At 39.9% G+C, this 57,671-nt stretch carries 52 protein-coding genes (2 of these 52 only partly in view); 26 read left to right on the top strand and 26 right to left on the bottom strand.

Going from position 1 to position 57,671, the window contains the following annotated elements; translation table 11 throughout:
- Positions 1 to 1,431 carry the 3' portion of an MASE1 domain-containing protein gene (locus ACN222_RS16390; protein ID WP_010997426.1) on the top strand. Its footprint begins 1,239 nt before the window's first position, so the window shows 1,431 of its 2,670 coding nt (coding positions 1,240-2,670); its start codon lies off the left edge, out of view; it ends in the stop codon at positions 1,429 to 1,431.
- 12 nt (positions 1,432 to 1,443) lie between these two features.
- Complete coding sequence (locus ACN222_RS16385; RefSeq protein ID WP_010997425.1) at positions 1,444 to 2,325, top strand: UTP--glucose-1-phosphate uridylyltransferase; 882 nt, start codon at positions 1,444 to 1,446, stop codon at positions 2,323 to 2,325.
- Positions 2,326 to 2,420: 95 nt separating this feature from the next.
- On the opposite strand, the gene ACN222_RS16380 is transcribed toward ACN222_RS16385, so the two are convergent.
- Positions 2,421 to 3,527 carry a S66 peptidase family protein gene (locus ACN222_RS16380; RefSeq protein ID WP_010997424.1) on the bottom strand — a complete coding sequence of 369 codons (1,107 nt, stop codon included), beginning with the start codon at positions 3,525 to 3,527 and terminating at the stop codon, positions 2,421 to 2,423.
- Positions 3,528 to 3,950: 423 nt separating this feature from the next.
- Here ACN222_RS16380 and recA point away from each other — a divergent pair, with 423 nt between their 5' ends.
- The 3 genes from recA to ACN222_RS16365 all read left to right on the top strand — a co-directional run bounded on the left by recA (position 3,951) and on the right by ACN222_RS16365 (position 7,729).
- The gene (gene recA, locus ACN222_RS16375) at positions 3,951 to 5,024 is read left to right on the top strand and encodes a recombinase RecA (protein ID WP_010997423.1); all 1,074 of its coding nucleotides are present in this window, start codon (positions 3,951 to 3,953) and stop codon (positions 5,022 to 5,024) included.
- Positions 5,025 to 5,369: 345 nt separating this feature from the next.
- Complete coding sequence (locus ACN222_RS16370; RefSeq protein WP_010997422.1) at positions 5,370 to 6,488, top strand: polysaccharide pyruvyl transferase family protein; 1,119 nt, start codon at positions 5,370 to 5,372, stop codon at positions 6,486 to 6,488.
- A gap of 239 nt (positions 6,489 to 6,727) precedes the next feature.
- The gene (locus tag ACN222_RS16365; protein WP_010997421.1) at positions 6,728 to 7,729 is read left to right on the top strand and encodes a hypothetical protein; all 1,002 of its coding nucleotides are present in this window, start codon (positions 6,728 to 6,730) and stop codon (positions 7,727 to 7,729) included.
- Between the two features lie 143 nt (positions 7,730 to 7,872).
- On the opposite strand, the gene ACN222_RS16360 is transcribed toward ACN222_RS16365, so the two are convergent.
- Together ACN222_RS16360 and ACN222_RS16355 are read right to left on the bottom strand one after the other, a co-directional pair.
- Positions 7,873 to 8,553 carry an FHA domain-containing protein gene (locus tag ACN222_RS16360; RefSeq protein WP_044523126.1) on the bottom strand — a complete coding sequence of 227 codons (681 nt, stop codon included), beginning with the start codon at positions 8,551 to 8,553 and terminating at the stop codon, positions 7,873 to 7,875.
- Between the two features lie 260 nt (positions 8,554 to 8,813).
- Complete coding sequence (locus tag ACN222_RS16355) at positions 8,814 to 10,388, bottom strand: serine/threonine-protein kinase (RefSeq protein ID WP_010997419.1); 1,575 nt, start codon at positions 10,386 to 10,388, stop codon at positions 8,814 to 8,816.
- 440 nt (positions 10,389 to 10,828) lie between these two features.
- Between ACN222_RS16355 and ACN222_RS16350 the strand changes: the two genes are divergently transcribed.
- Both ACN222_RS16350 and ACN222_RS16345 read left to right on the top strand, forming a co-directional pair.
- Complete coding sequence (locus tag ACN222_RS16350; RefSeq protein WP_231865470.1) at positions 10,829 to 11,302, top strand: hypothetical protein; 474 nt, start codon at positions 10,829 to 10,831, stop codon at positions 11,300 to 11,302.
- A gap of 117 nt (positions 11,303 to 11,419) precedes the next feature.
- Entirely contained in the window at positions 11,420 to 11,581 is a 162-nt protein-coding gene (locus ACN222_RS16345; RefSeq protein WP_084789106.1) for a metallothionein, read from the top strand.
- A gap of 55 nt (positions 11,582 to 11,636) precedes the next feature.
- Here ACN222_RS16345 and hemL read toward each other — a convergent pair whose 3' ends face one another.
- Positions 11,637 to 12,935 (bottom strand): glutamate-1-semialdehyde 2,1-aminomutase, encoded by a 1,299-nt coding sequence (gene hemL, locus ACN222_RS16340; RefSeq protein ID WP_010997416.1) that lies wholly within the window; start codon positions 12,933 to 12,935, stop codon positions 11,637 to 11,639.
- Positions 12,936 to 13,043: 108 nt separating this feature from the next.
- On the opposite strand from hemL, the gene ACN222_RS16335 reads away from it, so the two are divergent.
- From ACN222_RS16335 to ACN222_RS16325, 3 genes are all read left to right on the top strand, one after another.
- Positions 13,044 to 13,238, top strand: a complete 195-nt coding sequence (locus ACN222_RS16335; protein WP_010997415.1) for a ChaB family protein — start codon at positions 13,044 to 13,046, stop codon at positions 13,236 to 13,238.
- 87 nt (positions 13,239 to 13,325) lie between these two features.
- Entirely contained in the window at positions 13,326 to 13,976 is a 651-nt protein-coding gene (gene hisIE, locus ACN222_RS16330; protein WP_010997414.1) for a bifunctional phosphoribosyl-AMP cyclohydrolase/phosphoribosyl-ATP diphosphatase HisIE, read from the top strand.
- A 750-nt stretch (positions 13,977 to 14,726) separates the two neighbouring features.
- Positions 14,727 to 14,924, top strand: coding sequence for a DUF2811 domain-containing protein (locus tag ACN222_RS16325; RefSeq protein WP_010997412.1), 198 nt, complete (start codon positions 14,727 to 14,729; stop codon positions 14,922 to 14,924).
- 294 nt (positions 14,925 to 15,218) lie between these two features.
- Here the strand turns inward: ACN222_RS16325 and ACN222_RS16320 are convergent, their stop codons facing one another.
- Entirely contained in the window at positions 15,219 to 15,935 is a 717-nt protein-coding gene (locus ACN222_RS16320) for a response regulator transcription factor (RefSeq protein WP_010997411.1), read from the bottom strand.
- Between the two features lie 659 nt (positions 15,936 to 16,594).
- On the opposite strand from ACN222_RS16320, the gene ACN222_RS16315 reads away from it, so the two are divergent.
- Entirely contained in the window at positions 16,595 to 17,221 is a 627-nt protein-coding gene (locus ACN222_RS16315) for a CPP1-like family protein (RefSeq protein WP_010997410.1), read from the top strand.
- 78 nt (positions 17,222 to 17,299) lie between these two features.
- On the opposite strand, the gene ACN222_RS16310 is transcribed toward ACN222_RS16315, so the two are convergent.
- A complete protein-coding gene (locus tag ACN222_RS16310) occupies positions 17,300 to 17,995 on the bottom strand; it encodes an HAD family hydrolase (RefSeq protein WP_010997409.1) in 696 nt (231 codons plus the stop codon).
- Between the two features lie 201 nt (positions 17,996 to 18,196).
- Between ACN222_RS16310 and ACN222_RS16305 the strand changes: the two genes are divergently transcribed.
- The 5 genes from ACN222_RS16305 to ACN222_RS16285 all read left to right on the top strand — a co-directional run bounded on the left by ACN222_RS16305 (position 18,197) and on the right by ACN222_RS16285 (position 21,692).
- The gene (locus ACN222_RS16305) at positions 18,197 to 18,838 is read left to right on the top strand and encodes a hypothetical protein (protein WP_010997408.1); all 642 of its coding nucleotides are present in this window, start codon (positions 18,197 to 18,199) and stop codon (positions 18,836 to 18,838) included.
- A 10-nt stretch (positions 18,839 to 18,848) separates the two neighbouring features.
- Entirely contained in the window at positions 18,849 to 19,655 is an 807-nt protein-coding gene (locus ACN222_RS16300; protein WP_010997407.1) for a pentapeptide repeat-containing protein, read from the top strand.
- 441 nt (positions 19,656 to 20,096) lie between these two features.
- The gene (locus ACN222_RS16295; RefSeq protein ID WP_010997406.1) at positions 20,097 to 20,759 is read left to right on the top strand and encodes a cadmium resistance transporter; all 663 of its coding nucleotides are present in this window, start codon (positions 20,097 to 20,099) and stop codon (positions 20,757 to 20,759) included.
- Between the two features lie 205 nt (positions 20,760 to 20,964).
- The gene (locus ACN222_RS16290; protein WP_010997405.1) at positions 20,965 to 21,402 is read left to right on the top strand and encodes a DUF6918 family protein; all 438 of its coding nucleotides are present in this window, start codon (positions 20,965 to 20,967) and stop codon (positions 21,400 to 21,402) included.
- Positions 21,403 to 21,485: 83 nt separating this feature from the next.
- A complete protein-coding gene (locus ACN222_RS16285) occupies positions 21,486 to 21,692 on the top strand; it encodes an RNA-binding S4 domain-containing protein (RefSeq protein WP_044523122.1) in 207 nt (68 codons plus the stop codon).
- 19 nt (positions 21,693 to 21,711) lie between these two features.
- Here the strand turns inward: ACN222_RS16285 and ACN222_RS16280 are convergent, their stop codons facing one another.
- The 6 genes from ACN222_RS16280 to ACN222_RS16255 all read right to left on the bottom strand — a co-directional run bounded on the left by ACN222_RS16280 (position 21,712) and on the right by ACN222_RS16255 (position 26,479).
- Positions 21,712 to 22,695 carry an SDR family NAD(P)-dependent oxidoreductase gene (locus ACN222_RS16280; protein ID WP_044523121.1) on the bottom strand — a complete coding sequence of 328 codons (984 nt, stop codon included), beginning with the start codon at positions 22,693 to 22,695 and terminating at the stop codon, positions 21,712 to 21,714.
- 32 nt (positions 22,696 to 22,727) lie between these two features.
- The gene (locus ACN222_RS16275) at positions 22,728 to 23,543 is read right to left on the bottom strand and encodes a DUF1838 domain-containing protein (RefSeq protein WP_010997402.1); all 816 of its coding nucleotides are present in this window, start codon (positions 23,541 to 23,543) and stop codon (positions 22,728 to 22,730) included.
- A 21-nt stretch (positions 23,544 to 23,564) separates the two neighbouring features.
- Positions 23,565 to 23,774, bottom strand: a complete 210-nt coding sequence (locus ACN222_RS16270; RefSeq protein WP_010997401.1) for a hypothetical protein — start codon at positions 23,772 to 23,774, stop codon at positions 23,565 to 23,567.
- A 105-nt stretch (positions 23,775 to 23,879) separates the two neighbouring features.
- Positions 23,880 to 25,085, bottom strand: a complete 1,206-nt coding sequence (locus tag ACN222_RS16265; protein WP_096637165.1) for an AbrB family transcriptional regulator — start codon at positions 25,083 to 25,085, stop codon at positions 23,880 to 23,882.
- Between the two features lie 351 nt (positions 25,086 to 25,436).
- Positions 25,437 to 25,775, bottom strand: a complete 339-nt coding sequence (locus ACN222_RS16260; RefSeq protein ID WP_010997398.1) for a hypothetical protein — start codon at positions 25,773 to 25,775, stop codon at positions 25,437 to 25,439.
- Between the two features lie 245 nt (positions 25,776 to 26,020).
- Positions 26,021 to 26,479, bottom strand: coding sequence for a pyridoxamine 5'-phosphate oxidase family protein (locus tag ACN222_RS16255; RefSeq protein ID WP_010997397.1), 459 nt, complete (start codon positions 26,477 to 26,479; stop codon positions 26,021 to 26,023).
- A 661-nt stretch (positions 26,480 to 27,140) separates the two neighbouring features.
- Here ACN222_RS16255 and ACN222_RS16250 point away from each other — a divergent pair.
- Together ACN222_RS16250 and metK are read left to right on the top strand one after the other, a co-directional pair.
- Positions 27,141 to 30,128: a cation-translocating P-type ATPase gene (locus ACN222_RS16250; protein ID WP_010997396.1), complete on the top strand. Its 2,988-nt coding sequence runs from the start codon at positions 27,141 to 27,143 to the stop codon at positions 30,126 to 30,128.
- Positions 30,129 to 30,164: 36 nt separating this feature from the next.
- A complete protein-coding gene (metK, locus tag ACN222_RS16245; RefSeq protein ID WP_010997395.1) occupies positions 30,165 to 31,349 on the top strand; it encodes a methionine adenosyltransferase in 1,185 nt (394 codons plus the stop codon).
- Positions 31,350 to 31,547: 198 nt separating this feature from the next.
- Here metK and ACN222_RS16240 read toward each other — a convergent pair whose 3' ends face one another.
- From ACN222_RS16240 to ACN222_RS16225, 4 genes are all read right to left on the bottom strand, one after another.
- Complete coding sequence (locus ACN222_RS16240; RefSeq protein ID WP_010997394.1) at positions 31,548 to 32,435, bottom strand: ABC transporter substrate-binding protein; 888 nt, start codon at positions 32,433 to 32,435, stop codon at positions 31,548 to 31,550.
- A gap of 11 nt (positions 32,436 to 32,446) precedes the next feature.
- Positions 32,447 to 35,080, bottom strand: a complete 2,634-nt coding sequence (locus ACN222_RS16235; protein ID WP_010997393.1) for a TonB-dependent hemoglobin/transferrin/lactoferrin family receptor — start codon at positions 35,078 to 35,080, stop codon at positions 32,447 to 32,449.
- A 320-nt stretch (positions 35,081 to 35,400) separates the two neighbouring features.
- Positions 35,401 to 36,180 (bottom strand): ABC transporter ATP-binding protein, encoded by a 780-nt coding sequence (locus ACN222_RS16230; RefSeq protein WP_010997392.1) that lies wholly within the window; start codon positions 36,178 to 36,180, stop codon positions 35,401 to 35,403.
- 24 nt (positions 36,181 to 36,204) lie between these two features.
- Positions 36,205 to 37,242 (bottom strand): FecCD family ABC transporter permease, encoded by a 1,038-nt coding sequence (locus tag ACN222_RS16225; RefSeq protein ID WP_010997391.1) that lies wholly within the window; start codon positions 37,240 to 37,242, stop codon positions 36,205 to 36,207.
- Between the two features lie 590 nt (positions 37,243 to 37,832).
- Here ACN222_RS16225 and ACN222_RS16220 point away from each other — a divergent pair.
- Complete coding sequence (locus ACN222_RS16220; protein WP_126986987.1) at positions 37,833 to 38,234, top strand: response regulator; 402 nt, start codon at positions 37,833 to 37,835, stop codon at positions 38,232 to 38,234.
- Here the strand turns inward: ACN222_RS16220 and ACN222_RS16215 are convergent.
- Positions 38,197 to 38,601, bottom strand: a complete 405-nt coding sequence (locus tag ACN222_RS16215; protein WP_010997389.1) for a DUF2294 domain-containing protein — start codon at positions 38,599 to 38,601, stop codon at positions 38,197 to 38,199. The two genes, ACN222_RS16220 and ACN222_RS16215, sit on opposite strands and share 38 nt — an antisense overlap.
- A 1,308-nt stretch (positions 38,602 to 39,909) precedes the next feature.
- Here ACN222_RS16215 and ACN222_RS16210 point away from each other — a divergent pair.
- Positions 39,910 to 40,380, top strand: coding sequence for a tetratricopeptide repeat protein (locus ACN222_RS16210; RefSeq protein ID WP_010997388.1), 471 nt, complete (start codon positions 39,910 to 39,912; stop codon positions 40,378 to 40,380).
- A gap of 72 nt (positions 40,381 to 40,452) precedes the next feature.
- A complete protein-coding gene (locus ACN222_RS16205; RefSeq protein ID WP_010997387.1) occupies positions 40,453 to 40,677 on the top strand; it encodes a hypothetical protein in 225 nt (74 codons plus the stop codon).
- A gap of 197 nt (positions 40,678 to 40,874) precedes the next feature.
- Here ACN222_RS16205 and trpC read toward each other — a convergent pair whose 3' ends face one another.
- The 3 genes from trpC to ACN222_RS16190 form a co-directional block, all read right to left on the bottom strand.
- Positions 40,875 to 41,717, bottom strand: coding sequence for an indole-3-glycerol phosphate synthase TrpC (gene trpC / locus ACN222_RS16200; protein ID WP_044521702.1), 843 nt, complete (start codon positions 41,715 to 41,717; stop codon positions 40,875 to 40,877).
- A gap of 199 nt (positions 41,718 to 41,916) precedes the next feature.
- The gene (locus ACN222_RS16195; protein WP_044523119.1) at positions 41,917 to 42,162 is read right to left on the bottom strand and encodes a HetP family heterocyst commitment protein; all 246 of its coding nucleotides are present in this window, start codon (positions 42,160 to 42,162) and stop codon (positions 41,917 to 41,919) included.
- Between the two features lie 208 nt (positions 42,163 to 42,370).
- Positions 42,371 to 44,557 (bottom strand): anthranilate synthase, encoded by a 2,187-nt coding sequence (locus ACN222_RS16190; RefSeq protein ID WP_044521700.1) that lies wholly within the window; start codon positions 44,555 to 44,557, stop codon positions 42,371 to 42,373.
- A 1,817-nt stretch (positions 44,558 to 46,374) separates the two neighbouring features.
- On the opposite strand from ACN222_RS16190, the gene ACN222_RS16185 reads away from it, so the two are divergent.
- A complete protein-coding gene (locus tag ACN222_RS16185; protein WP_190449584.1) occupies positions 46,375 to 47,241 on the top strand; it encodes a DNA-binding response regulator in 867 nt (288 codons plus the stop codon).
- Positions 47,242 to 47,314: 73 nt separating this feature from the next.
- Here ACN222_RS16185 and ACN222_RS16180 read toward each other — a convergent pair whose 3' ends face one another.
- The 3 genes from ACN222_RS16180 to rsmA form a co-directional block, all read right to left on the bottom strand.
- Positions 47,315 to 47,632: a DUF3082 domain-containing protein gene (locus tag ACN222_RS16180; protein ID WP_010997382.1), complete on the bottom strand. Its 318-nt coding sequence runs from the start codon at positions 47,630 to 47,632 to the stop codon at positions 47,315 to 47,317.
- Positions 47,633 to 47,635: 3 nt separating this feature from the next.
- Positions 47,636 to 48,589, bottom strand: a complete 954-nt coding sequence (ispE, locus tag ACN222_RS16175) for a 4-(cytidine 5'-diphospho)-2-C-methyl-D-erythritol kinase (RefSeq protein WP_010997381.1) — start codon at positions 48,587 to 48,589, stop codon at positions 47,636 to 47,638.
- A 69-nt stretch (positions 48,590 to 48,658) separates the two neighbouring features.
- On the bottom strand, positions 48,659 to 49,474 hold the full coding sequence (gene rsmA, locus ACN222_RS16170; protein ID WP_010997380.1) for a 16S rRNA (adenine(1518)-N(6)/adenine(1519)-N(6))-dimethyltransferase RsmA: 816 nt from the start codon (positions 49,472 to 49,474) through the stop codon (positions 48,659 to 48,661).
- A gap of 274 nt (positions 49,475 to 49,748) precedes the next feature.
- On the opposite strand from rsmA, the gene ACN222_RS16165 reads away from it, so the two are divergent.
- A complete protein-coding gene (locus tag ACN222_RS16165; RefSeq protein ID WP_269083603.1) occupies positions 49,749 to 49,925 on the top strand; it encodes a type II toxin-antitoxin system RelE/ParE family toxin in 177 nt (58 codons plus the stop codon).
- Between the two features lie 117 nt (positions 49,926 to 50,042).
- Here ACN222_RS16165 and ACN222_RS16160 read toward each other — a convergent pair whose 3' ends face one another.
- Positions 50,043 to 50,783: a Uma2 family endonuclease gene (locus ACN222_RS16160; protein ID WP_010997379.1), complete on the bottom strand. Its 741-nt coding sequence runs from the start codon at positions 50,781 to 50,783 to the stop codon at positions 50,043 to 50,045.
- A 129-nt stretch (positions 50,784 to 50,912) separates the two neighbouring features.
- On the opposite strand from ACN222_RS16160, the gene ACN222_RS16155 reads away from it, so the two are divergent.
- From ACN222_RS16155 to ACN222_RS16145, 3 genes are all read left to right on the top strand, one after another.
- A complete protein-coding gene (locus tag ACN222_RS16155; protein ID WP_010997378.1) occupies positions 50,913 to 51,308 on the top strand; it encodes a hypothetical protein in 396 nt (131 codons plus the stop codon).
- 1 nt (position 51,309) lies between these two features.
- The gene (locus tag ACN222_RS16150; RefSeq protein WP_010997377.1) at positions 51,310 to 53,142 is read left to right on the top strand and encodes an SUMF1/EgtB/PvdO family nonheme iron enzyme; all 1,833 of its coding nucleotides are present in this window, start codon (positions 51,310 to 51,312) and stop codon (positions 53,140 to 53,142) included.
- Positions 53,143 to 53,333: 191 nt separating this feature from the next.
- Positions 53,334 to 53,459 (top strand): SUMF1/EgtB/PvdO family nonheme iron enzyme, encoded by a 126-nt coding sequence (locus tag ACN222_RS16145; RefSeq protein ID WP_126987005.1) that lies wholly within the window; start codon positions 53,334 to 53,336, stop codon positions 53,457 to 53,459.
- 456 nt (positions 53,460 to 53,915) lie between these two features.
- Here the strand turns inward: ACN222_RS16145 and ACN222_RS16140 are convergent, their stop codons facing one another.
- Both ACN222_RS16140 and ACN222_RS16135 read right to left on the bottom strand, forming a co-directional pair.
- Positions 53,916 to 56,831, bottom strand: a complete 2,916-nt coding sequence (locus ACN222_RS16140) for a PAS domain-containing protein (RefSeq protein ID WP_126986990.1) — start codon at positions 56,829 to 56,831, stop codon at positions 53,916 to 53,918.
- Positions 56,832 to 56,959: 128 nt separating this feature from the next.
- Positions 56,960 to 57,671 carry the end of an integrase gene (locus ACN222_RS16135; RefSeq protein ID WP_010997375.1) on the bottom strand. It continues 743 nt past the right edge of the window, so 712 of the gene's 1,455 nt are visible here — the last part of the coding sequence; its start codon lies beyond the right edge, outside the window; the stop codon is at positions 56,960 to 56,962.

Below are 57,671 nucleotides of genomic sequence, written 5' to 3'. Positions count from 1 at the left end.
GAACCAGAAGACTTGATTGGCAAGAACTACTGGGAACAGTGGACGAGAACCAAAGGTACAGACTTTGAGCGAGAATATAGGCGATCGCTAGCTGAAAATATTCCAGTCCATTTTGAGATATTGTACGAACTATGGGATATGTGGCTTGAAGTCCATGCCTATCCGTCCGAAGATGGCTTAGGGATATTTTTTCGGAATATTACTGAACGTAAACAAGCAGAACAAGAACGGGAATATCTGCTGATGCGTGAGCAAATCGCTAGAGGCGAAGCTGAAAGAGCTAATCGTTTAAAGGATGATTTTCTGGCAGTTCTTTCTCACGAATTGCGTACTCCGCTTAACCCGATTTTAGGTTGGGCAACTCTACTGAAAAAGCGGAATCTGGAAGAAGCTACGCGCCGACGGGGGATAGAAACAATTGAGCGGAATGCTAAATTACAAATTCAACTTATTGAAGATTTATTAGATGTCTCTCGCATTCAGCAAGGGAAATTAAGCTTAAATATTCAATCTGTAAATTTAGTTCATACGATTGAAGAGGCTTTAGAGACTGTACGTCTAGCAATAGAGGCGAAAAGTATTCATATTAAAACTGCACTAGGTGTAAATGTTGGCATGGTTGCAGGTGATGCGGCTCGTTTGCAACAAATTATCTGGAACTTGCTTGCTAATGCCATTAAATTCACTCCTCCCGCAGGACAAATACAGGTAGTCTTAGAAAGAGTTAATAATTCTGCCCAAATTCAAATTCAAGATAATGGTAAGGGAATAAGTTCAGAATTTCTACCTTATGTCTTTGAGTATTTTCGTCAAGCAGATGGCACAATAACTAGACAATTTGGCGGTTTAGGATTAGGGTTGGCTATTGTTAAGCATCTCACAGAACTGCATGGTGGCACAGTGAAAGCAGAAAGTGCAGGGGAAGGAATGGGTGCAATATTTACAGTCAATTTACCATTAATGCTTAACGCGCCGCAGAAAGTTCCACAAGTGGGACAGCCAGATAATACTTGGAGTTTAGGTGGACTGTATATTTTGGTAGTAGATGATGATGTTGATACAGGCGAATTCCTGACATTAATGTTAGAACAATCTGGAGCCGAAGTAACAGCAGTGACATCAGCAGGTGAAGCTTTAGAGGTAATAGCCAGAACTAAAGTCGATTTGCTCTTAAGTGATATCGGAATGCCAGGAATAGATGGTTATATGTTGATGCAGTTAATTCGAGCCATGCCTTCAGCAAAAGGTGGTAAAATTCCAGCGATCGCCCTAACTGCTTATGCTGGAGAAATCAACCAAAAACAGGCACTAGCTGCTGGCTTTCAACTGCACTTAGTTAAACCCGTAGAAGCAGAAAAATTACTTCAGGGTATATCAGAGGTTTTAGCTGCTTCACCCCCAGAGTTTAGTTATGTTTCCGTAGAAAATTAAAAATATTAATTTATGCAAATTAATAAAGTAAGAAAAGCCGTGATTCCGGCTGCTGGTTTTGGTACTAGATTATTTCCAGCTACTAAAGTTGTGAAAAAAGAACTATTCCCAATTATTGATCAAGATGGTAGAGCAAAGCCTGTAATTTTAGCTATTGTGGAAGAAGCTATTAGTGCAGGAATCACAGAAGTTGGTATTGTTGTACAGCCTGATGATATAGGAATTTTTGCTGATTTATTTAAAAATCCACCTGCACCAGAACTTTTACAAAAACTTTCGCCACAAAATCAAGAATATAGTCAATACTTGCAAGATTTGGGACAGAAAGTTGTTTTATTGACACAATCAGAACAAGAAGGATATGGCCATGCTGTTTTTTGTGCCAAAGATTGGGTAGGAAATGAACCGTTTTTATTAATGTTAGGTGATCATGTTTATAAATCCGACATAAAAAAATCTTGCGCTCAACAAGTTGTAGAGATTTATGCACAAGTTCATCAAAGTGTTGTTGGCTTAACTACAATGCCAGCAGCGATAATTAACAAAGCTGGATGTATTGCAGGAGTATGGCAAGAGTTTAATTCCATTTTGGAACTAACGCAACTTGCAGAAAAACCCAATCTTGATTATGCGCGTGAGCATTTGCGGGTAGAAGGTATGGCAGAAGATGAGTTTTTATGTGTTTTTGGCTTGTATGTCCTCACGCCAAAAATATTTGATTTCCTAGCAGATAGTATAAACCAAAATTTACGCGATCGCGGTGAATTTCAGTTAACAAATTGTTTAGATAAATTGTGTCAAGCAGAAGGGATGACAGGATATGTGGTGAAAGGTAAATGTTTTGATACGGGTCTACCAAATACTTATCGACAGTCATTAATTGATTTTATATAGCTTGCGTTTGAACACCTATATATTTGTGGAAATTGTAGAAAATACTGTTTAATTCGTACCATAAGTAGTACGAATTAATTACAAATTAGCATTTTTCAATTGACTGCCGCCTCTAATAATTTTATTGTTCCAGCATCAGCGTCGATTTCCACATTTGCGCCAATTGGTAAGATGAATTTATCTTGAATATGACCAATCATTGCACCATACCAAGCAGGTATTTTTAAAGGAGTAATGTGGTCTTGTAATACTTCTATTAATGTCTGAGATTTTTCATTAGTTTGATTACAGTCAGTACATTGCCCAAAGATAAAACCAGAAATTCGATATAATATCCCAGCATTTTTTAACTGTGTCAACATCCTATCTACGCGATAAACATCCTCGTTGATATCTTCCAAGAATAAAATTCTATTTTGCCAACTAGGTAGATAGGGAGAACCAACCATCGCCGATAAAACTGACAAATTACCTCCTACAAGTTGACCTTGAGTTTTTCCTGGTGTGATTGTTTGTACTTTTCCCTCAGGAGAATCAGTATTTTGTAATGTTACTGCTTCTGCATTAAACAAAATACGCTTCAGGTACTCCAGCATAAAGGGTGTCCAGGTGGATGTAGCCACAGGCCCGTGAAAAGTGAAAATACGACTACGGGCATTAATCGCTAATAATAAAGAAGTGATATCGCTATAACCCATGAGGATTTTGGCATGGGAACGAATTAAAGGGTAATTGAGCAGGGGTAAAATCCGATTGCAACCCCAACCTCCCCGCATAGCCAGAATTGCCTGAACCGAATCATCTGCAAACATATCATTTACATCTTGGGCGCGGTCAGCATCTTTGCCTGCTAAATAACCATAACGGTCTAAAATATGTCTTCCTACCTTAGCTTTTAATCCCAAATTAGTCAGATGTTGCTGGACTACTTCTATATATCGAGGTTCAAAAGTACCAGCCGGCGCAATTAACCCCACCGTATCGCCTACTTGTAAACGTGGTGGCTTGATAGTGCTACTTGGCGATAACTGAACGTCGCTCTTACTCCTCCGGAGAAGCGAGCTACGCGTAGCGTCTGTCTTCGATACGCTCCGCGAATGTAAAGAAGACCATTGCTCACCTTGAGCAGTCAGTATAGGAATCTGAGTAGCTACAGTAGCTAATCCGCAAGTTTTCAGAAATTGCCGACGCTTGATATTCATGAAGGGAGTTTAACTTACAAAGACAGTCAGAGCGCACAAGAAAAAAGTATTAATCACAACTTTAGTTGTGGGTCTACTACTTCTTTTAATATACAAGGGTGCCTCAGTATGAATAATTTATGAGTATAGCTAGGTTACATCGCACTGATGCACCCTACTAAACCATCAATTTCGGATAATTTATTTTTTGGTGTTTCCTAATCAGGATGGAGTAGCAGACTGTTCAGTAGCACCAGTAAAAATTTTGGCAAGTACATGAAGATATTTCTGATCGCACCTGGGGAATATTGAGTTACGATCTTGTCAAAGTTACTTTTTAATTTGAGAAGCCCTATACTAGAATTTTCCGGCTAAAATAGTATATCTGTTCTACTCAAACTCCAAACCCCAAACTACTTAAATCCATATATTTTAGAGGCAGGAATGGCTATCAATACCGATACTTCTGGCAAGCAAAAAGCGCTGACAATGGTACTCAACCAGATTGAGCGCAGCTTCGGTAAAGGAGCAATCATGCGCCTGGGCGATGCTACCCGGATGCGGGTAGAAACAATCTCTACTGGCGCGCTCACCTTGGATTTAGCATTGGGAGGCGGTTTACCCAAGGGGCGGGTGATTGAGATTTATGGCCCGGAAAGTTCCGGTAAAACAACAGTAGCACTCCACGCGATCGCAGAAGTGCAAAAAGAAGGTGGAATAGCTGCCTTCGTCGATGCTGAACACGCCCTTGACCCCACCTACGCCTCAGCTTTAGGTGTAGATATTCAAAACTTGCTGGTTTCCCAACCAGACACAGGTGAATCCGCATTGGAAATTGTTGATCAACTTGTACGCTCCGCCGCCGTTGATATTGTAGTTATTGACTCTGTAGCAGCTTTGGTTCCCCGTGCAGAAATCGAAGGCGATATGGGTGATGCCCACGTCGGTTTACAAGCGAGATTAATGAGCCAAGCTCTACGTAAAATTACTGGCAATATTGGTAAATCTGGTTGTACAGTAATTTTCATTAACCAGTTGCGGCAAAAAATTGGTGTTACCTACGGTAGCCCGGAAACGACAACTGGCGGTAACGCATTAAAGTTCTATGCTTCAGTACGCTTAGATATTCGTCGGATTCAAACCTTGAAAAAAGGTACTGATGAATTTGGTAACCGAGTTAAAGTCAAAGTTGCGAAAAATAAAGTTGCACCGCCTTTTAGAATCGCAGAGTTTGACATTATTTTTGGTAAAGGTGTTTCGACTCTAGGTTGTTTAGTAGATTTAGCGGAAGAAACTGGTATTCTCATCCGTAAAGGAGCTTGGTACAGTTACAACGGTGATAATATTTCTCAAGGTCGAGATAACGCTATCAAATACCTGGAAGAAAAACCAGAATTTAGTGAACAAATCAAACAACAGGTGCGTGAAAAATTAGATAAGGGAGCTGTTGTTTCTGCAAACTCGGTAGCTAAAAACAACGAAGACGATGAAGATGAAGATGTAGAAGAGGAAGAATAATAATATTGATGGTGTGACATGGCAAAATCCATCACACTAATGCAGTAAAAATATTATTACACTAAAAGATTACTCCGTCTGGAGTAATCTTTTAATTTATAAATTCTTATGAATTTCCTGAATGAGATAGAGTCATAACTAAATAAAGTATAAAGCTTAAGTTAATAGTAAAATTTTCTTGCTGCAATGCAAATTTAAATTTTTCATGATTACCGTATTATCACTTACAACTATAAACTTTAGATAAATAAATTAAGAAATTACTTTGTTTATAAATGAAATATGAGTATGATATCTAAGTAAGTACTGATAGTACTTTTACGAAGTTGTTTATACTGCGAACATATGACAATTTATACAAATCATCAACTGAAGGAATATTTGCACAAATCCTTAGGACAAATGGAGAGTTTTGAATCATGTGCATTCCTAGACTATCCAGCATATCCCAACATAGGAGATCACTTAATATGGCTTGGTGGTGTATTCTATCTAACTAAAGTTAAAGGTGTAAAAATAAAATATGCTTCTAGTGTGGGTGATTTTTCTCCTACCACTTTAAAAGAGAAAGCTAAGAACTCCCCTATAGTTCTTACGGGAGGCGGAAATTTAGGAGATTTATGGCCTGATTATCAGAATTTTCGGGAATACATTATTTCTACGTATCGCGATCGCCCAATTGTCATCTTACCCCAAAGTATATATTTCCGTGATTCTGCGAATTTAAAAAAAGCAGCAGATATATTTAATGGTCATCCCAATTTAACTTTATTTACTCGTGATGAACGTAGTTACAAGTTGGCAAGTGAAGCTTTTGATAAATGTCATATTTTTAAGGCCCCAGATATGGCTTTTCAAATGACTGATTTACCTAGTATTCATGATATTGTTACTCCCAAATCGTCGATTCTATATCTTTGTAGGCAAGATAAAGAACTAAATCAAGAATTTACAGAAAATATGTGGGAAATTCCCAATTTACAAATTGATGATTGGGCTTCATATCAATGGAAAGTAGGACATCCTAACAACCTACTTATGCGTTATGGATCTGCTTTATTTAGAGAAGGATGGCAAAAAGGCTTGGCAAATCCATCTGATTGGCTTTCTAGACAAAAATGGCAATACTTGCATCCATATACTAATATTTTCCAAGAATTATACAATCCAAAAATGCACCAGTATTCATGGAGTTTAATGCACAGTGGCATTTACCAACTCCAACAACATAAGCTAGTAATAACTAACCGATTACATGGACATATTCTCTCTACACTTTTAAAAATACCTCATATTTTCTTTCCAAACAGTTACTACAAAAATGAATCTTTTTACCAGGCTTGGACAAAGCAGATTCCATTTTGTAAATTTGTTAAAGATACTTCTCAGATAAAAAACTCCATTCAGCAAGTATTGGAATCAAGTGAACGAGGAGGAATCCAACAAGAAAAAGTGGAAATTTGATATTTATTCACAGTTAACTCTTTTATCAACATTTTTATAAGATCAGGGTGTGTTCTAATGAGTGAAATTCATGTATGGCAAGAGCCAATAGTTGAGAATGAAGGTACATTAACAATAAATGTTACCGTTGAAAACTCGAAAAAAAAAATGATACTCTTTGGTTTCAGATACCTGTAGAACATGAAAAAATAATTACTCAAAGTTGTGATCCCTTTGTTCTGGCAACCATACTAATCGCCATGAAACAGGATAAAAATTTAATCATTCATGGTGAAGTTTCTCCATCTCTTTTACAAAATTTGGCAGAATTTCAAGCTGCTTGGCATTCTTGGAGACCAAATGTTTACAAATTAGTTGATATTCATGCAGAAGTTGTAAAAGAACCAGATAAAAACACAGATTTAGACAAAATTGTTAGCACTTTTTCTGGAGGTTTAGATAGCTGCTTTACTGTATTTCAACATCGCACCCCTAATTTAGTTAAAATACAACGCAACTTACAAGCAGGGTTGATGATACACGGATTTGATATCCCTTTGGAAGAAAAAGAGGTTTTTAATAATGCAGTTTATAAATCAAAAAATATCCTATCTAGTGTGGGTGCAGAATTAATAACAATGACAACTAATTTACGTCTATTTACTAAATTAAATTGGGAAAATACTTATGTAACTGCACTTGCGTCTTGTCTTAGCTTGCTACAACGTGGATATACAGCAGGTTTAATTCCTAGTTCTTCTTCTTATAATGAGCCTTCCCGTCTTTATCCTTCTAATCCAGTCACAGATCATTTGCTATCAAGCAATAGTTTTCGGATTATTCATGATGGTGCAGCCTTTACCCGTTTAGAGAAGATCCGAGCCATTGCAAATAGCCAAGAAGTATTACAAAACTTGAGAGTTTGTTGGGAAGGAGATCAAAAAGATCGCAACTGTTGTCGTTGTGAAAAATGTATCCGGAATATTCTGCACTTTCGGATTTTAGGTATGGATTTACCTGCTTGTTTTGAGAAAGATGTTACAGAAGATCAGATTTTACGAATGAAGGTACAAGGCGCTCAGTTAGACGCTCTTAACGATACTCTTAAAGCTGCAAAATATGTCGGTATATCAGATAGTTGGGTTCCAGCATTAGAAAAATGTATCCGACACAATCAGTTAAGAATTTTCTTAAAAAAATATTTACCTAGTAATATACAAAAACGATTCAACGTCATCAAGAGGCAATTTATTAATAATTGAGAAATAGAAAATATGATTTGAACGATATAAATTTACTTATCTAAGATGTTAGCGATTGGCAACATCTCAGATAAATAAAAATTGCTTTTCTTTACTAGTCTTTAAACCAAGCTAAACTGTTCTAGCTTTATTTCAAGATTTAATTACGCTTGTCTCTGAAAAAATTGATCTAAAATATCGGATTTTTGCTCAGAGCTTAAATCATATTCTCCATATTTTAAATTTTCTATATATTTAGAATCTATAGGAATTTGTAAGGTATTATCTGAGTTTTCATGGGAATCATTCTGTTTTTGTAGCATTATTTGTTTTAGTAAATCTCCTGCTAATGCTGGTAGCATCCGGCAGTTATTATTTAAGAAAAAATCAAAAGTTAAGCTCCCTAAGCGAACGCGATCGCCATCTTTAAGGATAATCGGTTGATAAACCGGTTCCCCATTCACAAAAGAACCATTTGTACTTTGAAAATCTATTAATAAAAAACCTTGATTTTCTACATACTTAATTGCTGCATGGTGACGAGATAATAATTTATCATAAGTGCAAATGCCGTTGTGGCGATCGCGCCCTATTGTCCAAATATGTTGTGATTGTTGTAAAGTCTGCGTTTGATTCTCACATAGATTTGTGACGATACAGATGGTTGATTTATTGACTACTCCTTGTACATAATAAAACTTTGGACTAGCCAATGATGATTGAGCTATATTATCTAATTGTAAAATTTCATTTAGAAGATTGCTATGGCGTTCATATAAAGAAATAAATATTTGATATAAGCTCAAACGCCGTTCTATTTCTTTGTCTTGTAATTGAACTGTCATATCTATATCTGGAAATTTGAACATATATTTGCAGTGATTTATTTTTCTAATTATCAAACAAAACTCAGGGTGAAAATAAGCATATATAATCTTATATTTACTACAAAATATTGCAGGTAAATAGTAGATAATTAAGTTGGCTTAAAATACCTTTTTAGTTAAAAAATTAAGCAGCCTATAATTATTTACAGGACTAAATTGATATTAACTTCTTAATTATTGTCCAAAAGCTATATCTATCCTAGATTATAATTGTCTAGTTACAATAAACCTCTTTTGCCGTTAGGACGGATCGTCATCCAGTTAGTTTTTGCTAATGCTAATTGCTCATCAGTAATTTTTGCCCCTGTAAGATTAGCACCACACAAATTAGTTCCACGAAGATTAGCATTACTGAGATAAGCATGACTGAGGTCTGCACCACGTAGGTCTGCTCCTTCTAGATCGGCATGATTGAAATAAGCTTTATTTAAATTAGCGTCTTTAAGGTTGGCGCGTGTCAGGCTAGCTCTGCCAAAATCACTGTTATGGAGATTAGCTCCTTGGAGATTAGCGCTTTGAAGTTGAGCTGAGTGAAAATTTGTTTCTGATAAGTCAACTCCTTGGAGATTAAGGAAATTTAAATTATGAAGAGCAAAGTCGCGCCTCCCTTTAAGATAAGCTTTCATCAAAGTTTGGCTATCTAGTCTACGTCCAGCTTTGGATTGTTGAGTTGGCAATCCGTTACCATTACTGTTGCTATTAGGTAATATTGCTAGCTTTGCTGCTGCATCTTTAGCTCTTCTGGCTCTAATTGCGGCGGCTACCTGTGCTACACCACCTACACTAGTCGCGGCCACAGGAGAACTGCTAGATAAAACCGCAGAATTTTCTGGACGTTGGGATGTTTGCTCTTTCTCTGATTTCACTAGCAATCCCTGAGCCAAACTTTCTAAATATGGCTCGATTTCCAAGGCTTTAAGTACATCTGTGGCTGACTGGTAACGACTGCGTACTGATACTTCCAACATTTTCCGCAGCACACCGATCAGGTGGTCACTGGCTTGTACCAAATGTTCCCACATGACTTCACCTGTTGTGGGATTATAATCTAAATCTTTAGGTGTTTTACTTGTTAATAGATATACACAAGTTATCCCCAAGGCATAGATATCGCTGGCATAAACTGGACGCATTGCCATTTGCTCTGGAGGTGCAAAACCAGGAGTACCAATTGCATAGGCCGTTAGTGCTGTGTTTGCGGATTGGTTTGTAATTGCTTGGCTGACCTGGTTTTTGACCGCACCAAAGTCAATCAATACCATTCTGGCATCTTGAGAACGGCGAATTAAGTTGGCTGGTTTGATATCACGGTGAATTACTTTATGCTCATGGATGTATTGCAGTAGGGGCAGAATTTCACTTAAAAATTGCTTTACGCCTGGTTCGCTCAGAGTGCCATTAAGTTTGACTTCCTGTTGAAGAGTGGAACCACTGATATATTCCTGAACTAAGTAGAATTGTTCTTGCTCTTCAAAGTAGTCTAGCAATCGCGGTACTTGGGGATGATTGCCAATTGTGCCTAAGGTTTTGGCTTCTCGCTCAAATAGTTCTCGCGCCATCTGCAAAATGTGTGGTGCTGTTCCTGAAGGACGTAATTGTTTAATTACACAACTTGGTTCCCCTGGCAATATTTGATCATGGGCTAAAAAGGTTGCACCGAAGCCACCCTGACCCAATGGTTTCAGCACCCGATAGCGATCGCGCAACAGTAGCGGTGAGCCGCAAGCCTCACACTTTTGGCTAAATGCTACATTTTCTGGATTTGGACAGGTAGGATTAATGCAGTAGCTCATGCACTGTCAACTCGCTGCACGAATAAATAATAGAAAGCGTTATGCTCTGTTTCAATTATTGAGATATAACATCAACTCTTACTAGGTAATTTTTGCTGGAACTCCTTTAAAGAATTCCTAAAGTTGTACCTGGGTTACGTAAAGCGATTCTCATCATTGAATGATTTATTATACTTATACTAACAAATAGTGTCGAGTCTAAATATTTTCTTGTGGAACTTTTCACGAATGGAGATTGCTATTTTTTCTACATAACTGTAGTTTAAAACTTATTTTTTTCAGTTATTATACTCAAGATTATTTTCAATAATATGGATAGATCAGTAATACTAACTAGAGATATATCTTTGAGCCATTAGTGCCTTTGCTGCGGTGGAAATTGGTGTAGCAAGCTATACTAAAAATTCAAAAAATAGCCATAAACAAAGATGGAGGTTAGGGTGTTTGATTATCTTTTCTTGATAGCCTCTATTACACTGATGTCTTTGCCCACCACTGAATCACCCATCCAAACAACAATTATGGTACAAAATACCCAAAAACCTGCTCTCAGTTTGAACGTTAATCTTTTAGAAGTATATGAAACATTGATACCACCTCCTGGTGCCGTAAAAAATTACCCAGTTGGTCACGCTGTTGTCAGGTTGAGACTAGAGAATTTGACTCTCAATCATCTAAATATCAACGCGCAGAAAGTCGAACTTAAACAAGCAGATAATAATAAAGTTTTGATTTCTCAGGTAGTACAACCATTTAATTTGGCTGGATTACAAATTTTTGAACAAGGCTTTTATTTAACTAATGCTCAAGGCTTTAGTGGTGCAAAAAAAGTCAAAGCTGTATTCACCTATGAATTTAGTGGTAAGAGCTATAGTTTAGAGTCTCCCATAATGGAAGTTGTGCCGACTCTTTGAATTTCTGAGAGTAGCCAAACGTATTATATAACCTAATTGTTACATTTTATTAAGCAATACTTGAACATCTGTTCAGGTATTGTAGTGTAATCACAAGTGAAAACGGAGGAAATAATTATGACAACCGTAACTCAAATGAAATGTGCCTGTCCGAGTTGCTTGTGCATCATTTCCGTAGAAGATGCCATCAACAAAGAGGGTAAATACTATTGTTCTGAAGGCTGTGCCGAAGGTCACAAAACTATAAAAGGCTGTAACCATAATGGCTGTGGCTGTTAAAAAGTTCTGATTTTGGAGGGCTGAGTATAATAACTCAGCCCTCCGCACTTAGTATTTAGATACTAGATAGAACTTCGCGGGCGATCGCAATTGTCTGGTCAATATCTTCGTCAGTGTGAGCTAAAGAGGTAAAACCAGCCTCAAATTGGGAAGGTGCTAAGTAAACACCCCTCTCCAACATACCGCGATGGAAGCGTCCAAATTTAGCTGTGTCAGAATTTTTGGCATCTTCATAGTTATGCACAGGGCCAGAGGTGAAGAATAAGCCAAACATGGCGCTAATATGACCACCGCAAGCTGCATGACCTGTTTCCAGGGCAACTTGTAGTAACCCATCGGCTAACTTCTTAGTAATTCGCTCTAGATACTCATAAGCACCGGGCTTTTGTAATAACTCCAGAGTTTTAATTCCGGCTGTCATTGCTAAAGGATTACCAGAAAGCGTTCCTGCTTGATATACAGGCCCCGCAGGCGCAATCATGGACATAATATCCCGACGACCACCATAGGCTCCTACTGGCAAACCACCACCGATAACTTTGCCTAAAGTCGTCAAATCGGGTGTAACGCCAAACTTTTCTTGAGCGCCACCATAAGCAATACGGAAACCGGTCATCACTTCATCAAACACGAGTAAAGCTCCATGTTCGTGAGTTAGTTCCCGCAGTCCTTCCAAAAAGCCGGCATCAGGAGTAATAAACCCAGCATTCCCAACAACTGGTTCGAGAATGACACCAGCGATTTGATCGCGGTTTTCCTCAAATAAAGCCTTCACAGCTTCGAGGTCATTGTATGGGGCTGTGAGAGTGCTGCTGGTTGCAGATTTTGGCACACCTGGGGAATCGGGTAAACCTAGTGTGGCTACACCAGAGCCGGCTTTGACCAGGAACATATCGGCGTGTCCGTGGTAACAGCCTTCAAACTTGATGACTTTCTCCCGGTTAGTGAAAGCCCGCATAAGCCGTAATACAGCCATACAAGCTTCTGTCCCTGAGTTGACGAATCTTACCATTTCGATGCTGGGAACAGCAGCGATGACCATTTCCGCCAAAACATTTTCCAAGAATGAAGGCGCACCGAAACTAGTACCTTTTTCTAAAGCATCATGCAACGCCCCGATGACATCTGGATGAGCATGACCGCAAATAGCAGGCCCCCAAGTGCCTACATAGTCAATGTATTGGTTGCCATCTACATCCCAGATGTATGCACCCTTTACATGATCAAATACAATGGGTTGCCCCCCTACAGATTTAAAAGCGCGCACAGGGGAACTAACACCACCTGGCATCAGGTTTTGGGCGGCGGCGAAGATTTCTTGTGATTTTGTGGTTTTAATAGTGGTATTTACCAAGGGTCTCTCCTAACAATGGGCAACAAAAAAAGCTCTATCTCAGGATAGGGTTAAAAATCGCCTAGAACTTCTATCGTATAAAATAAGCAGAACCAAAAAAATAACAATATGTTATACAAGTCCAACGAAGACTTGCCTTTAGAAGTCCGCGCTCAACTATCGCAGTCTCATCAAGACCTTTATCGGGCAGCTTTTAACTCGGCAATCCATTGGTATGGGGAAGTTTCAAAAGCCCATCATGTTGCTTCAAGCGCTGTCAGGATGCAGTCGGCTATGGATAGGACTGTTGTTTTACAAGGATGAAAAATTTTACTCGAAAAAATCATGCCAGCTGCTCTATACAGAATGGTATCGTGAAACTATGAATCATTCTCATTAAATTTAGCTGGTATGTCCTTCATCGATTCACTCTCACCACAAAATGTTATCCCCGTCGAAGAAATCCGCTACGATGAACGGGGTTTAGTGCCAGCAATTGTGCAAGATTATTTGGATGGCACAGTCCTAATGATGGCGTGGATGAATCGGGAGTCTTTACAAAAGACTTTAGATACAGGGGAAACTTGGTTTTGGAGTCGTTCCCGACAGGAATTCTGGCATAAGGGCGGAACTTCTGGCCATACCCAAAAGGTACAAAGCATACGTTATGACTGTGACAGTGATGCACTGTTAGTAGGGGTGGAGCAGATTGGAGATATTGCTTGCCATACTGGCGAACGCAGTTGTTTTCATCAGGTGGAAGGGAAAATCGTGGCGCCACCAGGGGATACATTATCCCAGGTATTTCAGGTGATTTGCGATCGCCGGAATCACCCTACAGAAAGTTCCTATACCAGCAAGTTGTTTGCAGGTGGCGATAATAAGATTTTAAAGAAGATTGGTGAGGAATCGGCTGAAGTCGTCATGGCTTGTAAGGATGACGACCAAGAGGCGATCGCTGGTGAGGTGGCAGATTTGCTATACCACACTTTGGTGGCTTTGGCTCACCATCAAGTAGATATAAAGGCAGTTTATCGGAAGTTGCAAGAACGCAGGCGTTAGGGACTGGGGACTGGGGATTGGGAGATGAGGAAGAATGAAAATTAACTTTTCTACTCCCTATTCCCTCAAACATAATTGAGGTAGGGGGAGCAATCAAGGAACCAGCAAGTCCAGAAAAGGGATTTAATGGGGAAATGAATAGAAACGCCTGCTATGGCAAATATAGACCCATCTGGTTAACAAAAAGATGGGGGTGTAAGACATAGTAAAGCCTGAACCAACTTCTGAGGGACATCTGGCGATCGCTAAAACCCAAATCTGGGGATGTATCGAAGATAACTGGGACGGTGACGCGATTTTTATGGGATGAATTGTTATCAAAAGATTATGTTTTTGTAATTCTTATCATTCGGTGAAATTTTCCTCACTGATTCCACAGGATTTCCACAGGGATTTTCATAGTTTTCCACAGATGGTCTACGAGGAAATAGGCTGTTGCTGTCTTACTGGGGATTTTTAATTTACGTGTTTAATAATTGGTAAGGACTGAGTTTTCATTACGTAATGTAACAAAAATCGACTTTTGATCCTGATTGTTGCGTCCAGGTCTGTTTTTTATACAACCGTTTTTAACATTTCGCAGCATTGACAAACCCACCCCCTCATATCGCACAATGATTCGACCTGGGTTTGTAGTTTGTTCAACCGTTGACATTAAAACCAAAAATCGATGTCTGTCGGATGGTTATCTGCAACTAGCTAACTACAAGCAATCTATTCCCTTGACTGACCTCAAAGAAGGAAAATGTTATGAACTCGACAGTTAGTATTTTTACAGAAATCCCTGAAACTCTCCATGATTCTCTGAAAAATTACTTAGAAACACATCCTGATTGGGATCAAAATCGTGTCTTAACGGCAGCACTGTCATTGTTTTTACTACAAAACGGAGATAGCGATCGCCGTGCTGCTCGTGTTTACTTAGAAACTTTATTTCATCACTGCTAAGTAGAAATGTCTCGTACCGATTTGCCACAAACAGCTAATGTACCAGACATTCTCAAGTGCTGGTACGCACGGTACTATATCTTACTTAGTCCTATCATGGATACGCTATATCGTGTCCATGAGAATTTTTCTATTTAAATAAACTTCTGGTTATTGACATGAAAATATCGCTCATATACTGACTTCATTGCACGTCTTTGAGCGATTTGATTAATCTAGTTTTTAACTATAGGCAGAAATTATCTAGTCTAAGTGTAAAAATAATTATTTAAACCTAGACTATGAACCACACATTCAAGCATTGGTTTCTACTTGGGAGTGAGTGGGACATTCAAATTTATACCCTACCCCGCGCACAGTCTGAATCAATGCTGGTTGGCTAGCGTCCACTTCGATCTTTTTGCGAATTTGACCGATATGTACGTCTACAACTCGCTGGTCGCCTACATATTCGTAGTCCCAGACCTCTTGAATTAGTTCGGCGCGTCGCCACACTCGGCCAGGATGGCTGGCTAAGAAATGTAACAGATCAAATTCTAGAGCAGTTAAGGGTACAGCTTGGCTGTTAAGTGTCACCTCTCGCCGTACAGGGTCAATCATCAGTTTTTCAAATGTTAACCGTTTCTGTTCTGCGGTGGTGACAACGCGCTGTCTTCTTAAAATAGCTCCGACTCTGACTTCTAGTTCTCCTAGACCAAAGGGTTTGGTGAGGTAGTCATCAGCACCCTTAGCAAAGCCGCGAATCTTGTCAGCTTCGTCCGCACGGCTAGTGAGCATCAGAACAAAAACACCATTACGACTTTGCATCTCTTGGCAGAGGTTAAACCCAATGACATCTGGTAAGTTGATATCCAAAATTACCAAATCTGGGTTAAATTGCTCAAATAGAGATAAGGCTGTCTTACCATCTTCGGCAGCCTCCACCTGATAGTTTTGCTTTATCAAAAAGCGTTGGATTAAATTCCGAACCGCAGGGTCGTCATCAACTACAAGAATCTTGGCAGGAGCCATGACCATCACTTTGCACAAAAATTAATAAGATTAACAGCAGTATGGCGTAAAAACGCAGTTTCTACTTGGGAATATTTAAGAAACTACAAAACTCAGGATTGAATTTCCTGATGATCCACATAACAATGTAATCACATTGCAGTATAACGACATCAGGATGAGTCTAGTAGTAATCCCTGGATTTGTAGGGAATGACTTTTATTCTCAACTTTGATGTTGCGTCATCCTTGGGTTTTAGCCACAGCAGTGTGTTTTCAAGTTTAGTGGAAATTTAAAACTTTTCAATTTTAAATCTTTATCTGGATTGATACTACTACTGAATCTAGTGGCTCAATCATGAAAACGCCTTTAGGGAACTGTAAATTGCCAAATCTGAAAAATAAAAGGTATTTTTTTCATAAAAATAGCTCTTAGGTATCCCTAGCTCAAATTCTAGAGTAGAGCCAGAATCGATCAACGACATGAGGGGATACACGGAGTTATGGCAATATGTTAAAGTTACTATAGTTAAAATTTACGGGTTAATCTAACTAACCCGTGCTAATATCCTGGTAGGGCATAAAATACGGTCGATACTTTTGTTTTCGATCAAAATAAAACCTAAAATTGTTTCCTTCGATCAAAGACTGCCCCTGACTAAGGCTGAATTATAAACTCCCATGAGCGATCAAAGTCCCTACGAAAAACTTGGGGTATCAGAAGATGCTAGCTTTGATGAGATTCAGGACGCTCGCAATCGCCTATTTGAACAATATAGTGGCGATAGCAAGAGTGTAGAAATCATTGAGGCTGCCTACGATGCGATTTTAATGGATCGTTTGAGGATGCGCCAAGAAGGTAAAATCAAGGTTCCTGAACGTATCCGCTTTCCAGAGTTAAGAGTGCAATCGCCTCCTAAAGAAAACTTAACACCCCGCGAGCAGTCCCCTGTATGGCTGCAAAAAATATTAGATCAGCCTTCAGGGACAGATGTGCTTTTGCCAGGGGTTTGGTTTTTGGGTTTGAGTGCTATTAGTGTTTTTTATCCAGCAGCAGGCGATCAAGTTTTGCAGTTGGCGTTGGTAATTGGGGTAGGAACTAGTATTTTCTTTCTCAATCGTAAAGAAGGCCGATTTGGTAGAGCAGTTTTGTTCACTCTTGTAGGTCTGATTATAGGCTTAATTACTGGTGGACTGATTGCTGGTTTACTATTGCCGCAAATACCCGCTATCAGCTTCACTGCAAATCAGTTTTCAACGGTACTGACTTTTATATTATTGTGGTTGATTAGCAGTTTTCTACGCTAACTCGGTTCAGATTTGCAAGAAAAACAACCCAAATATTTCCAAATCTGACCCCTTCCTGGATAGGTAGGGGTTTTTAATTTAGATTTTCACAACCGAAGATTCTAAGATGATATCTACAGCAGCACTGAGATTCTGCACGATTAAATCAGGGTGATATTGTTGTAATCGAGTGCGATCGCGGATACCAGATTCTACAGCAATCACCTTAACACCATGTTTTTTCGCTGCTGTGATGTCGGCTTCTGTATCTCCCACCATCCAAGTATCAGCTGCTGGTGGTAATTCGGCTAAAGCTCTTTGCATTAACAAAGGTTTATCATCAATGTCGCGGGTTTTCACATATTCGTTACTGAGACAATAACAGCGATTTTCTGGGAAGAATTGACCTAAATCATATTTTTGGAAAGCATAGTCCAGTTCCCAAACTCGACGCATGGTCATCACAACTAAATCCACCCCAGATTGTTGCACCTTTAACAACACGTCTAAAGCGCCGGGGATAGGACTGTCATATTGAAAGTAAGGTTCTGTATGCACTGTTTGACGGCGCAATTGAGAAAATTCCTGTGCTTGTGCTTCATCTAAACCAGAAATTCGGGCAATTTCTTTTTCAGGAAGGTGCTGACGCTTCATCTGCCAAAATTCTGCTTTAGATAATTGCCGTACTGGCTGGCCTGGATGTTGAGTTTTCTCTAAACAGAATAGGTATACACGGTAGTACCTTTCGGAAACATCCATAATTGGGCCGTCGAAGTCAGTAATCAGTCTCAGCATCGCCGCAGCTAAATATTAATTAATATTAATATTATTGTAGCTTTTGTGATGAATTAATATCAAAATACCAAGTACTTAAAGTAATTAATGGGTGTAATTCCTGGGATGATGCTGAAAGGTAGTACTAGCCTTATGGTAGTTTTAAGTTACATTCATATATTGCGAAATATTACTTTAACCTCATGACTGGAGAGCATCACCTTGGGAATAGAACTACGCAGTTTCGTATTTCTCGACAGCCTGCAACCACAACACGCGGCCTATATAGGAACAGTAGCCCAAGGTTTCTTGCCATTACCAGGAGATACATCACTGTGGATTGAAATTTCTCCTGGTATCGAGATTAATAAAATTACCGACATAGCCCTCAAAGCTGCTTCTGTCCGCCCTGGAGTGCAAGTAGTTGAGAGATTGTACGGTCTATTAGAAATACATTCAGGCTCTCAAGGCGAAACGCGAGCTGCTGGTCAAGCGATTTTGGCGGCTCTAGGAGTCAAAAGAGAAGAGTGTATTAAACCGCGAATTGTTTCCAGCCAGATTATTAGGAATATAGACGCTTACCAAACCCAATTGATTAACCGGACGCGACGAGGACAGCTACTCCTAGCCGGGCAAACTCTATATGTATTAGAAGTTGAGCCTGCTGCTTATGCTGCTTTAGCAGCCAATGAAGCCGAGAAAGCAGCCTCAATTAACATCCTAGAAGTTCAAGCTGTCGGTAGCTTTGGCAGGTTGTATCTAGGTGGGCAAGAAAGGGATATTCTCGCTGGTGCGGCGGGAGCGAGAGCAGCCATAGAAAGCGTTGCTGGCCGGAGCAATTCCCATAGTGGTCGCCAGGAGTAAAGGAGAGACAATGGCAAATCTAGAGCATCTAGCTTTATTACGAGCAGGTGCAGTGAGATGGATTGAGTGGAGACAAAAAAATCCGCAAATTGAACCAGACCTCAGCACCTCAAACCTACAAGAAAATAACCTCAGAGGCGCAAATCTTGCAGGCGCTAACTTAAGCCGAGTAGACTTAAGTCGCGCTCTGCTTATACGTGCTAACCTCAGTGGTGCTGACCTCAGTAGCGCCAATCTCCACCACGCAAAACTCAGTGAAGCTAACTTGAGTGCCGCTAATTTTAGTGTGGCTAACTTGAGCCAATCCGTACTTACACACGCAGATTTGAGCCATGCTCATTTCATTGGTGCTGATTTTAGTGGAGCCAATCTCCGGGGTGCTATTGTGACGGAGGCTAACTTAATTGGTACCGATTTCAGTAGTGCTGATTTGAGAGATGCTGATTTGGCTGGAGCAAAACTCATCCGCTCTAACCTTTGTTTTGCGAATCTTATCGCTGCTAATTTCATTGCGGTTGATTTCAGCGAGGCAAATCTATATCAAGCCGAAGTGATGGGAGCTTACCTTTACAAAGCCAACTTCTACAAAGCTAATTTACATCAAGCACATCTAGGAGGTGCGTACCTATTTCGGGCAAATTTAACCGCAGCTGACTTGAGAGGCGCTGATTTAGCTTGGGCTAATCTCACCAGTGCTAATTTAGCAGGGGCTAATCTGAGCGGTGCTAATCTTAGGGGGGCTAATTTGAACGGTGCTAACCTCAATGGGGTCAATCTCCAAGAAACAATTATGCCTGACTCTTCAAGGCATGATTAGTTCACAACAACTAGTGCAGCAGGTTGTATACAATCGATGAGAAGCCTATAGAATAGGCTTTTTAGCTTTTGTAGCTTGCTTTCCTTCGCAAAGGGTAAGCTGAATCGCTGCATATTTTTCTTGGCAATCTAGCTAATTTTTCTCAACTTCAGGCTTGACTTAAAAAAATAAAAACCCCAAATTCCATGAGTACGAAAGACTCAATCTTTCTACCATAAAGAGTTAAAATATTAGCTATTGTTTTCTGATAAATTAATTTATATGCAACATCATACCCAATTGATAAAAGTGTAAAAAACGAGTAGATAATTACAAAAAAATACTAAGTTACTGTTGGCAAATAATGGCACTTGGTATGGTGATAATTAGAGTCATCAACCTCCCACATAACCTTCGGCGAAGTCATAGGCTACTGCCTTTTTTAATTTTTAATAATTTAGCATGAATCAGCTATTAACGGCTTTTACGGAAAGTCTGGTTGCCTTTGCAGCCACCAATATCGATGATATTATTATTTTACTGCTCCTGTTCTCACAGGTAGATGTGAATTTTCGGCGATCGCATATTTGGGTCGGTCATTTCCTTGGTTTTTTAATTATCATTTTAGCTAGTTTGCCAGGGTTCTTTGGGGGCTTATTTGTGCAGCGAGAATTCATAGGATTATTGGGAATTTTACCTATAATAATTGGCATTAAAAAATTAGTTAAAAAAGATCAGGAAAATACCCAAATTCAAGCAGTAACTACAGATTTAAAAGGGTCTTCACCTGCTAATCCTATATTAGCTTTTATATCTAGTATTTTGCATCCTCAAGTCTATAAAGTAGGAGCCGTAACTGTTGCTAATGGTGGTGACAATATTAGTATTTATATTCCTTTATTTGCCGGACAAAATCTGGTTACATTGGGAGTGATTATAGGGGTATTTTTTTTCATGGTTGGAATTTTGTGTGTTACTGCTGACCTTTTAAGTCGTCAAGCCCCTATCGCATATGTTTTGAGCCTTCATAGCAAAACTTTTATACCTTTTATACTGATCGCTTTGGGTTTATTTATTATGTATGAAAGAGGTACATTTAGTTTACTCATGAGTATAAAAATTTAAAATTTTGCTGAAAACGCTGATTTTTTGGTACTCAGTTATAGATTTTGAGCAGCCTTCCCTTGTAGGTAATTGGTTGAGGTTAAGTTCCGTCGAACTCAAGTTAAATGATCACCAATCTGATAGTATTTTCTGTAATTTCCTGCTCAGTAGGAAAAATAATTGAATTAACATCAAGTACCTTTGATACCGAACAAAGAGGAGTGAAATGGGACTTAGTGACGGACTCTTGAACCCAGAGAAAAAGGCTCTGGTTGTGGAGGATTGCTGCAATATGATAGAAGCACAACTCGCTTCCAAGTCAGGTATAAGTGGTATAACCTTGAAGACTGCTTTTGCCGCACTGAAGGGAATCAAGCCTGGATATATACCCCATGTAGTGGAGCAGCTCCTACCACAGTGTTTTGAGGCGCTTGATCCGATTTGGAGTGAGGGTGTCCAAAAGGGTGATGCTGTTGGGCATTTGGTGGAGAGTCGCTCTCGTACGGCTGATGCGCTACTTAGTATTACGGATGCCAGGGTCAAGGACTCGAAGCGGCAAATTGTGCGGGGAACCTACGAGAGATTTCGTGGTTCAGCCAAGCAACACGTAGAGGAAGCAGTGCCAGATTTTGCCAAACTAATTGAGAAATACACAAAGGCTTAAAAAGTTAGGTGTTGTATATTTATGGGATGGGTGTCCGCACCTGTCCTTGTTTTTTGGCTCAGTATAAATTAATTCTGATAAGCATGATTAAACTGGATCAGTTTTTGAAGTTAGTCGGTATAGCCCCGACTGGAGGGCAAGCCAAGCTGATGATTATGGATGGTGATGTCAAAGTTAATGGTGCAGTAGAAACTCGACGGGGACGAAAGTTAGTATCAAGCGATCGCGTGACGGTGGCGGGGCAAGTTTTTGAGGTTGGAGACGTAATATCAAGTTCGGCTAATGACTAAAGCTCAATAGTCAATAGATTTAAATCTTCGGTGATTTGAGGATACTTAGTAATAGTATTGACCAAGGTACTTTAATATCGGGTATAAGCCAGGAATGCTTTCTCAATGTGGGTAGTGCCAAGGGTATGAGAAAACGGAGAGAGCGCAGTGATACAGGTAAATTGCCTTCTTGATCCACAAGACTGTATTGTTTAGCTAGTTCCGCAACAACTTGGACGCGTCCTGTACGATTGATGACATTTGTCTCAGCAGCGAGTTTAGCTATGACTCTACCTGTGAGTAGGGGAGTTTCCCAATTGTAACGCTCGGCGATCGCCGAATTTTTGCCGTTATCTGTGTGATTGTCGCTCATTTCTGAGGCGAGGCGGGAGAAGAGTTCAGTGCCAACAATGCCTGGCCAGATGGAAAGGGAAGCTACATTATAGGGTTGTAATTCTACAGCCATATCAGCTGCTAGGCGATCGCATCCTGCCTTACCTGCGCCATAAGCTGCACCGAATAGATAAGCCATCCCACCCCAAGAGGAAATTGTACAAATCAATCCCTGCTGTCGTTTGGACATCATTTGGGCAGCATAAACACTGGCTATATAGTGGCTCCGCAATCCCACATTGTTACAAGCATCCCAAAGGCTAGGCTCATTCTCCCAAAAGGGTTTTCCCTGGGCATTGGTTAATGCTTGCACTCCGGCGTAAGCATTGTTAACTAATAAGTCAAGCTGTCCATTTTGTTCATTTTGGATACGTTCAAAGAGTAAACGCACCTGTTCATCGTTACTGTGGTCTACTTGTACAGGAATACATATACCACCAGCTTCTTCAACGGCTATTTTAGTCTCATTAAGACTGCCTGAGACATCGTTGCCAGAAGTTGAGTTATTATCCAGCCTACGTCCGGTAATGTAGACAATTGCGCCGGCTTCACCAAGTCCTATCGCAATTCCCTTACCAAGACCGCGTGTAGCGCCGGTAACTAACGCCACTTTCCCCTCTAGGAGTTTCATAATTGTTTGTTGACGGTTGACTGTTAACTGCCTCACACTTCTTCATCTGCGGGGAGGGGAAAGATTTCACCTGCTAGGTAAGCCTGAAAGTGCTTTTGGAAGTATAGCCAAGAGGTCATGTCTTCGCCGTCTAAAAATGCTTTCGGAGCTTGTTTATATAAAGGAACACGGGTATTAATTTCCTCTTGTAATATGTGGGGTAATTCTGTTAAACCGTTAACTTTACTGCCAAAAGCACTATAGATCAGATTACCTGGGCGATCGCCCATTTTCATCCAAGGCAACCATTGACCGATTCTATCCCAACTGAGTATGAGTTGAGAAACTGCTGGCAGTTCTGCGTTAAATAAATCTACCGTGGGGACTGTGAGTTTAAATAATTCGGCTGCTTGATAAGTTGGATAAGGGCTATATTCAGCAAATTGTGGTTCTTCGGCGAGGGGGTTGGGGTATGTAGGAAAGATATCAAATACAAAGGTTGTTGTTTCACCTTCAACTTGAGCCGGGAATTTACCTCGAAAGTGACCTTGTACGGGATTATTGGCGACATGGAGAACTGGTACTGTCTCCCCTGTCCAAGGATTTTCCCATTTACGTAAAATCTCGTCGTTTTCTGGGTTCAAGTAATAGGTGAGTTCCCTAGAAGTAAAATCCCAGCTACCCGCATCTGTAGGTAGACATCTACTAACGCTGACTCCCACCATTTTAAAGAGGAGTTTTCTTTTTTCTCCTGGAATCAAGGCATAAATTTTCCCTGTCCAGGTGAGGAATGTTGATTGATTAGGGTCGAGGGAAGAGCGAGTCTTCACCCAATGCTGGGCATCTAGTTCTTGGATTTGGGCAACCATTAACTTGTTTAACCACTAAATTTAATCGTCTAATAAACTCATCAATGCTTGAAATTCCAGGTCTGGCGGTTCCGATAATTGCGATCGCAATTCTAGCAACTGTGTCTCTAATGCTTGAGCTACATAGAGCATATTAGAGTCTTGGGCAATTTTCAGTTGATTTTCCTTAATTTTGATTTGTCGCAGCAGTTGATTTACAACGGAAGTTGCATCCCTATCATGAGAAATCATAACTTTGCGTCTACTTAAATTTGATTATCAAATTTTAAGTACATAGTATAGATGGTATTAGCCAAAGGAGGAAATAGTAATGAGTGCTGAATCCTCAGTAAACAATTATTTAATGTTGTATTTTGTAGCTTTAGCTTCCCGTAATCCATCAAAACGACGGAATAAAAATAGCCACAATGGTAAAGAACTGTTAATGGCAATCAGCCTGACTAAATGACCTGTTGTGACGACTTCCACATTATGATTTAAGGTTAAGGAAACTAGTATCATTTCTGCTGATCCGCCTGGCGCTGTGACTAACAAACAAGTCAACCAGTCCCATGAGGATAACTGCATAGCTAGAGTAGCAGCGATCGCTCCGGCAACCAAGGTCATGAATACAGACATCAAGGCGTAACCTACGGTTTTTTTGCCAAAATTAGGTTTTTCCCCCCAATATTCACCAATGGTGATTCCTAGCAACATTTGACCGATAATATTCACCAATAGTGGCGGATGGAAGTGAATATCACTGACAAAAGGTAAGTGATCTAGCAAAGAGTTGAATGTTGCACCCAGAACTAATGCACCAAAAAACTCTCCGGCCGGAATCTTGAATGTTATTGCTAGATAAACAATGATTCCTGTGAGTACCAGCACCACTGCCAATAATCCTAGTTGTGATGCGGCAAAATCGATTAACACGCCTTTAACTGGAAGTGTGGGTGAATTCAAGTAACCACCAACGGATGTTCTGGCAACGAAGGGAATGAGTAGGACTACGGAAGTAACGCGAATCGCTTGTACTAATGCTACTAGCGTGACATTACGATTATAATCGGCGGCGATCGATGACATTACGCCTACACCACCGGGAACTGTAGCCAACATGGCTGTTAATATGTTGGTTTTACTTAAGCGGGAGTAGATATAGCCAATGCCAATACCAGATAACAGCAAGAATAAGGTGAGAAAAATAAATATAGGAATTCCCGAAACAAGACTATCTAGATTAATATTGGCGTTTGATGCACCAACCGTCAGTCCCACTAGTCCCATTCCTACTTTTCTGGCGACGCGATTAGGCTGGGGAGAGTAGTTATAAAAAACTCGACATCCTTGCAAAACTACTGTCCCGGCGGCAATTCCCCCAAATATCCAAGCAATTCCGCCAAAATGCAACTTTGTTAATGCCCAACCCAGAGGTAATGCTAGCAGCATTTCTGTACTGAGGACGATAATTTGCTTGACAATTAACTGCAATTTGGCAATGAGAGGACTGGCGTTAGTGGCTTCCTTCTGGGTAGGACTAATACTTAAACTTTGATTCATTGACAGGGGTTTCTTAAATTATCTTAACAATGGTGCGACGACTGCGGAAATACTGACGTTTAGAGATAAACCTATGGCTGAGAATGGGCAAATGCTACAAAGCTAAGTATAAAATCTGTATTTCATAACACAATTAAAAAAGAAAATGCAGCATTAATTAATATTAGTTTATATATCCTTGGATAACATCATCTTGGCTATAAGCATCTGTTTTGATTCTTGTTGACGTAGCCTGGGCGCATAAAAAACTCCACTGACAAGGAAGGTATCAAACCAGATCCAAAACACAGGGACACAATATATTGTGTCCCTGTGTCTGTTGATATTACTGTCAAGAACTATAAAAGATGTTTAGTCTTCGTCTAAAGCTGGAAAGATTTCTTCAAACTTCCACAATTCATCTTTATTTTTGATAAACCATGTCCGAGTTTCTGGAGTTAGTTGACTCCAAACTATTTCACTGGAAATACCTGGTGAAGCGTAGCGATATTGCTCACCGAGCGATTTGAGATTCGCTGCTACGTTATCGCTCATGCCGAATTCTTGCCAGTCTACTTCTACGTATCTGCCTGATACTCCACTGGCTGGATCAAAAACCAATTGTGCTGTTCTTATTAAATCAGCAAAGTGTGTTGGTTTCAGGCTGGCTAATTGCTGAATCTCGATTGATTCGTCATGTTCTTGAGACATGGTTTCTGGAGTAAACAAAGGTATTTAACGAGAAGACTTACTGCCAGAGATTTTTATGCCAATATATCTAAGTTTAGCGCAAAGTTATGGGCATGAGTTTAGTTAAAATATAGGATTAATTACTTAATTTATTAAATATAGGTAGGAGACGCACTGCGTTGGTGTTCGCGTGGTATCTCCCCCATGAGAAACTGCCAAAAGGGTTGACGTTGGTCATTGGTTACCCTCAGCTAGGGCTTGGTTGATTAAATGTTTTCTCCTAGACCACTCATACTTTTTGCATGAAAATTAGACTGGTCATCCCAGTAATCAACTCTTTTGATATTCACTTTTAGCAAAGCAATATCTGGTTCATTTAATCCTTGAGGGAACCAAGTTTCCAATTCTGATTTCCATCGTGCTTGAATTTTCTGACGTTCTTTTACTAGTTCTGCTGTAGCTGAAATAGAAATAAAGCTTTGCTGATTTGGTGATGAGAAATTCACATTCACCTGTTGACGGTGTTCAATTTCCAAGACTTTGTGAGAACTGGCTGAGGTAAAAAACCAGAGTGTACCTTCAGCATCAATATCACCATTGAAGTACATCGGGCGACTGTGCAAACTACCATCATCATCGACAGTAGTTAACATGGCGTAATCCATGTCTGCAATGAGTTCTTTTAACTGTTGAACTTGTTGATTACGATCTGTAGAAGTTGTCATCTATTTAATTACTCTATGTTGTCTGTGTTTTTTATGATTTCTGAGCTTTAAAGCCACTTACTAGTAGTAGCATTTTTCTTTAATAATTATTTCAAACTCAAGGGATAATTTAGTCAAGAATTAACCAGTAATTATCTTTCTTTAGTTACTTGTTTATAGAAAACAATCGTGATACGCAGACAATGCCTAATTTCGCTGGAGATGAAAGAAACTACTATTTAATATCTATGAAGTTGACTCTATAACTTTAGGCTGATGGAAACAGTGGTTTATTTAAGTACCGTTCTAGATGATTAAAGCTTGATGACAGATAGACTGAAACCACCATCAGATGTCACAACTTTGATCACAATCTTGAGTATACTTTTGTTTTTGATGGTTTTATAAAACTTAATCTAAATGTGAATATTAGGTTATGGCTGGAGGGTCGAATTTTAAACGCAGCGAAAAGTCTGATGCCTCAGACATCAGAACTTTTCAAGACAGAGTGGCTCTGGGATAGGTGGAGTTTAATTCCTTGTTCATGGATTGAAAATATAAATTTGGAAGTCTTAACAGTTGCTGTTATCAAAAAGAGTATGCTTAATAACTATAATTAATCAGAAGGGGCTACATATCAAAGATTGCACTTGTTCAGGGCGTTACAGGAGTAGAGATTGCTGTGATTCAAGCAATACATACTGGGGTCAAAGGGAGAGCGAGATATAAGGTAAAAGAACTTTATCATTCACTGTCTCTCAAGGAATATTTGGAGCGATCGCTTGTCAATCAACCAGAAATAATTAATGTTTCTGCTAATATCTCCACAGGTAATGTGCTTGTATTGTTTTCGCCAAAATATAATTACAAGCAGATTGCCAATTTAATTGATCAAGTTATATTAAATTACCGGAAAATTCATCAGCAAGTTCAGCCATTTAAATCTAACAAAATTATTAAGAAATCCAAACAAATAAGTGGTGTTAAACAGCAAAGAAGTGAGAATTGGCATCTTATGCCAGCCAGCACGGTTGTGGATACCTTCAACACCTCTGCATCAGGGTTATCCAGTGAGTCTGCCGCCGCTAATTTGAGTATATATGGGGCGAATATCCTTTCGGAAACGGAGATACGTTCTAGTTTCAGCATCTTAGTTGACCAGTTCAAGTCTTTACCTGTAGCTTTGCTGGGTGTGGCGGCTGGTGTATCGGTTTTTACTGGAGGGTTGATTGATGCTGTAGTTATTTTAGGTGTGGTTGGTGTAAATGCTGTGATTGGCTACGCTACAGAAACTCAGTCAGAACGCATCATCCACTCTCTCAAGCACCAAGAACAAACGTCAGCTTGGGTGATGCGAGATGGCAAGGCGCAAGAAATTCCTGTAGAAAATGTAGTTGTGGGCGATGTTTTAATTCTCAAACCAGGTAGCTATGTAGCGGCAGATGCCAGACTGATTGAGGCGGATAATTTAAGTATTGATGAATCGGCTTTAACTGGTGAAAGTCTCCCTGCCAGTAAAAATACGGCATTTTTGACAGGTGAGGATGTACCATTAGGCGATCGCCTAAATATGATTTACAGGGGAACTTATATCACCGGTGGTCAAGGATTGGCGGCGGTTGTAGCCACTGGACAATTTACGGAAATGGGACACATCCAAACTCTGGTAGGTACAGCCAATGCGACAGAAACACCCCTGGCCAGACAACTAGACCAGGTGGGTAGCCAATTGGTAGTCATTGGGATGGGTCTTTGTGGTCTGGTGTTTGGTATGGGAGTGCTGCGGGGATATGGTTTAGTGCAGATGTTGAAATCATCCATATCTTTGGCTGTAGCGGCTGTTCCTGAAGGTTTACCGACAATTGCCACCACAACCTTAGCCTTGGGTATCCGTGATATGCGGCGAAACAAAGTCCTTGTCCGTAGTTTGAGTGCGGTGGAGGCTTTGGGTTCTGTGCAGACAATTTGCCTGGATAAAACCGGGACAATTACGGAAAATAAAATGTCGGTGGTAGAAATTCACACCAACACGCGGGAAATTAAAGTTACAGATGGGGAGTTCATCGCCGGGGGAGAAAATATTAACCCCTATATGTACGATGAACTGTTAAAGCTGATTCATGTCTCGGTTCTCTGCAATGAAAGTGAAGTGAGTCGAGACGATGGTGAGTATGTAGTCACAGGTTCAGCGACAGAAAACGCCTTAATTTACATGGGAATTGCGGCGGGGGTAGATGCGATCGCCCTAAAAGATAAGTATCCTTTACTACAAACGAATCTGCGATCGGAAAACCGCAATATTATGAGTACCATCCACGAGACTCATAATGGACATAAATTTGTCGCTGTTAAAGGTAGTCCCGGCGAAGTGGTGCAGATGTGCCAAGGGTGGATGAAGGATGGGCAGGTAGTGCCTTTAACCGATGCAGACCGACAAATGCTGGAAATAGAAAATGACCGTATGGCGGGTAAAGCTTTGCGGGTGTTGGGTGTAGCCTACAACCATATAGATGAATCCCACAACGGCAACCATGAAACAGACCTGATTTGGTTGGGTTTAGTAGGGATGGCAGACCCAATTAGAAGGGGTGCAAAAGCATTAATTGCCGACTTCCATCACGCCGGCATTGATACCGTCATGATAACCGGTGATCAAAGCCCAACAGCTTATGCGATCGCTAAAGAATTAGAATTGAACCGTCATACCCAACTTGAAATTCTCGACTCCACCAACCTCAACAACCTCACCCCAGAAGCCTTAACCGCCCTCAGCGACAAAGTAGATGTATTTGCCCGTATCAGTCCCAGTAATAAACTGCAAGTAGTCCAAGCTTTGCAAGGTGCAGGTAAAGTCGTCGCCATGACCGGTGATGGCATTAACGATGCCCCCGCCTTAAAAGCTGCCCAAGTTGGGGTGGCAATGGGTAAAGGGGGAACCGATGTCGCCCGTGAGGTAGCAGATATCGTCCTGGAAGACGACAGACTGGAAACCATGATTATCGCTGTCAGTCGGGGACGAACGATATACAACAACATCCGTAAATCTGTGCATTTCCTCCTAGCGACCAACCTCAGCGAAATCATGGTCATGACCACCGCCACCGCCGTAGGTATTGGCGAACCCTTGAATGCAATTCAATTACTTTGGTTGAATTTAGTTACAGATATCTTCCCTGGTTTATCCTTAGCGATGGAAGCGCCAGAACCAGAGGTATTAAGTCAACCACCCCGCAACCCAACAGAACCAATTATCAAAAAATCCGATTTTGGCAGAATCACTTTTGAGTCCGCCACCATATCTGCAAGTACCCTAGCCGCATACAGTTACGGCATCCTCAAATATGGTATCAGTCCCCAAGCCAGCACCATTGCTTTCATGGGTCTAACCACAGCCCAACTACTACACACAATTAGTAGCCGTTCCGAAAAACACAGCATATTTAGTTCCGAAAAACTCCCACATAATCCTTACCTAACTGCGGCGGTCACTGGTTCTTTTGCCCTGCAACTACTCGCTGTAGCTGTCCCACCCCTAAGAACTTTATTAAAGATTACCCCCATTAATCTGGTTGATGGTGCGGTAATTGGTGGTAGTGCCTTACTACCTCTGATTGTGAATGAAGCAACCAAAAATACTGGCGCAAGCAAGATGATATTCCCCAGTCCCTAATCCCTAGTACCCAATCCCCAATCCCCAAGGTGAATTATGAAAAAAGATTTCATGTTTACATCTGAATCTGTAACTGAGGGGCATCCTGATAAACTGTGTGATCAGATTAGTGATGCGATCGTTGATCGCTTTTTACAACAAGACCCCTACGCTAGAGTCATTACCGAATGCGCTGCATCCACAGGTATTGTATTTATAGCCGCCAGATTTGAACCTAATACTAATGTTGATTTTACAAACATAGCCAGACAAGTTATTGATCAGGTTGGTTATGAACAAATGGAATTTAACGGTAAAAATTGTAGTATATTGACCAGCCTAAAAGAATTGCCTCCTGATCCATATCACTTATTTAATGAACACAAACTATCAGATGCAGAAATAGAACAAATTACTGTTACCAACCAAGCCACAGTCTTCGGCTTTGCCTGTCATCAAACCTCTACCCTCATGCCATTACCAATCTGGTTGGCACACAAATTAGCTAGACAAATTAGTGAAGTTAGAAGACAAAATCTTTTAAGTTACTTAACTCCTGATGGCAAAACTCAAGTAGGTGTTGAATATAAAAATCGCCTACCCTATAGAATCCATAGTATTACAGTAATTGCCAGCCAAAATAAACCGGGAAAACCAGACTTAAAGCAATTACAAGATGATATTAGAGAAACCGTAATTTATCCTGTATTTGCTGATGAAGAAATTAAACCAGATGAAAAAACTAGAATATTTATTAATCCCGATGGCCCTTTTATAGTTGGCGGCCCGGCGGTACATTCTGGTTTAACTGGGAGAAAAAACGCCATAGATACCTATGGTGAATATTCCAAACACAGTGGTTCGGCTTTAAGTGGTAAAGACCCCATCAGAATAGATAGAGTAGGTGCTTATGTCGCCCGTTATGCTGCTAAAAATGTAGTCGCTGCAAACTTAGCTGATGAATGTGAAGTACAACTAAGTTATTCTATCGGACTGGCTAGACCTGTAAGCGTCCAAGTAGAAACTTTTGGAACAGGTAAAATCTCAGATGAAGATATCACCGTCTTATTAGAAAAGCACTTTGATTTTCGTTTAGCAGGTATTCTGAAACAATTTAATTTAAGACATCTACCCTCATTAACTAAAGGGGGATTTTATAGAAAACTAGCGGCTTATGGTCATGTAGGTAGACAGGATATCGATTTACCTTGGGAAAAAATAGATAAGGTAGGTTTGTTTTAAAATTTCAGGATATCTGCGGGGATTGGTAATTGGTAATTGGTAATAGTAAAAAACAGACCATTGCTACGCCTTAGGCTATTCTGACTTGTGGTACTCAGCTAAGGCGCGCCTAAATTGCATAACGGCTAATAAGGGCTGTCAACGGTCAACAGCCCTCACGATGGATTTTGCAACTTAAAAGCAGAATAAGCTTAGTCCCTAATTCAATGCTGTCTGACGTAATTTATTAGTCACCTCTTCTACTGTATTCACACTAGTAGGACTAATTAAACCATCATGATGGAAAATGTAGACTTGGTTATTTTGTGTTGCTTTTAGTTGATTCCAAAAAGGTAGTTTTTTAAAATCATCTGGATTCACATTATCAGATTCCATGATAAATATTTTCTCTGGATTAGTAGCCAATATTTGCTCTTGTGAGAGAGTTAAATAACCTTGAAATCTAGTATTAGCTTGTAAATCCCCTGTGACATTTTTGTATTGAAATTTTTCTAATAAATCACCAGACCAACTATTTCTATTAGGGGATAAGGTTGGCTGAGTACTAACTAATACTAAAACAGATTTACCATTTTCGGGAATTTGAGCTATAAAGGATTGGTATTTATCTAAAATTGGTTTCGGGTCAGCACCGATACGTCCAGCTAAATCTTCTGTCAAAGTTTTCAAATCTTGCCAACTCCTCGTTTCATGAGAAACTGTGTTAATTCCTAATTCCTTGAGTTTATTTAAAATCTGACCTTGAAATGTTTCTGAACCAATGACTAAATCTGGTTTTAAAGCCACAATTTTTTCTAAGTTAATGTTACCCCTCCCGCCAATTCTCGGTAATTGAGCAAATTTAGCTTTAGCCACTACATCGGTATATCTGCCAGCCGGAACAGCCAATAGTTTGCTTTTATCCAAGTTGTAGATTAAATCTGCACCTAACGGTGTCAATGCTACTACCCTGGTTGCTAATTTGATTGGTTGCGATGCAGCCTGTTTTGTATCTGTGGCTGTAGAGTTATTTGGATTATTTGCACAACCCCATAAATTAACAGTCACCAAAAAAGACATCGCCCATAATATCAGATGTTTATTCATGACTAATCTCTTCAAAATCTCCAATTCAAACTAATAGCGAAATTTGTCCCAGGTTGAGCATAACGCCCCCGTTGCGCCGCAAAAGCGGTAGCATTACTATTAATTGTCCGCACATCCGCATACTGATAATATTCAGTATTGAAGATGTTATAAACACCAGCCGTTAATGTGAGATGGGGATTGATATTGTAGTAACCAACAAGATCCACTAAGGTATAAGCATCAGGTTCATAAAAATCGATTTTTCTGGTTGCTTGTCCACCATTCTGTACACTAGTTTGGTCATCAACTAATGCTTGTTCTCTAGCTTGGGCGACAAAAGTACCGATTAATTCTGCACCCCATGTATCATTTGGGGACTGATATCCTAAACCAATAACTGCTTGTAAAGGATTAATCGTAGTTAAGGGGATATCTTTGGTTAAATCATTACCAATTTGCCAACCTAAAGCGCCTTTTAAGCTAAAACCACCAGGTTCTGGACTAAATCGGTAAGCTGTTTTAATTTCTAAGCCAAAAATTTCTGCATCTGGTATATTCTGCGCCTGAAAAATCTGGAAAGGAATCGCTCTTCCAGCCGTTCTAAATGTCCCGAAATCATTGGTGTCAAAACCAACAAATACAGATGGTTCAATGAAGTTTCTATAACGGTTGTAGAAGCCAGTAATATCAAAATCAAATTGTTGGGAACGGCTACGTAATCCTAGTTCAAAGTTATTGCTGGTTTCTGCTTGTAAATTGGGGTTAGAAATACCTTTATGGGGGCGTAATGGAATATCAGCGCGAAAAGCAAAATTTAGTTCGCTATATAGTGGGGGACGAAACCCACGGGAATATCTACTAAATAATGTTAATCCTGGAGATGGTTCATAGACAATTCCTAAGCTGGGAGAAAGTGCAGATGTGGAATAATTTACCGCGTCAACGCCTTGCTGTTTTTGTGTAAATTCAGGATTATTTGCTGTGCTTAAGTTGTAAACATCAAAGCGCAAGCCAGGGATTAATTTTACTTTACCATCACCAAAGGAAATTTCATTTTGTAAGTAAGTACCAAGGCGGAAAGTATCGCTATCAGGAAAGTCTTTCTGGGGGAATCCGGCTGCATTTACTCTTGTGCCTGTGGTGGTAATAAAGTTAAAGTAATTGCGTTCGTTGTAGTTGTGGGAAATTTCTAACCCAGAGGTGAGACTATTTTTGATATCCCCTATATTAAAATCACTGCGGAGTTGAACATTTGCCCCAAAAATTCTGTCGGTTAAATCCTTATCTGCTGCTTCTGTTCTGATAGTTCCCGCACTGCGGACACTCCTGTTACTATCTTCTTCGATAATTGCATTTTGGTAATAAAGATTCGCACGGACAAATTGCAACCATGATTTGCTGTTGGGATTATCGTATTGATATCCCAGACTAAATCTGCTACGAGTTGTTGTGACTTCTTCTTGTAAATCTTGAGTTGAAGCTTCAAACACCATTCCTGGTAAGTTGGCGGTGGAGAATCGACTATCAGTAATGTTGTTGAAATATTCTCCAGTCAATTCCAGAAAACTTTCCTGGTTAAAGTTATAAGTTAATTTTCCTAGAAAGTTATTGCGGGTTCTATCTTGGTCATCTTGATAAATGCTGTTTCCTCCAGCTACTTTTAGTGACCCACTATCACGTCGGGTATAGATAAATAGAGTGTCGATATTATCCAACCGATTTGCTTGGACAAATGTTCCGACAAAACCGCTATCTTTACTACTATATTGTGCGCGAACACTTGTATAAGAGTCTTTACCAATATTCTCTAATAGACTTCCAGTTCTAGCGGTTGCAAAATTAACTGTTCCACCTAACGCGTCACTTCCTAATACTGCGGAATTATTTCCTCGGAAAATTTCTAAAGCGTTTAAGGTTTCAATATCTACAAAGTCTCTACCCAAACGAGTAGCACCATAGCTATATTCATAAGGTAGACGAATACCATCTACTTGCAGATTGACGCGATTTCCACTCAACCCTCGCAAGTTGATTCCTTGTAAACCACCGCGACTGTCATAGGGTACGGAAATCCCTGGTTCATAACGCAATAAGTCTCTGACATCTCGCGCTTGTTGTTTTTCTATTTGTTCCCTATCGATAATGGTGACGTTAGCCGGTGCTGTTTCATTTGCGTCACGGTTTCCCACGACGTTGAGTTCTATGGTATTTTCTGCTGCTACTGCTTTAGGTGTGGGTATGACACTCAACGCCAGTCCCTTTTGACTTTCTCGTTGTTCAACGTTTGGTAATGTTCCATCTCCAACGATTTTGATTTCTACTTCTGTTGCAGATTGTTGAGTAACGGTGAGAGAATTGATTCCCGGAATGGGTTTATCTTTGATGAAGTTATTACCGTCAGGAAGATTTAGTTTGACATTGCTTAATTTAATAACTACGTCGGTGCTATTTTCAATAATTTCCCCTTCAGGAATTTCTCCACTAGCTGTTTCTATGATGATGCTGATTCCTTTGTCAACTTCCTCAAGATTAATGGCTTTGATTTCAGTTAACTTGGCATTTTCTACCTGATTAACTGGATTATTATTGACTGGTATTTCATTTCCCAGTGCAGCTATAGGAATTGTCACCGCCAAAACTGCTGTGAACAAATAATATTTCATGAATTCTCCTCAGCAAAAAAATTAAGACGCATGAAAATTACGCCATTAATATGATGATTAATGGCAAAATGAAGTCATAATATTTACCTTCATCTATTTATGAATTGGGTGAATATTATTGGTATGAGATTCTGTAAAAAATCCAATTTTTGGTGGTTTTTAATATCTCTGCGATGCAGGTTTTATTTTGATCATTACTTTAGGTAGATGCTGATTCATTAGCAATGTTTAGTATAACATTTTTTGATAATGATTATCATGTTTACCATATAAATATCATTTATATTTACTTACGTATGTATATATTACCGACAAAATTTTTATTGAATCGGCGCTAATGGACAAATTTGCAATCCTACAGGAGTATTCAAGATGGCAACTTCTACGCCTAACACTTCAGCTAAATTTTCTGGTGTGAGAACAATTTCTGGTTCTCCTAAAGCAAAAATATTACCTTGATAAAGTAGAGCAATCCGAGAACTATATCTAGCAGCTAAGTTGATTTCATGTAAAACGGTTAAAATCGTAATCCCTGGCTTTTGATTCAAATTTTTCAATAGTTCTAATAGTTCTAATTGGTAGCGAATATCTAAATAAGTTGTGGGTTCATCTAATAAGAGAATTTGCGGGTCTTGGGCTAAAGCTAGGGCTAAAAAAGCTCTTTGTCTTTCACCGCCAGAAAGTTGCTCTACTAAACGTTCCTGATAGCTTTCCATCTGAGTTAAATGTAAAGCCTCAGCAATTTTTTCTCTATCTTCTACATTTAATTCCCATTGCCACCAAGGTTGGTGCGGGGTACGCCCTAAAGATACCAATTGCCTGACTGTTAACCCTGGAGGAATTGCTTGCTGTTGGGGTAATAAGGCTAATTTTTGAGCGACAATATTGGCGGGTTGAGTATGAATTGCTTTCCCATCTAATAATACAATTCCTGTTTGGGGAACTAATAAACGACTCATGAGTTTTAGTAGGGTAGATTTACCAGAACCATTCGCACCTACTAAACTCAACCACTCACCTTTTTCAATTGCTAAGGAGATGTTATTAACTACAGTTTTCGCTGTATATCCACCCGTTAAGTTTTGCGTTTCTAGAGGCATAAGAATAATTCGTAATCAAGAAGTTCAAATTCCGCTTTTACGACGATAAAGTAACCAAATAAATAACGGTGAACCTAGCAACGCGGTGACGGAACCAACTGGGAGTTCTACTGCACCCAGACGGGAAAGTAAGTCTGCAATGGTCATGACTAATGCACCTCCCAAGGCGCTGAGTGGTAAGACGGCGCGATAATCTGTGCCTACTAGTAAGCGGATACCGTGGGGTACTATTAAACCAACAAAACCAATCAAGCCGCCAATACTGACGGCACCTGCGGCTAATAGTGTAGCAACTCCGCCGATGAAAATGCGCGATCGCCCCAAGGAAACTCCCAAACTTACGGCTAATTCATCCCCCAGGTTCAATAAGTTCACCGATCGCGCTAATAAACATCCCAAGACTAATGCCACACTAATATAAGCACCAGCCGTAGTCACTTCTGCCCATCCCCGGCCATTTAAACTGCCAATCAGCCAATTTAAGGCGGCCTGTATCCTGCCATCTTCTGTTAACAGTAGCAACACAGACTGTATCGCCCCAAACATGGCACTTACCGCCACACCACCCAAAATCAACCTTTCTACAGAAATACCATCCCCAGTCCTGGCTAAAAAATAGACAATCACTGTAGTCAGTACTCCCCCAACCCAGGCCGCCAAGGGAACCCAAGCTAAGAATACCCCTAAACTAAACATGGCGATCGCTACCAAACCAGCACCCGCAGAAATCCCCAGTAAAAAGGGGTCGGCTAGTCCGTTGCGTAACATTCCCTGGAGTAGGGAACCTGACATTCCTAAAGCTGCACCCACCAAAATCGCTGCTATAGTCCTTGGTAGGCGCAAGTCCCACAGAATGGTTTGATAAATTTGCTCTCCCTGTCGCCAAATCGCTAGCCACAATTGTTCTGGTGTCATGGGGACAGCACCAAACGATAAAGAAGCGCCTACTGCCAAAATGAGAACAACAACTAAAAATAAAGTAGCTAAAAATACCCGCGCTTCATTTCTAGAAGCAGCGCTAACATTCTTGAACATTTTTTGCTGTCGCTGCTTTAGTTTCATGGATTAATCTGGACTGCTGATAATAGATGCTTGACGTAATAGGAATATAGTGGTAATGGATATCAAATCTACTAAGAGTGAGAATAATTCTAATTGAATACCTATGTCAAGAGACGGGCTGTCGTAGAAGTGATGAAACCCTAGCAATTCATACTATTAATGTTAGCTCTCCTGAATAGCTATAGGACTTACGCATCCAGGTTGTCTGTTGAGACTGGGTGTAAGGGTTTTAAACATTGACACCCCTACACCCTTCTCCAAACCCTTGATTTCTCGTTTTCATGCGTAAGTCCTAACATAGTTAAGTTGCAATTACCACTTGACTATAGTATTAATTTAGAATCAAGATATTAACTTGATATACTTACTAGCTTGTTACAGTTTACCCTCAACATCAGCGTAAATGTTCAACCTAGTCAAGAACATACGAGCCAGCCATGTCAAGCCGCACTCAGCCGCGTGAAGTCAGCCTCGTACATCCGTCAAATCACTTACTAAAAAAGACGTCCATTATTGGGAGTGATTTATAATACTCGACCGAGTAGTGAATTTTGGGTGTATAGCCTTGCATGAAGGGTGACTATTTTTTTATGGATAGACGGCCATTGATTTTAGTTGCAGAAGAAAATCTGCATAATTTGGAACTGCTCAATTCCCACATGAAAACTTTAAACTACGATTGTATTTGTGCCAAGCAAGGAGTTAGAGCAATTATTTTGGCACAAACTCAAAAACCGGATCTCATCATATTAGATATGATACTGTCGGATTTAAGTGGTAGCCAAGTAATTAATCACCTCAAGCAAGACTCAAAAACAGCAAATATTCCCATTATTGCTGTTATACCTTTTATTTTGGTGCAGAATCAAGACCACCTTTTTCTTACAGGTGCTGATGACTACATTACCAAACCATATAATTTTATTCAGTTAAATACTTTGATTACTCATTATGTTAATCGGCGACATTCTTCCAGTTTACTTTCGGAATAGATTCTGGATTGCGTACTGTGGGTAACTCGTCTAAAATCACGATGATGCCTGTACGACCTGTGGCTAAATTAGTATTGCTCATCAAATCGAGAATAGGCTTACCAATCACTTTCTCGATCAAGATTTGTAGTTCTCTTTTAATTATTTTATCTAGCAATATTCTTATTTGTTCGACTAAAATTTCATGACCTCCATCCAACAGTGTACGCTCAGTTTGGGTAACTGAATTTTCTAAAGAAATCACCAATTCAGAATCAAAAAAGTGACAAATAATTTGGCTGGGTCTCTGTCCCAGCTTCTCATTATACAGAGAACTGACCCGTTGTGAAATCTCTCTTTCTAATTGTCCAATAGTTGGGTTTCCCATTATTTTCTAAGTGTGATCGACAAGTTTTGTGACTGAGGCAATCAATAAGTATTCAAGTTATAGGTAAATAGAAAATACTTCCTGTGTATACATTGCAAGCAGATAATGTACTTAAAACTTTGATCCTTCAGTGTTGTGGTCACCTTTCATCTGTACTGATTGGCTAACTGTTATATTTTACTATTGAAAATTAAAATTTATACCGTGATATCATACCCTATATTTTTTGAATTTTTTATATAGAAAATATAGATATTTTATGAAGATGATGATTCAGTTACGAACTCAAATTTATTTCCATAATTTGTCCTCTGGGCAGCAGTTACTTAAATAAATAAGCTACATATATCAAATATCATAAGTACGCCCCAGTGATTATTTATTATTTTGCTCAAGCAGGAGAAAAAGGTTATAATTTATCTCATCTTGATATTGACTTAATATAATTAAGTTTATTTGTGTCTTCCTATTTAATATATCAGCTTGATTGACTTGGTGAATGAGGAATAATGCTTTATATGCTAAAGAACCTGATAAATGGGTTGTGTATGGTTCTATGCGTTTATATGCTTATTCACCAATTTTAGACTCTATTGAGTATATTTCTATTGAAGGATTTTTGGTAATGACATGACAGCTATGGAAAACTCCAACTTCTTGTGGTGAAGATTTTCAATGTTGTGCAAAATGAAAAGAACATTGCCTATATCTCATACTTCCAGTATATTCCACATCGATAAATGTAAATCTTGTCAACATAGGGCTATTAGGATCATATCTCGCTGCCCAAAGTCGTGTGAACCTTGAAATCGTACTCAATAGGAACGAAGGTAAGAATACATAGTCACTTGTACGGTTTCTGGACAGTTGACGGTTAACTGTCAACTGCAAACGCAAAAAGATGTGGAATAGGATCAGGTTATGAAGATGATTCCACAGGGGAATGTGCATCCCATTGGCTACGGATAATAGGGATACCGCCCCGGAAAGCTGTTTGGCTTCAGCATCATTACTACTGTTTTGTAATTTTTTTATGAACCATTCATTACTGAGAATTTGTCAATCACTAATAGTCAGTTTTTGTTTTTAAAACTTTGATGTTCTAATTCCTCCCTACTTAAGGGTGCATCTGCCAATCTATGGCTCAAGAGTATTACTTAATACCAAAAATCTCATGTCCCTTGCTGAATTTGCTATGATCACCGAAGAATTTTTATGAGGAATTTAAAATTGACTTAAGCAATTTCCGACGAAAGTTGATACCTTGATAAAAGGAGACAATTACTGACAAACATCATTCTAAAATTCATGGATTCTTCATCAATTAGTTCTTTACTTGAAGATTTGAAACATTCTGATGCTTTAGTTCGGGAACAAGCCACAAAAAAACTCTGGCGGATTTGGTTTCAACAAAAGGGAATGTATGGGTTAGAGAAAATTGATCAGAGTCAAAAATTACTGGATGCCGGGGAAATTACTGAAGCTGAAGTAATGCTCACACAATTAATCCAAGAACAACCAGATTTTGCAGAGGCTTGGAATCGACGGGCTTTTCTCTATTACAGTATGGGAGAATATCAAAAATCCCTGGCTGATTGTCAAATGGTCATTCAAATTAATCCAGTACATTTTGGCGCACTTCATGGTATCGGTTTATGTTATGCGGCGCTAGGTAAGTATGCTAAAGCTATCAAAGCTTTTAAACGTGCCTTGGAAATTCAGCCATACTCTTTAGTCAATCAAAAATTAATTTTAGAGTGTACTTTCCGACTCAGCTAAAAACTGATGAAGGAGGATTCAGCATCTTTAGAATACTGAGTTCAACCTGAAAAAGGAACATTCTCTTATTCTATGTATCCATCACCACCCGCATTAACACCTGTTCATCGCCTTAGTCGCCATCAATTTATTCAATGTAGTTCTATTTGCCTTGCTAGCAGTATGATTGCTGCCTGTGCCAATAGTAATCAAGCATCCACCTCTAACGGGCAGTTAGATAAAATTACCTTTGGGACAAACTGGTTAGCCCAAGCAAAACACAGGGGATTTTATCAAATGATAATTCTCAGATATTGATGTTATTTCTGGCGATCGCATATGCAAAAAGGCCAATTGTCGTATTACCAGAATAAACAGTGATGAGTAAAATAAAAACCCCTGGTTTGTCCAGGGGTCAGGGTTTCGCTGAGATAAGTAGTTGATACTACAATTTGTTCTCAGCTATTTCCTGATAACTACCAGAAGTTTTTCTCTAGTTTCAACTGGACATGATATTATTTATCCCCTGTAAGCAGGTAACGTACAGCCTGCTCGATATCTTGTTCTTTAATTAAAGATTCTCCAACTATCACTGCATTTGCGCCAGCTTCCGCTACTAAGGATAAATCTGTGTGTGTATACAATCCAGATTCGCTGACGACGGTGATACCCAAGTTTTGTAGATGCGATCGCCTGGCTGTTAATAAGTTTTGGGTGGTACTGATATCTGTGGTAAAATCTTGCAGGCTTTGGTTATTAATTTCGATTAAGCGAACATCGTCTAATTTAAGTATCCTATCTAGTTCAGCTAAACTATGAACTGCGACTAAGGCATTCATTCCCAAAAAGTGAATTATTCGCAAAAAATCTTTTAGTTCTCTGTCTGTGAGAATGGCTGCAATTAATAGTACTGCATCGGCTCCTGCTGCTCGTGCTAAATAAATTTGGCAGGGGTCGATAATAAATTCTTTGCATAATATGGGTAGTGGAACCCGTTGGCGGATAGCACGGAGAATTTCAAAACTACCATGAAAAAATGAGCTATCTGTCACTACTGATAGACAAGCTGCACCACCTCGTTCATAAGCTTTGGCGATCGCTACTGGATCAAAATCAGCGCGAATCATGCCATGATTGGGTGAGGCTTTTTGTATTTCTGCAATCAGGCTAGGTTGGTAAGGATTTTGCTGCAAAGCTGTCAAGAAATCCCGCACGGTTGGCGCAGCAGTTAATTGGCGTTGTAAAGAAGCCAATGACATCTGTTGGTGTAGTTGTGCAACTTCTTGCTTTTTCTGCCAAACAATTTCTCTAATAATTGGTTGCAGACGGTTGGTATTAATGGCGCTAGGGTACAACATCATAACCTGCTACGAATCTGGAGAGGGGATAATTAAGAAAGGGTATAAGGGTATAGGGGTGTGGGGGCCATTATTCCCTATGTTCTTATATCCAATATTTACTAACAAGCTGCGGGTTTGTAGGGGATTTCTTGTTACTCCCCTACAACAAGAATTCAAGTATTCAGCATCATTTAAAACATCTTTTTTCAGATGTGGTTCAAATCAAGACCTCTTGAGAGTCATTTCTGCCTTCTTGATTTTTCCCACCCAGACAGTTGTTTTTGAGTAAGCGAATATAAGTACGGTAAGGGATGTAATCTATGGGGTTATAACCAGAGTAGCGCAGCAGTAAAACGCAAGCCCAAGAATACTTTCCGGCAATTATTGATTTAATAATTTGGTCTACTTGCTCATTATTTATTTTCTTAACGTTCTGTGAATTGTAAATGTCTTCCTGATACATAACTTCCCCTGATGATTTTATTTGATGGTTTGAAAATTGGTAATTGGTAATTGGTAATTGGTGATGGAGAAGAGAATTACATTTATAGCTGTAGCCAGATAGATTAAAACATCCAGCTAACATCAAACCCTGATAAAACAAGACTTTCAAATCTGTCAACAGTCAACTGTCAACAGTTAACTGTCAACAGCTATATTACCCATTACCACTAAGAGTAAATTGATGTTTCTAAAGTTTGGGTATATGTCTGCACCACATTTTTAATGATTGTCTGACCAACTTCTCCTGCTAGGGTCATGATTGACTCTGGATGAAATTGGACGGCGGCTATAGGTAGTGTTTGGTGTTCAATTGCCATAATTACATTGTCCTCAGAAATCGCTGTGACTTTGAGTTCACCGGGTATAGTTTGGGGTTGGGCAAATAAGGAATGGTATCTACCCACGATGAAGGATGCTGGTAAATTTTGAAACAGCACAGAATCAGGTGCAGTCACTGAAATCCGTGCGGGTTTACCGTGTTGGGGATAATCAAGCACGCCTAATTCTCCGCCAAAAGCTTCCACTATGCCTTGTAATCCCAGACAAACGCCAAAAATGGGGATTTCTCGACCTACCAAGGCTGCAACCGTTTGGGGAACTCGGAAGTCACTGGGTCTACCAGGGCCGGGAGACAATACCACTAAGTCTGGGCGTTCTGCATCAAAATATGATTCAGCAAAACCATGACGTAGGGTGGTGACGGTTGCGCCGGTGGTGCGGATGTAATTGGCTAATGTGTGAACAAATGAATCTTCGTAGTCGATGAGGAGGATACGCTTATTGTGGGCGATATCCCCAGGGCGATGACTATCGTTTCCTTGAGTTTTATTGGCAGTGGTATGACGGCGAATGGTCTCAAATAATGCAGTCGCTTTAGTAATTGTTTCCTCTTCTTCGGCTGACGGAATGGAGTCGTAAAGGACTGTTGCACCAACTCGCACTTCGGCGATGGAGTCTTGTAAACGAATTGTCCGCAAGGTTAATCCGGTATTCAAGTTACCATTAAAGCCTAAATAACCAACTGCTCCCCCATACCAACGACGGGCGCTGCGTTCATGCTGTTCGATGAACTGCATGGCGGCTCGTTTGGGTGCGCCTGTGACTGTAACTGCCCAAGTATGACTCAAGAAGGCATCTAAAGCGTCAAATTCCGGCCTCAGTATCCCTTCTACATGGTCTACTGTATGAATGAGGTGGCTGTACAGTTCAATCTGGCGACGACCAATCACCCTGACTGAACCGGGTTCACAAATCCGCGATTTATCGTTGCGGTCTACGTCAGTACACATTGTTAACTCGGCTTCATCTTTATGGGAGTTAAGCAACTGACGAATTTGTACAGCGTCGCCTAAAGCATCTTCTCCCCGTCTAATAGTGCCACTGATGGGACAGGTTTCCACTCGCCTACCATCAACTCGCACAAACATTTCTGGTGATGCACCTATGAGATATTCACCACCCAAATTCAACAGAAATCCATAAGGACTAGGATTAATTTGCCTTAAGGTCTGGAATAGTTGACTGGGTGATTGTTCACAGGCTGTAAAAAAGTTTTGACTAGGAACTACTTCAAATAAGTCACCCCGGCGGAAGTAGTCGAGTGCTTGCTCAACTAGGTTGGCATATTCTCCTGGTTGATGGTCAGCAGTTTGGTTTGGTAGAAGATGTTTACCCTGGTAGTCGATGGACTGGCCTGTCCGTGGAAGATGCTCGGTGTTGCCATGTTCTGTGGCAAATTCATACTGGTGACGATATGCTTTTTGTAGATAGTAATCTACAACTATGAGTTCATCGGGTAGATACAGGACTAAATCCCGTTGGTCTGCGGGACGAGCAATTTTTTGGGGAATTGGTTCAAATTGAAATACTAAGTCGTAACCAAATGCACCATATAACCCTAAATGCTCGTCTTCATCACTCGCAAAAATCTGGAGAATTTCGCGGATGACTGTAAAGGCTGACGGTTGTTTACTCCGTTGTTCTTCTGTGAATAACTGTTTTGTGGGTCGAATTTCACCTGTGATGTAGTCATGATTGAGGCTGATTTGTTGTAGTTGCGACTGGGCTGATAGATGCTGGAACAAGGTTGGTAGTAGCACCTGTCCGCGAGGATTGAGTGAAGAGATGGTAAATGCGTTCTCTCTTGTTGTCAGTTGTAATGGGGGATTAATGAATCCAATCGCCCATCTTTTGTATCGCCCTGGATATTCGTAACTACTGGTTAACAAACCTCCACGTACTTGATTTAGGTGAAAGAGAATTTCATCTAGTGCAGTGTCCATCTTCACCTCGGTTGTGCTACGAGATACGCGCACGTTACCAAGGGTTGTGTAAGCAAGTGTATAGTAATTCATTGTCTTTTCTTTTCTGTGTGTTGGAGGGAGTATAGCGCGAACGGTTCGCCCTACTTTTGGCGATCGCTGATTGAGGGGTGTAACCCATCATTCAACAATCAAACCAATTTCACTATCTCCAAAAGAAGATTTTGACACTACAGCATAGGAAAAACAGCACAAAACATTTCCTACAGAAGCCTTTGCAAATGCTCAACCACAGATAAAAGTGGACTTTTTCTGGTCGGTTGTAGGCGATCGCTATTTTTGAAAATAGGGGTGAATTTAGCCAGTGAGCATTTTTATCTGCTTAATAAATATCTAGTTAAACCCGCCCCTAAAAATGAACCGTTTTGCAGAAGCAACTTCTTTGCTAAGATTACTCAATCTTTGGCAGTAGATATATGATCAATTTTTTGATAGACATATCTCTTTTTTCTTTATTTAAATTTACTGGCTTTTTTTAACTTTATTATCTAAGTAATATGTGGCGGAATAAAATGATACCATTTAAAGTCCAAATAAAAAATAAAAGTTTTTATCTTTTTGTGAATTTGCAATTATTTCTATTTATACACCAATAGAAATAAATCAGACTTATAGTTGCGAGCATTATTATTTACACTAGCAATATTCAATTATTGAGTTTGTAACAAACAATCCGAGACATAAAAATATATTGCTAATCGAAAAAATTTAAATTGATATATTCTTTTTCTTCTCAGCCAATTTTTTATGCCTGTCGATGCTTGTAATTCAACAATTTAATACTGAACACTCGATTAAAGAGAGGAATTGTACGATGTTTTATCCCCAATCAAATGAGAGCAGATTGGAGATGCTACATTTTTTTGAGAAACCATGAGCAGCTTATTAGGATGGTATTAAGCTTACGTGGTAGTTGTCATACTTGTGGCTAAACAAGCCTTATTCGGCAGTAAATGTATATTTGGTTACAAAATAGCTTAATATTTTATACTTCTTTCGACAGATAAGTGATAACTATTGAGAAGGATGATGGGAAGGAAAGGTACTCCCTCTGACAGATGACCCGGACTGTTATTATATAGTTAAATCCGATATAAATTAAAATAGTAAAACTTCTGTTTAGGAGCTAAAAATTCGTTTATTTTAGATAACCCATTATTTACCGGACTGCAATATTACTACTTGTTTTTGATGAAGACAAATTACTTCTAAGCTATTAAAAAATGTTATAGGCAATCTATGATGATTCTAGTTTAATATTATCTTTTAAATCTCTTTAGAGAAATCAAGTAAATATATGTCTCTATATAATGTGAAATAAAACTATCAATAAGGACATTTTCTTACGCACCATCTTTTTTATTGATTAGGTTTATATTTAATTTTGATGCCACTTAGATAATACATAATTCTTTCCCATGAAAATTATGGGATGATTAACTTATGAGCTATCACAAGATAAGCGACAAATGTAAATATTATTTACTTGAATAAAGCAAGGGAAAAATGTTTGTTTTAATGAGTTGACATGAGAAATATGAAAAAAGGCAACGTTTTAGTGATTTATTGATTAAAAATTATCTAGTCTTCATTTCAATAACTGTAAGTGCCTTCATATTATTAAGTCTGATTAGCAGGAGCCAATAAGAATATGAAACGTGGCAATAATAATTTCTCTGAATTTGTTTCTCAATTTTTCCTAGCCATAACATTTGATTGGGGGCTGAAGCGTTGTACACCTGTTTAGGTGGTGATTTTTACCTTGCTTGAGGAAAGGACACCCAGTTTTTCTATATGGCTGATAGTTTCTATTGGTAACTGAAATGACCACCAATCTTAGTGATGGAAAAATGACAAACGAATCATCGAAAACAATCCTGGTTATTGAAGATGATAGCGATAGTCGCAATCTCTTTTTAGCGGTGCTTGAGGCTAGAGGTTTTGATGGTATAGCAGCTGAAAACGGTGCGGCTGGTATTCAACAGGCACAAAAATATTTACCAGATTTGATTATCTGCGATATTATGATGCCTGATATGGATGGTTACGATGTTTTAAATGTGCTACGCCAAGATCCTCTGACCGCGATTATTCCCTTTATTTTTCTCGCTGGGAGCCATGAAAAAGGCGGTCTTCGCAAGGGTATGGAGTTGGGAGCTGATGACTATATTACTAAGCCTTCTACTATAGAGGAAATACTCAAAGCGATCGCTATCCGTTTAGAAAAGCAAGCTTTACTCAGGTATTGGTATGCAACTAAATCCCATCAACTTACCGAATCCCTCGCTGTAGACTCTGAAGCAATTTTTCCCTCTATTCCCCACCTTCAGGAAGTTTTTGATTATATAGAAGCTCATTATCATCAAGGAATTACATTATCAAATGTAGCTGTTGCGGTTGGTTATTCACCAGCTTATCTAACTAGTAGAGTTGCTAGAGAAACGGGGGATACGGTAAACGCCTGGATTTTCAAGCGGCGAATGGCCGCAGCGCGTCCTCTACTAAGGAATACTAATAAAACCATCGAACAGATTGCGACAGCGCTGGGTTATCAAAATGCTTGTCATTTCTCTCGCCAATTTCGCCAACATCACGGTTTACCTCCTAAAGCTTGGAGAAAACAGCAACAATCGCTCCAGTCTGGTAGAAATCTGAAGCCACAACTGATTGATGTTTGTCCTCAATCGGAAAAATGCTTATTGACTAGCCGGAGTTAATTAGGACTTACGCACCCAGATTGTCTGTTGAGACCGGGTGTAAGGGTGTAGGGGTTTAAAACATTTATACCCTTTAATTACTTTTAGGTTTTATCAACTGCTGCACTAACAGTTGTACGGCTAATGCTAACAAACCAATTGTCACTATAGCAAATATCCCTGTTCCCAAAGCGACTATCCCAACTACCAAGGTACGCACAGCAGAGGTCAAGCTGATAACTAACTGGTTATCCGAGTGGATGGGTTTTTTGGCAAAGGTTGTAGCGATGGATATCATTAATAAATACAAAGCATATCCCATTCCGCCAGAAATACCTGCTCCTGTTATGCAGCGTAATGGCGTAGGTGGAACTTGTCCTGATGTATCTGTTTGTTGAGTTTCGTTGTTCATAAGTTACCCATTACCCACAACTTGAATCCCATGTGTAATTGTGCGAGTTACAAATAATTCTAAATCTTCGTCGGGAATTGTTTGTCTTACTTGCTGCTGAACTTGTTCTGCTTGTGCTTGAGTTTCACACAGAGCAAATACTGAAGGGCCTGAACCAGACATCATGGTTCCGATAACACCTGGTTGAGATGCTAACAATTCTCGGAGGTGCAAAACTTGCGGATAGGAAGGTAATACTACTTTCTCTAAATCATTGTGCAGTCTTTGGGCGATCGCTACAGCATCTTTTTCTACAATAGCCTTAACTATACTACCTGAATGAACTGCGGCGGCGCGGGAGGCTAAGTCATTGGTATCTCTAAGATAAGTACTACCATATTCTTGACGGTAGTTTTTATATGCCCAGGCGGTGGAAACTTCTAAGCTGCGATATTTGCCTAATACTATATATATATGATCCAAACTGGGCAAGGGGGAAAGTTGTTCTCCTCTACCTGTGGCGATGACTGTACCACCAGCCACACAAAATGGTACGTCGGAACCAAGAGTAGAGCCTAACTCTTCTAGTTCTGTTTGGGTTAGTCCCAAGTTCCAAAGTAAATCTATCCCGACTAACACAGCTGCGGCGTTAGTTGAACCTCCAGCCAAGCCAGCTGCTACGGGAATATGTTTGTGAACGGTAATATCTACACCCCCATGTTTCGTGAAGGCTTCAGGAAATCTTGTCACCATCAGTTCGGCGGCGCGATATACGAGATTACTTTTGTCTGTGGGAACTTGTGGGTGGTTGCAATGAACGTGGATAGTTTCACTGCTGAGGGAATGTATTTCAATCTCGTCGGCTAGGTCGATACTTTGCAATATCATCACTAACTCATGATACCCATCGGGTCTGTCGCCGATGATTTCTAGATACAAGTTAATTTTGGCGGGAGCAATTAATTTGTAGGAACGCATGGAATGGGAATTGGGGACTGGGGACTGGGGACGGGGATTTGACTTTTATCGAAAATCCAAAATCTGAAATTACTCTACTCCCAACAAGTTTGCTAATTTTACCCATTGCTGAGTGCTGATGTCTTCAGCTCTGGCTTGGGGGTTTATATTTAATTGTTCCAGCAATTGGCTCAGGCGATCGCGGTCTACCACCGATTGCAAATTATTCCGTAGCATTTTACGTTTCGCACCGAATCCTAACTTTACCAAATTCTCTAGTCGTTTTGGGTCATTAACAGGAATTTCTATCTGTCGAGGACGCAATCTAACAACTGCGGAATCTACTTTTGGTGGTGGATGAAATGCACTCGCAGGGACATCGCAGATAAATTCACAATCAGCTAAATATTGTACCCTGACCGATAATGCCCCAAATGTTCTTGATCCAGATTTAGCATATAACCTTTCGGCTACTTCTTTTTGTATTAACAATACTATGGAGTCAAATGGTTCGAGGTTGGGATTAGAAATAGTTCCTAATAGTTTTTCTATTATCGGCCCAGTAATGTTGTAGGGAATGTTAGCAACTACTTTATTAGGCTTTTGAAACTTAGGAAATGATCCTAAATTTGCGGCTAAATCTATTGTCAGGAAATCTCCCTGTAACAATAAAAAATTTTCTTTCTTTCCTAATTGTTTAGCTAATAGTTCACATAAATCTCTGTCTATTTCTACTGCAACTAAAGACTGCACCGCAGGTAATAAACGCCGAGTCAGAATACCTGTACCGGGGCCGATTTCTAGGATGCGGTCATTTGTACTACACTCTGCCGCCTTCACAATTGCGTCGAGTGCCTTCTCACTTTTGAGCCAATGTTGAGCAAAGAGCTTGCGCGGTCGTACCATTATTTTTCCTTACTATATTTGAATCTCGGTTTTTTAGAAAAAATCCATTTCTTACTTTTTTCTTACTTTTAAATGTAAATTTTTAATGCCTATCATTGCTTATATCTTGATTTTTCATACTTTATATGATACTGGTGATTTAGGGTAATAGCATAATATCTCTGCTATCGCGTTAGTTATAATAGTATCCTTCAAAGACCAAGGTACTGAAGATATTTTTGATGGTAGCGATTCAAAAGAAGCTCGAAAAATCTGCCCTATTAACCTGTGAAATATTACTCAAAGAAAACTAGACCAACTAAACACAGCAATTTCTTTGAATGATATGAAAGTGCAACCAGTCCATAAAATAGAACCTGTAAAAAGCAACAGAGAAGGACATCATATCATTCTGATTAATCATCAATATTTCATCTGCTTTAGATGGAAAGAGAAGAAGAGGAAGACTTGAACACGATATTAAAACTTACACACAAATAATAAAATAATGGAAGCGATCGCCTACTTTGGACGGGACACCATCGCGCATTATCCATCCTACAATTTGATAAAAGCGATCGCCTATCATTTAACCCAGAGTATCAGGATCAACACCCAAAGCGCGCAACCGTTCCCGTAATCGCACATTTTCCTGCTCTATTGTTTCCGCACGTTGGCGTTCTACTTCCGCACGTTCATCACCCGTTAACAGTAAATTACCTTGCTCATCCCACCACCGCAACCAAGGTAACTCTGTATCCAAGATAAACTTACCAGGCCAAATACCCAACTCCGCACCCATAGGCTTAATCGGGTAATGTCCTCTAGAATTAGCAGGTATTTTTTCGTAATGATTTCCAACTAATTGATAAACTTCAACCGATGCTTTTTTAACTTCATAGATACCATAGTAAGGAGGACGGATCACATTTTCGTAAATCCAGAATTTTCCCTTGTAAGGAGTTTTATCTCGTTCCTCCTCACCATTTCCCGAAACAAATTCTAAAACGATCAATGGTGCAATCAATTCTTGCCAAAACACGTAAGACCGGCGGAGTTCACCATTGAGAGTTGGCGGAACATTCGGGACATAAAACCAATCCGGCGCTTCTGCACCTTTCTCTGGTGGGTCTGTTAACCGCCAATAGATACCAGAATCTTGACCAATGCAATAATAACCATCAGGATGAATTTCTTCTAATCGTGGCAGAATCGAATCAGTTAATAAAATACTTTGCGGATGTTCCTGAAAATTTTTCACGAAATTACCATCAGAATCTGGTAGCTGAGTGTGATCTGGTAGAGCCAGATTCTTCGCGGCGATGATCATCGTGTTACCTCACCGAAATCATAAGAGCGCTGAATATTAATTATATCTCCCCGCGCCTCTGCGTCTCTGCGTGAGATAGTCCCCCTTATACATATACTTATGCGAAAATACTAAAAAACCCAGTGCAATATGACAGACACAACCTCAGACATTATTTGGATAGTCACAGGCGAAGCACCCGAAACTACCCCTGACGGTGTTGGTGCTAAAGGCGGAAATAGTAACACAGGCGGTTTCGGAGCAGACATACTCAAAACAATACCTAGCCCTAAAATCATCGGAGATGCTTTCCCAGTCAAAGCACAAGACTTAGAACAAAACATGACACACTTTCTACAACTGGTAGGGGGTTTGTTTAATCGTGCAGAAAAGCAAGCCAATCACAACCCTGGGTTACAGCTAGAAGAAATTGAGTTATCAGTAGAAATTAGCGGCGAAGGTGAAGTCAAGTTAATTGGGAACGGCGCGAAAGCTGGTGGTAAAGGTGCAATTAAACTGACATTTAGGCGACAAGAACCAAAGTAGGATGGCGAAAAATTGGGCGATCGCGATCGGCGTTAACCAGTATGATTATCTGGAACCGCTAAACTATGCCAAGCGGGATGCAGAGTTAATCCAGCAGTTTCTCATTAAAGAGGCGGGGTTTGACCAAGTTATTTTATTCAGTGATGATTCCCCTAATTTTGGGGTTAGCTCAACCCGCCCTACCCGTACTCACTTACGGCGAGTGTTACTAACTTTATTTGAAAGCCTCTCAATGGGTGCGGGTGATAACTTTTGGTTTTTCTTCAGTGGTCATGGGATGCGCCATAATGGACGCGATTATCTCATGCCTTCAGATGGTAATCCCAGGGACATTGCAGATACGGCCATTTCCATTAACTTTGTCACTGAAAACCTGCGTTGCTCTGGTGCTGATAATCTTGTCTTGATTTTAGATGCTTGTCGCAATGAAGGCAAAATAGATGGTATAAAAGGTGGTCATATTGGTATTGGCCAAGAAACCTCAGCAGAAGCACGTCAAAAAGGGGTTATTAGTATTTTTTCCTGTAGTCCGCAGGAATATTCTTATGAAATTGAAGCATTACAACAAGGTGCTTTTACTACTGCATTATTAGAAGGGTTTCGAGATGGATACACCACAGCTGCAAGCTTGAATCAGTATCTACAACGTCGTGTCTCGGAAATTGTTAGCTCCCACAGTAAAGGCAAACAAACACCTTATATTATTGCCGAGCCTGTAACTAAATCTCATTTAATACTTGTACCTCGATATGCAACCCCAGCCGATATTGCTACCCTTAGAGAAGATGCTTACGAAGCAGAAGTAAACAGAAATTGGGATTTGGCAGAACAATTATGGATGCGGGTTTTAACTGCTGATTCAACGCAGACTACGAAAGCAATCGAGGCAATTAAGAGAATTGTCCTTTTGCGTGGTAAAACCCTAGTAAAACAAGAAGGACAAACTGATGATCCTCCTAAGGGAGTATCTACACCTGAAAAAAATCTCTTAGAGACCTTTTCATTTGAAGTGGTGACGGTAAACGCACAAGGGAAAATCACCAACCGCCAAAACCGGACAGCAAAATATTTTGCAGAAGACTTAGGGAATGGTGTCACCTTGGAAATGGTGCAGATACCAGGGGGAACATTTACAATGGGTTCACCGGAAAGCGAGGCGGAAAGATTTGATAGGGAAAGTCCCCAGCGTCAGGTGACAGTTCCCGGCTTCTTCATGGGGAAATATGCAGTTACCCAAGCACAGTATCAAGCAGTTATGGGTGGCAACATTCTTCAAAAGATTATAGGCAATAAAAATAATCCTTCCTACTTCAAAGGTGAGAAAAGACCTGTAGAACAAGTGAGTTGGAATGATGCGGTAGAGTTTTGTCAGAAATTGAGCCAGAAGACAGGAAGAACCTACCGATTACCCAGCGAGGCAGAATGGGAATATGCTTGTCGTGCGGGGACAACCACGCCCTTTTATTTTGGCGAAACCATCACCACAGATTTAGTTAACTACAACGGTGAATTTCCCTACGGTGCTGCACCCAAAGGTAAATATCGTGGAGAAACAACCAATGTAGGAATATTTCCGCCGAACTCTTTCGGTTTATACGATATGTGTGGTAATGTATGGGAATGGTGCGAAGATATATATAATGATAATTACCAAGGTGCGCCAACAGATGGAAGTGCGTTGCTTACTAGTAAAAATAATAACATAAAGCTGGTGCGTGGCGGTTCGTGGCACAGCCATGCCAGGAGCTGTCGCTGTGCTTATCGCGACATGCACGCGCGCGCGTATCGGCTCTTCAATGTTGGTTTTCGTGTTGTCGCGGTGGCTATTCTGTGAGGATTCCTTTCCCTTTTCTCTCTTGCCCTTTTCCCCTTTACACTTCTTAATCTTTACACTTTGTTAGTGTAGCGAAGCGGAACGATCTTTTTTTTAAATTTGCTATTTCTGCCTACTAACCAATATACACTATATACAATCAGATTTCTCAATTAATTGAGAATCTGAGCATGGGATTAGGTTAACGTTAGCTGCTGCGTGGCGGTTCGTGGAACAACAATGCCAGGAACTGTCGCTGTGCTAATCGCAACAGAAACGCGCGCGCGAATCGGAACAACAATGTTGGTTTTCGTGTTGTCGCGGTGGCTATTCTGTGAGTACGCCCCAAAGTCAGAGTCGGTAAGTGGGAATTTATCGAGCGCACATTAGGGAGTCCAGACCTGTCCCAGCGAGGAAGGTGACGACCTCCGAATATAAAACCGGGTTGGATAGGTTGGTAGGTTGCAAAACCGAACACTTGTCCGACTCAACAAAAATATCCCACCGCAATAAAATTTCCCCAATTAGGGTTGTTGATATCCAATACATGGCACACCACCCCAATATGGTTACGCCAAAAATATAATTCAACCACCACAATATGGTTGACACACCCCAACAATACAAACAATCAAATATATTTTCCCAAATCGGATTTGTTATCATCAAATATCATGGCACATCCCCACAACCCCGTAGAAATATTAGCATACCCAACACAATTATCTGGGGAAGATATATTACCAGGGTTTATTTTGAGTTTACAAATAGTTTGGTAAAGCAATCAACACAATTCACTGATGAATAGGAATCTCGATGACGAATTCTGCTCCTTGTCCAGGTGTTGAATTACAAGATAATTTGCCATTGTGTCTATCCACAACAATTTGATAACTAATAGATAAACCTAAGCCAGTTCCCTTACCCACAGACTTAGTAGTAAAAAATGGGTCAAACAGTTTCGATAATATTTCTGGAGGAATCCCTACACCATTATCTGATATAGTAATTCGTACCAAATTATTATTAAACATTTCGCTACGAATACAAATTGTGGGTGTAGCAACTGACAACTGACCACCGATAACTGACTCATCTAAAGCATCAATAGCATTACTTATAAGGTTCATAAATACCTGATTTAATTGACCAGGATAACAATCAATTAAAGGTAAATCGCCATAATCTTTAACAACTAAAATTTCTGGATGGTCTGACTTGGCTTTCAGACGATTTTGTAAAATCATGAGAGTACTATCGATACCTTCATGAATATCTACTTGCTTAAATTCAGCTTCATCAAGGCGGGAAAAATTGCGGAGTGATAAGACAATTTCTCGAATGCGTTGGGTTCCTATACGCATAGATTGCAGCAGCTTAACCAAGTCCTCCTTGAGGAAATCAAAGTCAATATCTATAATGAGTTCCTGAATTTCTTCTGGCGGGTAGGGAAAGTGGAGTCTATAGAGTTCTACTAGCTGTAACAAGTCTTGAGCATATTCACTGGCTGGAATCAAATTACCATGAATAAAGTTAACTGGATTATTGATTTCATGAGCTACACCTGCAACCATATTTCCAATGGAAGACATTTTCTCACTATGGATAAGTTGAGTTTGAGTAAGCTGTAATTCACGCAGAGTGTTTTCTAAATTTTCGGCTTGTTGTTGCAACTGAATTTCTACCTGTTTACGCTGTGTAATATCCAAAGTTGTCCCAACCAAGCAATAAATTCTACCTGAGCTATTCTTGAGGGGATTAATTTTAGTTAACCACCAAGTTTCTTGATTGTTGACAGTTAGACACTCTTCAAAAGAAATGCTAACACCAGCCTCTACACAGTTCTTGTATCGTTGACGCACTACTACACCTTCAATACTGCCAAAAATATCCTCAGGTGCTTTACCAATAGCATCATTTCGACTAATTCCTGTATATTTTTCTGCTGTTGAGTTCCAACCTGTATAACAAAAATCCAAGTTTTCTAAAACATCAACCACAAAGATAATTTGATCAACACCCTCATAAATATTACGCAAAAATTGCTCTTGTTCTTGCAGTAATGCTTCTACTTTTTTACGTTCCCGAATATCACGAGTAACCGTTGCTAAACACAAAGGCTTACCAGTTTCAGAATTTTTGACAGTGAACATATTAAAGTCCACAGGTATTGCTTCGTTAGTTTGATGGTCACGGAAACGATATTCACCCTGCCATAAACCACGCTCATTCACCACACGCATAACGTGTTTATCCATATATTGTTGATCTTCTGGAAAGAAGAAATCCATAATGTGGAGATTCTTCAAAGCGTCCAAACTATCAAGACCAACTAACTTGAGTCCAGCTTCATTCAGAAATAATGGTTTTCCTGCTAAAGTCGCAAAACCAATAAAGTCACTGCTATTTTCAATCAGAGAGACAAACAATTGTCGTTCTTGTTCAGCTTGTTTGCGTTCTGTAATTTCCGTCGCTGTCACTATGAGTTGTGAAATTCGTGAATTGCTATCGCCAAGGGGTGTAATATTAATGAGCCACCAAGTTTCTTTGTCATTAACTAAGAAATCATCCTCAAAGAATAGGCTCTTTTTCGACTGGATACATTGTTGATAGCGTTGGCGATATAAGCTGGCAATTTCGGGTGGTAGTGCTTCCGCCGTTGTCTTACCGATGAAAGATTCAAGAGGTACAGGACTAATTCGGTACATGGCAGGATTGATTTGAACGTAACGAAACTCTGCCTCATCATCCAAAACATCCAAAACAAAGATACCGTAATCTACGCCTTCCCAGATACTTTGTAATAATTGTGCTTGCTGTTGCAGTTGTTGGTCTGCTTGTTTGCGTTCACGAAGTGCGGCTTGCTGTTCGCTTACATCTAATAGATAACCATACCAAGTGATTTCACCTCCTGGCTTACGTTCCGGTCGGGAGGCTCCTTTGACCCATTTTAGCTGACCTGAAGAAGTGATAATACGCCACTCATGTTCAAAGTTTTGCAGAGTTTTAGCAGAGTTAGCGATCGCCTCTTGCAGCCCTATAATATCCTCAGGATAAGTACTGGCAAAAGTGAGCGAGGCATCATCCTGTAACTCTTGGGGACTGCATTCTATCAGTTCTAGGCACCCAGAAGAAACATAAGGGAAAGTCATCGTGCCATCAGGTTTAAGGCAAAATTCATAAAGCATCCCTGGCAGATTATCGGCTAGGCGCTGTAACCGTGCTTCCGTCTCTCTTAAACGTCTTTCACTATCAGCTAAAGCCATTTCTGATTGTTTACGTGCGGTAATTACCTCAGAGACAACAGCTAAACCACCCACCTCACCTGATACTTCATACCAAGAATTTATTTCCCATTTCACCCAATCAATAGTCCCATCCCGACGGATGAGAGTTTCCTCTTCAGATTTCTCTGTATTTCCCGCCAAACAACGCTCATATCTGTTTTGCCAACCCAAAGTGATTTCTGGACAAACATGATGATGGAAACGACCAACGATATTCTCATCACCTAAGTTATAGTCCTCTCGCCAGCGCCGACTAGCCAGCAAGTAGCGCATCTCTCTGTCGAAAATAGCGATCGCCGCAGGTATATACTCAATAAATGACTCTGGTTTTAAAGTCTTTGCTACTACCTGGCGTAGTCCTATGAGTTCTTCTTGAAGAGAATCATAAGTATTTTTATCTATAGTCACGAGATTGTCAGTCATAGGTATACTACTTACCAGCGACAAATTTGAAGTTAACTTCAGCATCTATAGTATCTATGTTGCCCAATCTCCATCCAGCAATATCAATTCAAACTCAGTAGTTATGATTTGGAAATAATGACTTATTCTTAACTTAGCAATTCACCCAATTGATGCTGAACTAATAAACCCCTAAGTGTAGCATTTTCAGCTTTGAGAGCCAAGTTCTCAGCTTCCAATTCCTTGATTCTTTCTTTCATTGCTTCTTTACTAGTACCTTGTCTGTGAATCACCACCTCCTTATAAATCTCTAAATTAGTATCTTCATTCATCCATCTTTGATAACTTTTAGTATGTTCTTGTACTGTATGTCCCATATAATCTGCCATAGTCTTTATTGGCACTCGTAAACGATGGCCTCGTATGGCATAAGCATGACGTAAATCATAAGGTCTAAAACCGATATCTGCATTTCTAAATTTGATATACAGTTTGGCAGTTTTATTATTCAATTTACCTTCGTTATAGGGAAATCTAATATTCTTTAACTTGAATAAATCCACCCAATGAGGATGTAATGGGGGAATTCCACAACTCCGTTCCCCGGTTTTAGTCCCTTCTGTCAAACTAGGATTTAAACTTACTAAATGAAAAGTATTTTTTGGCTCCAGAAAAGCTTCTATATCCACAGCAAATAATTCATGGGGTCTTAAGCCATAGGTAGCCAGCATCCCGTATGCCCATTGCCATTGTTCCGGCTGTGTAGTGTTCTCTCTACTCGTGTAGACTGATAGAGGCAGACCAATTTTGTTAAATCCTTGGATAACTTCTTCATCCGATGGAACTTTGCGAATAGCCGGA

It is taken from the genome of Anabaena sp. FACHB-595 (genome assembly GCF_048568275.1).
Taxonomy (GTDB): Bacteria; Cyanobacteriota; Cyanobacteriia; order Cyanobacteriales; family Nostocaceae; genus Trichormus.
The sequence above is the reverse complement of the archived record's forward strand: the minus strand, read 5'-3'. Positions and strand labels throughout refer to the sequence as shown.

Coding starts and splice junctions, on each gene's coding strand:
- ispE (WP_010997381.1), bottom strand. CDS start 48,589: ATGCGTTCCTACAAATTAATTGCTCCCGCCAAAATTAACTTGTATCTA.
- ACN222_RS16220 (WP_126986987.1), top strand. CDS start 37,833: ATGGATAGACGGCCATTGATTTTAGTTGCAGAAGAAAATCTGCATAAT.
- ACN222_RS16380 (WP_010997424.1), bottom strand. CDS start 3,527: ATGAATATCAAGCGTCGGCAATTTCTGAAAACTTGCGGATTAGCTACT.
- ACN222_RS16320 (WP_010997411.1), bottom strand. CDS start 15,935: ATGGCTCCTGCCAAGATTCTTGTAGTTGATGACGACCCTGCGGTTCGG.
- ACN222_RS16385 (WP_010997425.1), top strand. CDS start 1,444: ATGCAAATTAATAAAGTAAGAAAAGCCGTGATTCCGGCTGCTGGTTTT.
- ACN222_RS16335 (WP_010997415.1), top strand. CDS start 13,044: ATGTTATACAAGTCCAACGAAGACTTGCCTTTAGAAGTCCGCGCTCAA.
- ACN222_RS16210 (WP_010997388.1), top strand. CDS start 39,910: ATGGATTCTTCATCAATTAGTTCTTTACTTGAAGATTTGAAACATTCT.
- ACN222_RS16155 (WP_010997378.1), top strand. CDS start 50,913: ATGACAGACACAACCTCAGACATTATTTGGATAGTCACAGGCGAAGCA.
- ACN222_RS16235 (WP_010997393.1), bottom strand. CDS start 35,080: ATGAAATATTATTTGTTCACAGCAGTTTTGGCGGTGACAATTCCTATA.
- ACN222_RS16240 (WP_010997394.1), bottom strand. CDS start 32,435: ATGAATAAACATCTGATATTATGGGCGATGTCTTTTTTGGTGACTGTT.
- ACN222_RS16255 (WP_010997397.1), bottom strand. CDS start 26,479: ATGACAACTTCTACAGATCGTAATCAACAAGTTCAACAGTTAAAAGAA.
- ACN222_RS16275 (WP_010997402.1), bottom strand. CDS start 23,543: ATGGTTGCCCAAATCCAAGAACTAGATGCCCAGCATTGGGTGAAGACT.
- ACN222_RS16295 (WP_010997406.1), top strand. CDS start 20,097: ATGAATCAGCTATTAACGGCTTTTACGGAAAGTCTGGTTGCCTTTGCA.
- ACN222_RS16180 (WP_010997382.1), bottom strand. CDS start 47,632: ATGAACAACGAAACTCAACAAACAGATACATCAGGACAAGTTCCACCT.
- ACN222_RS16270 (WP_010997401.1), bottom strand. CDS start 23,774: ATGATTTCTCATGATAGGGATGCAACTTCCGTTGTAAATCAACTGCTG.
- ACN222_RS16215 (WP_010997389.1), bottom strand. CDS start 38,601: ATGGGAAACCCAACTATTGGACAATTAGAAAGAGAGATTTCACAACGG.
- ACN222_RS16300 (WP_010997407.1), top strand. CDS start 18,849: ATGGCAAATCTAGAGCATCTAGCTTTATTACGAGCAGGTGCAGTGAGA.
- recA (WP_010997423.1), top strand. CDS start 3,951: ATGGCTATCAATACCGATACTTCTGGCAAGCAAAAAGCGCTGACAATG.
- ACN222_RS16260 (WP_010997398.1), bottom strand. CDS start 25,775: ATGTCTCAAGAACATGACGAATCAATCGAGATTCAGCAATTAGCCAGC.
- ACN222_RS16325 (WP_010997412.1), top strand. CDS start 14,727: ATGAACTCGACAGTTAGTATTTTTACAGAAATCCCTGAAACTCTCCAT.
- trpC (WP_044521702.1), bottom strand. CDS start 41,717: ATGTTGTACCCTAGCGCCATTAATACCAACCGTCTGCAACCAATTATT.
- ACN222_RS16355 (WP_010997419.1), bottom strand. CDS start 10,388: ATGAGCTACTGCATTAATCCTACCTGTCCAAATCCAGAAAATGTAGCA.
- ACN222_RS16185 (WP_190449584.1), top strand. CDS start 46,375: ATGACAAACGAATCATCGAAAACAATCCTGGTTATTGAAGATGATAGC.
- ACN222_RS16290 (WP_010997405.1), top strand. CDS start 20,965: ATGGGACTTAGTGACGGACTCTTGAACCCAGAGAAAAAGGCTCTGGTT.
- metK (WP_010997395.1), top strand. CDS start 30,165: ATGAAAAAAGATTTCATGTTTACATCTGAATCTGTAACTGAGGGGCAT.
- ACN222_RS16195 (WP_044523119.1), bottom strand. CDS start 42,162: ATGTATCAGGAAGACATTTACAATTCACAGAACGTTAAGAAAATAAAT.
- ACN222_RS16280 (WP_044523121.1), bottom strand. CDS start 22,695: ATGAAACTCCTAGAGGGGAAAGTGGCGTTAGTTACCGGCGCTACACGC.
- ACN222_RS16140 (WP_126986990.1), bottom strand. CDS start 56,831: ATGACTGACAATCTCGTGACTATAGATAAAAATACTTATGATTCTCTT.
- ACN222_RS16315 (WP_010997410.1), top strand. CDS start 16,595: ATGAGCGATCAAAGTCCCTACGAAAAACTTGGGGTATCAGAAGATGCT.
- ACN222_RS16160 (WP_010997379.1), bottom strand. CDS start 50,783: ATGATCATCGCCGCGAAGAATCTGGCTCTACCAGATCACACTCAGCTA.
- hisIE (WP_010997414.1), top strand. CDS start 13,326: ATGTCCTTCATCGATTCACTCTCACCACAAAATGTTATCCCCGTCGAA.
- ACN222_RS16230 (WP_010997392.1), bottom strand. CDS start 36,180: ATGCCTCTAGAAACGCAAAACTTAACGGGTGGATATACAGCGAAAACT.
- ACN222_RS16150 (WP_010997377.1), top strand. CDS start 51,310: ATGGCGAAAAATTGGGCGATCGCGATCGGCGTTAACCAGTATGATTAT.
- ACN222_RS16285 (WP_044523122.1), top strand. CDS start 21,486: ATGATTAAACTGGATCAGTTTTTGAAGTTAGTCGGTATAGCCCCGACT.
- ACN222_RS16205 (WP_010997387.1), top strand. CDS start 40,453: ATGTATCCATCACCACCCGCATTAACACCTGTTCATCGCCTTAGTCGC.
- ACN222_RS16365 (WP_010997421.1), top strand. CDS start 6,728: ATGAAACAGGATAAAAATTTAATCATTCATGGTGAAGTTTCTCCATCT.
- ACN222_RS16265 (WP_096637165.1), bottom strand. CDS start 25,085: ATGAATCAAAGTTTAAGTATTAGTCCTACCCAGAAGGAAGCCACTAAC.
- ACN222_RS16310 (WP_010997409.1), bottom strand. CDS start 17,995: ATGCTGAGACTGATTACTGACTTCGACGGCCCAATTATGGATGTTTCC.
- ACN222_RS16190 (WP_044521700.1), bottom strand. CDS start 44,557: ATGAATTACTATACACTTGCTTACACAACCCTTGGTAACGTGCGCGTA.
- ACN222_RS16345 (WP_084789106.1), top strand. CDS start 11,420: ATGACAACCGTAACTCAAATGAAATGTGCCTGTCCGAGTTGCTTGTGC.
- ACN222_RS16225 (WP_010997391.1), bottom strand. CDS start 37,242: ATGAAACTAAAGCAGCGACAGCAAAAAATGTTCAAGAATGTTAGCGCT.
- rsmA (WP_010997380.1), bottom strand. CDS start 49,474: ATGGTACGACCGCGCAAGCTCTTTGCTCAACATTGGCTCAAAAGTGAG.
- ACN222_RS16370 (WP_010997422.1), top strand. CDS start 5,370: ATGACAATTTATACAAATCATCAACTGAAGGAATATTTGCACAAATCC.
- ACN222_RS16360 (WP_044523126.1), bottom strand. CDS start 8,553: ATGACAGTTCAATTACAAGACAAAGAAATAGAACGGCGTTTGAGCTTA.